Source organism: Tamlana sp. s12 (assembly GCF_016767215.1).
GTDB classification, from domain to species: Bacteria; Bacteroidota; Bacteroidia; order Flavobacteriales; family Flavobacteriaceae; genus Pseudotamlana; species Pseudotamlana agarivorans.
The window spans coordinates 1,499,458-1,557,128 of record NZ_CP068547.1; the positions used below are offsets into that span (position 1 = coordinate 1,499,458).

Annotated in this window: 57 protein-coding genes and 1 tRNA gene (1 of these 58 running past the window's edge); 31 read left to right on the forward strand and 27 right to left on the reverse strand. The window is 35.9% G+C overall.

Annotated elements, in window-relative coordinates; translation table 11 throughout:
• The first annotated feature begins 513 nt into the window (after positions 1 to 513).
• The 3 genes from JJL45_RS06440 (at position 514) to JJL45_RS06460 (ending at position 8,135) form a co-directional block, all read left to right on the forward strand.
• Entirely contained in the window at positions 514 to 4,572 is a 4,059-nt protein-coding gene (locus tag JJL45_RS06440; protein WP_068602565.1) for a chondroitinase-B domain-containing protein, read from the forward strand.
• Between the two features lie 374 nt (positions 4,573 to 4,946).
• The gene (locus tag JJL45_RS16265) at positions 4,947 to 7,193 is read left to right on the forward strand and encodes a discoidin domain-containing protein (protein ID WP_068602564.1); all 2,247 of its coding nucleotides are present in this window, start codon (positions 4,947 to 4,949) and stop codon (positions 7,191 to 7,193) included.
• A 132-nt stretch (positions 7,194 to 7,325) separates the two neighbouring features.
• Complete coding sequence (locus JJL45_RS06460; RefSeq protein WP_068602563.1) at positions 7,326 to 8,135, forward strand: HAD family hydrolase; 810 nt, start codon at positions 7,326 to 7,328, stop codon at positions 8,133 to 8,135.
• A gap of 65 nt (positions 8,136 to 8,200) precedes the next feature.
• Here JJL45_RS06460 and JJL45_RS06465 read toward each other — a convergent pair whose 3' ends face one another.
• The 4 genes from JJL45_RS06465 to JJL45_RS06480 form a co-directional block, all read right to left on the reverse strand.
• Positions 8,201 to 8,923 carry a head GIN domain-containing protein gene (locus tag JJL45_RS06465; RefSeq protein ID WP_068602562.1) on the reverse strand — a complete coding sequence of 241 codons (723 nt, stop codon included), beginning with the start codon at positions 8,921 to 8,923 and terminating at the stop codon, positions 8,201 to 8,203.
• A gap of 120 nt (positions 8,924 to 9,043) precedes the next feature.
• On the reverse strand, positions 9,044 to 10,771 hold the full coding sequence (locus JJL45_RS06470; RefSeq protein ID WP_068602561.1) for a PspC domain-containing protein: 1,728 nt from the start codon (positions 10,769 to 10,771) through the stop codon (positions 9,044 to 9,046).
• Positions 10,764 to 11,108, reverse strand: a complete 345-nt coding sequence (locus JJL45_RS06475) for a PadR family transcriptional regulator (RefSeq protein WP_067149520.1) — start codon at positions 11,106 to 11,108, stop codon at positions 10,764 to 10,766. The genes JJL45_RS06470 and JJL45_RS06475 overlap by 8 nt, the downstream gene beginning before the upstream one ends.
• A gap of 129 nt (positions 11,109 to 11,237) precedes the next feature.
• Complete coding sequence (locus JJL45_RS06480) at positions 11,238 to 11,675, reverse strand: DUF4870 domain-containing protein (protein ID WP_068602560.1); 438 nt, start codon at positions 11,673 to 11,675, stop codon at positions 11,238 to 11,240.
• A gap of 147 nt (positions 11,676 to 11,822) precedes the next feature.
• Here JJL45_RS06480 and JJL45_RS06485 point away from each other — a divergent pair, with 147 nt between their 5' ends.
• Together JJL45_RS06485 and JJL45_RS06490 are read left to right on the forward strand one after the other, a co-directional pair.
• Complete coding sequence (locus JJL45_RS06485; RefSeq protein WP_068602812.1) at positions 11,823 to 12,278, forward strand: DUF4442 domain-containing protein; 456 nt, start codon at positions 11,823 to 11,825, stop codon at positions 12,276 to 12,278.
• Between the two features lie 509 nt (positions 12,279 to 12,787).
• Positions 12,788 to 13,588, forward strand: a complete 801-nt coding sequence (locus tag JJL45_RS06490) for a TIGR00266 family protein (RefSeq protein ID WP_068602559.1) — start codon at positions 12,788 to 12,790, stop codon at positions 13,586 to 13,588.
• Positions 13,589 to 13,769: 181 nt separating this feature from the next.
• Here the strand turns inward: JJL45_RS06490 and JJL45_RS06495 are convergent, their stop codons facing one another.
• A complete protein-coding gene (locus tag JJL45_RS06495) occupies positions 13,770 to 16,793 on the reverse strand; it encodes a T9SS type A sorting domain-containing protein (RefSeq protein ID WP_068602558.1) in 3,024 nt (1,007 codons plus the stop codon).
• Between the two features lie 468 nt (positions 16,794 to 17,261).
• Here JJL45_RS06495 and JJL45_RS06500 point away from each other — a divergent pair, with 468 nt between their 5' ends.
• The 5 genes from JJL45_RS06500 (at position 17,262) to JJL45_RS06520 (ending at position 20,982) form a co-directional block, all read left to right on the forward strand.
• Complete coding sequence (locus JJL45_RS06500; protein ID WP_068602557.1) at positions 17,262 to 17,456, forward strand: hypothetical protein; 195 nt, start codon at positions 17,262 to 17,264, stop codon at positions 17,454 to 17,456.
• 124 nt (positions 17,457 to 17,580) lie between these two features.
• Positions 17,581 to 17,910 (forward strand): hypothetical protein, encoded by a 330-nt coding sequence (locus JJL45_RS06505; protein WP_068602556.1) that lies wholly within the window; start codon positions 17,581 to 17,583, stop codon positions 17,908 to 17,910.
• A 204-nt stretch (positions 17,911 to 18,114) separates the two neighbouring features.
• Positions 18,115 to 18,900 carry an MbnP family protein gene (locus JJL45_RS06510; RefSeq protein ID WP_068602555.1) on the forward strand — a complete coding sequence of 262 codons (786 nt, stop codon included), beginning with the start codon at positions 18,115 to 18,117 and terminating at the stop codon, positions 18,898 to 18,900.
• A gap of 53 nt (positions 18,901 to 18,953) precedes the next feature.
• Positions 18,954 to 20,003, forward strand: coding sequence for a cytochrome-c peroxidase (locus JJL45_RS06515; protein ID WP_068602554.1), 1,050 nt, complete (start codon positions 18,954 to 18,956; stop codon positions 20,001 to 20,003).
• The gene (locus JJL45_RS06520; RefSeq protein WP_202664355.1) at positions 19,981 to 20,982 is read left to right on the forward strand and encodes a hypothetical protein; all 1,002 of its coding nucleotides are present in this window, start codon (positions 19,981 to 19,983) and stop codon (positions 20,980 to 20,982) included. The genes JJL45_RS06515 and JJL45_RS06520 overlap by 23 nt, the downstream gene beginning before the upstream one ends.
• A gap of 37 nt (positions 20,983 to 21,019) precedes the next feature.
• Here JJL45_RS06520 and JJL45_RS06525 read toward each other — a convergent pair whose 3' ends face one another.
• Entirely contained in the window at positions 21,020 to 21,958 is a 939-nt protein-coding gene (locus tag JJL45_RS06525; protein WP_068602553.1) for a LysR family transcriptional regulator, read from the reverse strand.
• A 109-nt stretch (positions 21,959 to 22,067) separates the two neighbouring features.
• Here JJL45_RS06525 and JJL45_RS06530 point away from each other — a divergent pair, with 109 nt between their 5' ends.
• A complete protein-coding gene (locus JJL45_RS06530; protein WP_067149541.1) occupies positions 22,068 to 22,547 on the forward strand; it encodes a Dps family protein in 480 nt (159 codons plus the stop codon).
• 174 nt (positions 22,548 to 22,721) lie between these two features.
• Here the strand turns inward: JJL45_RS06530 and JJL45_RS06535 are convergent, their stop codons facing one another.
• The 5 genes from JJL45_RS06535 to JJL45_RS06555 form a co-directional block, all read right to left on the reverse strand.
• The gene (locus JJL45_RS06535; protein ID WP_068602552.1) at positions 22,722 to 24,053 is read right to left on the reverse strand and encodes a DUF58 domain-containing protein; all 1,332 of its coding nucleotides are present in this window, start codon (positions 24,051 to 24,053) and stop codon (positions 22,722 to 22,724) included.
• Between the two features lie 270 nt (positions 24,054 to 24,323).
• A complete protein-coding gene (locus JJL45_RS06540; protein ID WP_082935879.1) occupies positions 24,324 to 25,385 on the reverse strand; it encodes an AAA family ATPase in 1,062 nt (353 codons plus the stop codon).
• Positions 25,386 to 25,387: 2 nt separating this feature from the next.
• Positions 25,388 to 26,593 carry a DUF4350 domain-containing protein gene (locus JJL45_RS06545; RefSeq protein WP_068602551.1) on the reverse strand — a complete coding sequence of 402 codons (1,206 nt, stop codon included), beginning with the start codon at positions 26,591 to 26,593 and terminating at the stop codon, positions 25,388 to 25,390.
• Entirely contained in the window at positions 26,590 to 27,333 is a 744-nt protein-coding gene (locus JJL45_RS06550; RefSeq protein ID WP_202664356.1) for a hypothetical protein, read from the reverse strand. The genes JJL45_RS06545 and JJL45_RS06550 overlap by 4 nt, the downstream gene beginning before the upstream one ends.
• Positions 27,330 to 28,319, reverse strand: coding sequence for a stage II sporulation protein M (locus JJL45_RS06555; protein ID WP_068602549.1), 990 nt, complete (start codon positions 28,317 to 28,319; stop codon positions 27,330 to 27,332). The genes JJL45_RS06550 and JJL45_RS06555 overlap by 4 nt, the downstream gene beginning before the upstream one ends.
• 24 nt (positions 28,320 to 28,343) lie before the next feature.
• Between JJL45_RS06555 and JJL45_RS06560 the strand changes: the two genes are divergently transcribed.
• Both JJL45_RS06560 and JJL45_RS06565 read left to right on the forward strand, forming a co-directional pair.
• Positions 28,344 to 29,063 carry an RDD family protein gene (locus JJL45_RS06560; RefSeq protein WP_068602548.1) on the forward strand — a complete coding sequence of 240 codons (720 nt, stop codon included), beginning with the start codon at positions 28,344 to 28,346 and terminating at the stop codon, positions 29,061 to 29,063.
• Between the two features lie 82 nt (positions 29,064 to 29,145).
• Positions 29,146 to 29,757, forward strand: a complete 612-nt coding sequence (locus tag JJL45_RS06565; RefSeq protein ID WP_068602547.1) for a trimeric intracellular cation channel family protein — start codon at positions 29,146 to 29,148, stop codon at positions 29,755 to 29,757.
• 369 nt (positions 29,758 to 30,126) lie between these two features.
• Here the strand turns inward: JJL45_RS06565 and JJL45_RS06570 are convergent, their stop codons facing one another.
• A complete protein-coding gene (locus tag JJL45_RS06570) occupies positions 30,127 to 30,831 on the reverse strand; it encodes a peptidylprolyl isomerase (RefSeq protein ID WP_068602546.1) in 705 nt (234 codons plus the stop codon).
• 37 nt (positions 30,832 to 30,868) lie between these two features.
• On the opposite strand from JJL45_RS06570, the gene JJL45_RS06575 reads away from it, so the two are divergent.
• The 6 genes from JJL45_RS06575 to yaaA all read left to right on the forward strand — a co-directional run bounded on the left by JJL45_RS06575 (position 30,869) and on the right by yaaA (position 37,513).
• Complete coding sequence (locus JJL45_RS06575; protein ID WP_067149566.1) at positions 30,869 to 31,510, forward strand: NUDIX hydrolase; 642 nt, start codon at positions 30,869 to 30,871, stop codon at positions 31,508 to 31,510.
• 56 nt (positions 31,511 to 31,566) lie between these two features.
• Positions 31,567 to 32,364, forward strand: coding sequence for a lysophospholipid acyltransferase family protein (locus JJL45_RS06580; protein ID WP_067149568.1), 798 nt, complete (start codon positions 31,567 to 31,569; stop codon positions 32,362 to 32,364).
• A 35-nt stretch (positions 32,365 to 32,399) separates the two neighbouring features.
• Entirely contained in the window at positions 32,400 to 34,535 is a 2,136-nt protein-coding gene (gene recQ, locus JJL45_RS06585; RefSeq protein ID WP_068602545.1) for a DNA helicase RecQ, read from the forward strand.
• 35 nt (positions 34,536 to 34,570) lie between these two features.
• A complete protein-coding gene (locus JJL45_RS06590; protein ID WP_068602544.1) occupies positions 34,571 to 35,131 on the forward strand; it encodes a pentapeptide repeat-containing protein in 561 nt (186 codons plus the stop codon).
• Positions 35,132 to 35,319: 188 nt separating this feature from the next.
• Complete coding sequence (locus tag JJL45_RS06595) at positions 35,320 to 36,606, forward strand: APC family permease (RefSeq protein ID WP_068602543.1); 1,287 nt, start codon at positions 35,320 to 35,322, stop codon at positions 36,604 to 36,606.
• Between the two features lie 148 nt (positions 36,607 to 36,754).
• Positions 36,755 to 37,513 (forward strand): peroxide stress protein YaaA, encoded by a 759-nt coding sequence (gene yaaA / locus JJL45_RS06600; protein WP_068602542.1) that lies wholly within the window; start codon positions 36,755 to 36,757, stop codon positions 37,511 to 37,513.
• Positions 37,514 to 37,744: 231 nt separating this feature from the next.
• Here yaaA and JJL45_RS06605 read toward each other — a convergent pair whose 3' ends face one another.
• From JJL45_RS06605 to JJL45_RS06625, 5 genes are all read right to left on the reverse strand, one after another.
• Positions 37,745 to 37,879 (reverse strand): 30S ribosomal protein THX, encoded by a 135-nt coding sequence (locus tag JJL45_RS06605; RefSeq protein ID WP_068602541.1) that lies wholly within the window; start codon positions 37,877 to 37,879, stop codon positions 37,745 to 37,747.
• 132 nt (positions 37,880 to 38,011) lie between these two features.
• A complete protein-coding gene (locus JJL45_RS06610; protein ID WP_068602540.1) occupies positions 38,012 to 39,400 on the reverse strand; it encodes a polysaccharide lyase family 1 protein in 1,389 nt (462 codons plus the stop codon).
• Between the two features lie 20 nt (positions 39,401 to 39,420).
• Entirely contained in the window at positions 39,421 to 40,251 is an 831-nt protein-coding gene (locus JJL45_RS06615) for a nucleoside hydrolase-like domain-containing protein (RefSeq protein WP_202664357.1), read from the reverse strand.
• Positions 40,221 to 40,904: a DUF1593 domain-containing protein gene (locus JJL45_RS06620; protein ID WP_202664358.1), complete on the reverse strand. Its 684-nt coding sequence runs from the start codon at positions 40,902 to 40,904 to the stop codon at positions 40,221 to 40,223. The genes JJL45_RS06615 and JJL45_RS06620 overlap by 31 nt, the downstream gene beginning before the upstream one ends.
• Entirely contained in the window at positions 40,897 to 42,216 is a 1,320-nt protein-coding gene (locus JJL45_RS06625; RefSeq protein ID WP_068602539.1) for a nucleoside hydrolase-like domain-containing protein, read from the reverse strand. Before JJL45_RS06625 ends, JJL45_RS06620 begins: the two co-directional genes overlap by 8 nt.
• A 234-nt stretch (positions 42,217 to 42,450) precedes the next feature.
• On the opposite strand from JJL45_RS06625, the gene JJL45_RS06630 reads away from it, so the two are divergent.
• Genes JJL45_RS06630 through JJL45_RS06640 form a run of 3 tightly spaced genes read left to right on the forward strand, consistent with a single transcriptional unit; the run spans position 42,451 to position 44,204 of the window.
• Positions 42,451 to 43,755, forward strand: coding sequence for a DEAD/DEAH box helicase (locus JJL45_RS06630; protein WP_068602538.1), 1,305 nt, complete (start codon positions 42,451 to 42,453; stop codon positions 43,753 to 43,755).
• A gap of 9 nt (positions 43,756 to 43,764) precedes the next feature.
• Complete coding sequence (locus tag JJL45_RS06635; RefSeq protein WP_068602537.1) at positions 43,765 to 43,980, forward strand: DUF6500 family protein; 216 nt, start codon at positions 43,765 to 43,767, stop codon at positions 43,978 to 43,980.
• Positions 43,980 to 44,204: a VF530 family DNA-binding protein gene (locus JJL45_RS06640; protein WP_068602536.1), complete on the forward strand. Its 225-nt coding sequence runs from the start codon at positions 43,980 to 43,982 to the stop codon at positions 44,202 to 44,204. The genes JJL45_RS06635 and JJL45_RS06640 overlap by 1 nt, the downstream gene beginning before the upstream one ends.
• 1 nt (position 44,205) lies before the next feature.
• Here the strand turns inward: JJL45_RS06640 and JJL45_RS06645 are convergent, their stop codons facing one another.
• From JJL45_RS06645 to JJL45_RS16300, 3 genes are all read right to left on the reverse strand, one after another.
• Entirely contained in the window at positions 44,206 to 44,865 is a 660-nt protein-coding gene (locus JJL45_RS06645; protein ID WP_068602535.1) for a hypothetical protein, read from the reverse strand.
• A 116-nt stretch (positions 44,866 to 44,981) separates the two neighbouring features.
• A complete protein-coding gene (locus tag JJL45_RS06650) occupies positions 44,982 to 45,278 on the reverse strand; it encodes an EF-hand domain-containing protein (protein ID WP_068602534.1) in 297 nt (98 codons plus the stop codon).
• 75 nt (positions 45,279 to 45,353) lie between these two features.
• A complete protein-coding gene (locus JJL45_RS16300; RefSeq protein WP_082935893.1) occupies positions 45,354 to 45,548 on the reverse strand; it encodes a T9SS type A sorting domain-containing protein in 195 nt (64 codons plus the stop codon).
• Positions 45,549 to 45,642: 94 nt separating this feature from the next.
• On the opposite strand from JJL45_RS16300, the gene JJL45_RS06660 reads away from it, so the two are divergent.
• A complete protein-coding gene (locus JJL45_RS06660; RefSeq protein ID WP_068602533.1) occupies positions 45,643 to 45,912 on the forward strand; it encodes a VF530 family DNA-binding protein in 270 nt (89 codons plus the stop codon).
• A gap of 36 nt (positions 45,913 to 45,948) precedes the next feature.
• On the opposite strand, the gene JJL45_RS06665 is transcribed toward JJL45_RS06660, so the two are convergent.
• From JJL45_RS06665 to map, 3 genes are read right to left on the reverse strand one after another with little or no spacing between them, the layout of a single operon-like run.
• The gene (locus JJL45_RS06665) at positions 45,949 to 46,716 is read right to left on the reverse strand and encodes a class I SAM-dependent methyltransferase (protein ID WP_068602809.1); all 768 of its coding nucleotides are present in this window, start codon (positions 46,714 to 46,716) and stop codon (positions 45,949 to 45,951) included.
• A gap of 27 nt (positions 46,717 to 46,743) precedes the next feature.
• Positions 46,744 to 47,118 (reverse strand): GxxExxY protein, encoded by a 375-nt coding sequence (locus tag JJL45_RS06670; RefSeq protein ID WP_067149586.1) that lies wholly within the window; start codon positions 47,116 to 47,118, stop codon positions 46,744 to 46,746.
• 60 nt (positions 47,119 to 47,178) lie between these two features.
• Complete coding sequence (gene map / locus JJL45_RS06675; protein ID WP_068602532.1) at positions 47,179 to 47,997, reverse strand: type I methionyl aminopeptidase; 819 nt, start codon at positions 47,995 to 47,997, stop codon at positions 47,179 to 47,181.
• Positions 47,998 to 48,134: 137 nt separating this feature from the next.
• On the opposite strand from map, the gene JJL45_RS06680 reads away from it, so the two are divergent.
• Positions 48,135 to 49,406: an acetyl-CoA hydrolase/transferase family protein gene (locus JJL45_RS06680; protein ID WP_068602531.1), complete on the forward strand. Its 1,272-nt coding sequence runs from the start codon at positions 48,135 to 48,137 to the stop codon at positions 49,404 to 49,406.
• A 2-nt stretch (positions 49,407 to 49,408) separates the two neighbouring features.
• On the opposite strand, the gene JJL45_RS06685 is transcribed toward JJL45_RS06680, so the two are convergent.
• The gene (locus JJL45_RS06685; protein WP_068602530.1) at positions 49,409 to 49,813 is read right to left on the reverse strand and encodes a BT0820 family HAD-type phosphatase; all 405 of its coding nucleotides are present in this window, start codon (positions 49,811 to 49,813) and stop codon (positions 49,409 to 49,411) included.
• A 140-nt stretch (positions 49,814 to 49,953) separates the two neighbouring features.
• Positions 49,954 to 51,471: a 2,3-bisphosphoglycerate-independent phosphoglycerate mutase gene (gene gpmI, locus JJL45_RS06690; RefSeq protein WP_068602529.1), complete on the reverse strand. Its 1,518-nt coding sequence runs from the start codon at positions 51,469 to 51,471 to the stop codon at positions 49,954 to 49,956.
• 253 nt (positions 51,472 to 51,724) lie between these two features.
• Between gpmI and JJL45_RS06695 the strand changes: the two genes are divergently transcribed.
• Positions 51,725 to 52,126, forward strand: a complete 402-nt coding sequence (locus JJL45_RS06695) for an ankyrin repeat domain-containing protein (RefSeq protein ID WP_068602528.1) — start codon at positions 51,725 to 51,727, stop codon at positions 52,124 to 52,126.
• A gap of 75 nt (positions 52,127 to 52,201) precedes the next feature.
• Here JJL45_RS06695 and JJL45_RS06700 read toward each other — a convergent pair whose 3' ends face one another.
• A complete protein-coding gene (locus JJL45_RS06700; protein WP_068602527.1) occupies positions 52,202 to 52,651 on the reverse strand; it encodes a GNAT family N-acetyltransferase in 450 nt (149 codons plus the stop codon).
• A 75-nt stretch (positions 52,652 to 52,726) separates the two neighbouring features.
• On the opposite strand from JJL45_RS06700, the gene JJL45_RS06705 reads away from it, so the two are divergent.
• Positions 52,727 to 53,152, forward strand: a complete 426-nt coding sequence (locus tag JJL45_RS06705; protein WP_068602526.1) for a GNAT family N-acetyltransferase — start codon at positions 52,727 to 52,729, stop codon at positions 53,150 to 53,152.
• A gap of 54 nt (positions 53,153 to 53,206) precedes the next feature.
• Positions 53,207 to 53,279, forward strand: a tRNA-Gly gene (locus JJL45_RS06710).
• A 220-nt stretch (positions 53,280 to 53,499) separates the two neighbouring features.
• Here the strand turns inward: JJL45_RS06710 and pepE are convergent.
• Complete coding sequence (gene pepE, locus JJL45_RS06715; protein WP_068602525.1) at positions 53,500 to 54,207, reverse strand: dipeptidase PepE; 708 nt, start codon at positions 54,205 to 54,207, stop codon at positions 53,500 to 53,502.
• 111 nt (positions 54,208 to 54,318) lie between these two features.
• Here pepE and JJL45_RS06720 point away from each other — a divergent pair, with 111 nt between their 5' ends.
• From JJL45_RS06720 to JJL45_RS06735, 4 genes are all read left to right on the forward strand, one after another.
• Entirely contained in the window at positions 54,319 to 55,119 is an 801-nt protein-coding gene (locus JJL45_RS06720; RefSeq protein ID WP_068602808.1) for a carboxypeptidase-like regulatory domain-containing protein, read from the forward strand.
• Positions 55,120 to 55,207: 88 nt separating this feature from the next.
• The gene (locus tag JJL45_RS06725) at positions 55,208 to 56,002 is read left to right on the forward strand and encodes a hypothetical protein (protein WP_068602524.1); all 795 of its coding nucleotides are present in this window, start codon (positions 55,208 to 55,210) and stop codon (positions 56,000 to 56,002) included.
• A 77-nt stretch (positions 56,003 to 56,079) separates the two neighbouring features.
• Positions 56,080 to 56,586: a DUF6702 family protein gene (locus JJL45_RS06730; RefSeq protein ID WP_068602523.1), complete on the forward strand. Its 507-nt coding sequence runs from the start codon at positions 56,080 to 56,082 to the stop codon at positions 56,584 to 56,586.
• Positions 56,587 to 56,691: 105 nt separating this feature from the next.
• Positions 56,692 to 57,671: the 5' end (the start) of a M1 family metallopeptidase gene (locus JJL45_RS06735; protein ID WP_068602522.1), read on the forward strand. The gene runs 1,327 nt beyond the window's last position; only the first 980 of its 2,307 coding nucleotides appear in the window; its start codon is at positions 56,692 to 56,694; its stop codon lies off the right edge, out of view.

The following is a 57,671-nucleotide window of genomic DNA, read 5'->3' on the forward strand; positions in this document are numbered from 1 at the left end:
GGCTGTTTTAAAGATTGAATCTTGCGTTAATCTGAATTTATTTCAGATGCTCAAAATCATTGAATTTTAGTTTGATGATATGCTGTGTCGAGCACAGAATGACGAAGGTTTCAATTTTTTAAAACAGTCTTGTTTTTTAAAGGCAATTCTAAAACCTCAAAACCAAAACCTGAATCTTCGTTCTAACAAAAAAAACACTTTTCATCTGGTTCTCATAAATGTAATTTTATGTCTTATTTTTTGTGGATTTGATGTTTTTTAAAGGCTTTAAATGTAGATATAGCAACGGTTTTCAAGTGTTTTGATATGTATTTTAACCATGAAAAATGCTTTTTATCGAATTCGTTTCAAATGTTAATTTATGTGTTGTTTGTCTAAAATGTTGATTTTCAGTTGCTAAATTGTCTTCTTTCTTTTACATTGCGTAAGAATTAAACTGGTTCGCCACTTTGAATAACCAGTTTGATTTACCAATTAAACCATTTTTTTAATTAAAACTTAAACTAAACTTAAATGAAACATTTTTTATTTAAACGAATTGGCCGCATGGCCCTTTTCGTTACGACACTCTTGTGCGCTTTACAGTCGTATGGCGCCGATTACACCGTTAGCTCAGCCGATGAGTTTAACGCATTAAGCCTATCTCCTGGAGATGTGGTTACTTGGACCAACGGAACCTATAGTGATGAACAAAGAATTAATTTCACTGCAAACGGAACCGCTTCAAATCCGATTATCTTAAGAGCAGAAACCCCTGGAGGTGTAGTCTTTACGGGCTTAACCAATATGGATATTTCTGGAGACTATGTTATTATCGATGGGTTCTACTGGAATGGTGGGCCAGGTAGTAATAATCACATTCAATTTAGAAAGAGTAGTGCTTATGCCAATCATTCAACCATTAGAAACTGCGGATTTAATAATCTAACCCCTAGTGGAACCGATAAGCACCGTTGGATAGTACTTTATGGTACCAATAACGTGGTTGAAAACTGCTCCTTTCTTAATAAAAATAGTCCAGGAGCTCTAGTTTTGGTGGAACTAGAGTATAATGATTATAACCCTGTAGGGCATATCATTAGAAACAATTATTTCTATAATTATATTAAGCGTGACCCCTCTACAACGCATTCTGGCGACAGTGAAACAATTCGTGTTGGTACAAGCGAATTTCAAGATAAAAGTGCAAGCGTAACTGTAGAAGGTAATTATTTTTACAAAGCTGATGGTGAAAACGAGATTATAACCAACAAAAGTGCCGATAACGTATACCGCAACAACACTTTTAGAAGATGTAGAGGTTCTTTAGTGATGCGACATGGAGCGCGTGCTACAGTAGACGGAAATTATTTTCTAGGTGAAAATGTAGAAGGTACAGGAGGTATTAGAATCACCGATAGTTACCATGTTATTACCAACAACTACATTCAAGATGTGGTGAGTAGCGGCGATAAATGGAATAATGGTATCACGCTAGTAGGAGGATCCGATACTTCTGGAGGAACCACCAACGGCTATCAAAAAGTAGACGGTATCGTGGTTGCTTTTAATACCTTATATAATGTGGAATCGCCAATTTTTTATAACGATCGTTCTAGCTACGATCCAACGGGGGTTTTAGCTTATAATGTTGTTTATAGTACAGAATCGAATATTGTAAGTGGTGATATTTCTGGAACTGGACAAGGCATGACCTATGAAGGTAATATTTTTGGTGGGACGACCATCGGTATTTCAAACTCTGGAATTACAGAAGCTAACGCTAATTTTTCTGCTAGTGGTGAAATTTTTAAACCTAGTGCTTCGGGGCCAGCGGCAAATGCAGCTGGTAGTGTTTACAGTTCTACTGTAAATAACGATATTGAAGGACGTACAAGACCGAATTCTAATATGGATGCTGGTGCTCACGAGGTGAGTGGTGCTAGTGGTTCTGCAACTTTTTCACCACATACCAATAGTATGGTTGGTGTTTCTGTAGGTGCTAGCTTTTTGGATGCTACAGGTAACGGAAGCTCGGGTGATTATTTATCAGTGGCTTCTTTGAGTGATTTTCCTGCGGAAGGCGACACGGCAACTGTAAATGTGTCTTCAAACGTAAGTTGGACGGTTACAGATAACCAATCTTGGATTGCAGTATCGCCATCTTCTGATTCTGGTAATGGTACTATTAGCGTTACCGTTCAAGAAAATACAGCCGATTCAGAACGCTCAGGAACTATTACAGTAAGTGGTTCTGGAGTGTCTAACCAAACGATTCAAGTAACACAAGAAGCTGCTTCATCAGGAAATGTTGAGGTGACTTCTGTGGCATTTTCAGCTAGCAATTTAAATCTGTCTGTTGGAGAATCTCAATCTTTATCGGTTACAGTAAGTCCTTCCGATGCATCGAATAAAAGCGTGAGCTATAGTACGAGTAGTTCGAGTGTGGCTTCAGTAAATTCAAATGGTGTTGTTACCGGTAATGCTGAAGGAAATGCTACTATTACTGTAACTACCGACGATGGCGGGTATACCGATACTATAAATGTGACCATTGAAGAAGCGCCAACACCTTCGGTAGGTGATAATGTGGCTTTAAATAAATCGGTGCAAGGTACGGGTACAGCCGATGGAGCCCATGTGGAATCCAATTTGGTTGATGGCGATACAGGTACACGATGGTCGGTTTCCGGCTTTCCTCAAACGGCAACAATCGATTTGGGATCTAATTATACTTTAGGAAGCACCGAATTGGTATGTTATAGTGATAGAGCTTATCAATATACTATTTCAGTATCTAATACCGAGAACGGCAATTACACCGAAGTGGTAAACAGAAGTAGCAATACATCGGGAGGATCAACTTCAAATCCGATTACTGATTCTTTTGATAGCATTGATGCCCGATTTGTGAAAATTACAGTAACAGGAGCAGATTCATATACCGGAAGCTGGGTAAGTTTATTAGAGCTACGTGTGTTTGCTGGCGAAGATGCGCCATCAACAGTGGCGGTGACTTCAGTGTCATTAACACCTTCAAATGTAACTTTAGATGAAGGCGATACCGAGCAACTATCGGCAAGTGTTAGTCCGAGTGATGCGACTAATAAAGATGTAAGTTACAGTAGTAGCAATACCAATGTGGCTACAGTAAATACTAACGGTGTGGTTACGGCAGTTTCAGAAGGTTCGGCTACTATTACAGTAACTACAGATGATGGTGATTTTACCGATACAACAGCGGTTACTGTAAATGGGAGTGCTAATAACGGTACTGTGCCTTACGATTTAGCGAAGTTTCAAGATTATTTAGCGCAGTGTAAATTACAATCGCCGTTAAGTGGAACAGAGGCTACCGACGCCGAAATTATTGCAGGCTATGCTTCCAATACGTTTTATGTTGCCGATGGCGATAAATTAGCGTTTTACCAAACTAGAGATTCAGGAGGCACATCGCAACGATCGGAATTAAGATTCCTAGAAAACTGGTATGTCGATGGCAGTTCTCAAACGCTTCATGCCAATGTAAATATTATAGAACAAACCTGTGAGCAGTTAACCATCATGCAAATTCATGATGATGCCAATGTTGGTAGTGGACCAAATAAACCTTTACTACGTGTTTACCAAAGTGATGACCATTTATGGGCAGCAGTTAAAGTTGATGCTGCAGGAGTAAACACAACTCATATCGATCTTGGAGCGACACCTAGCGGCTATTTTGATTGTGATATTACTATAGATTCTGGCGATATGATCGTTGAGGTTAATGGTGCAGAATTAGTAAATGTTGATGTATCTTTTTGGTCATTCCCAAGTTATTGGAAAAATGGTGTCTATCTACAAGATAGTGGGGAGGCTACTGTTTACTTTAATGAGTTAACATTAACAGGTGGCGGGGCTGGACCTACACCAACTTCTAGCAATGTCGCTTTAGAAAAATCGGTGTCTTATTCTAGCGAGCAATCGACTAATCCAGCTTCTAACCTTGTTGATGGTGATGAAGATTCTAGATGGTCGGCTCAAACCTATCCAGAATGGGCAGTTGTAGATTTAGGAGGACTTTACACCATTCATAGCACTGAGGTTATTTGTTTTAACGATCGTGCGTATCAGTATACCATTGAGGTTTCAGAAGATGGTAATAACTTTACCGAAGTTGTCGATCGTTCTAATAATTCTACAGGAGGTTCAAATGGGGCTCCAATTTCAGATGATTTTAGCGAAATTGATGCGAGATACGTAAGAATATCGGTTTTAGGTGCCAATAGTTATTCTGGAGATTGGATAAGTATAGAAGAGCTTAGAGTGTTTGGGTATTCTTCAGTAATATCAAAATCAAGCAGTTATAAACTGGAAAACGACAGTTTACCAGCGGTTACGCTTTGGCCAAACCCAGCAAGCCACACGGTAAATATTAGTGGACTAGATGCTGTGTCATCCGTAATGGTATTCGATCAAACGGGTAAAGTCGTGATCAATCAGCCATTATTAGGAGATTCGGTTGATATCTCAAACCTTAACTCAGGCGTTTATATTTTTAGAATTATTGGAAATGATAAAGTAATTAATAAACGTATTATTAAAAATTAAACAAAAAAGGAAGTATTAACCAGTTTTAAAAGTTGACTTTACGTCCTTTAAAAGCAGATGATTTTTAGTCATCTGCTTTTTTTATGAACTAAAAACAGGAACCTGAAATGAGTATTTGTTAAAAAATCGCCTTAAAAAATATGTATCTGTTAATATTTTAAGGGTTATTTTGTTAGTAGTTAGTAAGAAAAAACCTTAAAAAGATGTATTTCATCGACAATATTACACGTGTTATATTTAAAATATTGGTTTTCAGTTGCTAGTTAGAGTGCTTTCTTATACATTGCGCTTAATTAAATTGGTTCACCACTTTGAACAACCAGTTTGATTAACCAATTAAGCCATTTTATTAAAACAACTTAAACTAAATTAAAATGAATCTAACATTATCAAGTCGCATAAGCCAGCTGGCGGTATGCGCAACCCTATTTTTAGGGGCCTTTCAAATAGGAACGGCACAAGCTCCCTCAGACCTCATGCGTAATTGTAACCAATGGAAAATTACTTATCCAGATGGTGTAGAAGAAAAACAATTGTGTGGTGAATCAAACGAATTCTTTTATGTTAATAATTCTGGCGATGCTATCGTTTTTAGAGCGCCAATAAGAAGTGATAACGGAACAACGCCTAATTCAAGTTACATCCGTTCAGAGCTTAGAGAAAGAGAAGTTGATGGAAGTAAAGATATCTATTGGACCACCGAAGGTTCGCACATGATATATGTAAAACAAGCCATCACACATTTACCAATTACTAAATCTCATTTAGTAGCTACGCAAATTCATGGAAATAAAGCCGATGGTATCGATGATTCTATGGTAATGCGATTAGAAAATTCACATTTATTTTTATCATTCAATGGAGGAAAACTACGTGATGATGTAACCATTAAAACAGATTATAACTTAGGTGATATTCACGAAGTTATCTTTTTAGTTGAAGATGGTAAGCACTATTGTTATTATGCTGAAGATGGAAACTTATTAAACGCTTTTAACAGCGGAAATGCCTCTTCATACTTAGTAAGAGCCGATGGTAACGACTATGTAATGGACTTAAACTACGATCAAACGTATTTTAAAGTAGGTAACTATACGCAAAGTAACCCTGAAAGAGAAGGTGATAATACTGACGATCCAGATAACTATGGTGAAGTATTAGTATATGATTTCTTAGTAGATCACGGTGATGGTGGTGGATCAACCGATCCTATCGATGTAACGGGTGTGTCTTTAAACCCTAGTTCAGTGAGTTTAGCTATTGGTGGAACTCAAGAATTATCTGCTTCTGTAAGTCCTTCAGATGCCTCTAATAAAAGTGTGAGCTATAGCTCTAATAATAATGCTGTAGCTTCAGTAAGTTCTACAGGTGTAGTGACTGCACATTCAGAAGGATCAGCAACAATTACTGTAACAACTTCAGATGGAAATTATACAGATTCAACTAATGTAACCGTATTAGAAGCATCAAACCCTTCAGACGATACGAATTTAGCATTAAATAAATATGTATCAGGAACAGGATCTGCCGATGGATCTAATGTGGTAGCTAATCTTGTTGATGGTGATACAGGGACAAGATGGTCTGTTTCAGGTTTCCCACAATCGGCTACTATCGATTTAGGTGCCGTTCAAAATATTGGAAGTACAGAGTTAGTATGTTATAGCGATCGTGCTTACCAATATACTATTGAAGTTTCTGAAAACGGAAGTTCTTATACCGAAGTTGTAGACAGAACTAATAACTCAACACCAGGATCGGCATCTAGCCCAATTATAGATGCTTTTGATAGTGTTGATGCTAGATACGTAAAAATTACGGTTACTGGTGCAGACGCTTACACAGGTAGCTGGGTAAGTTTATTAGAATTAGCTGTTTTCCCAGGTGATGGTAGCGATAACGGTGGTGGTGATAATGGCGGTGGGCCAACTCCAGAATCTACTAATGTGGCTTTAGGGAAATCGGTAACTTTTTCTAGCCAACAATCTCATAATCCAGCTTCTAATTTAGTAGATGGTGATGAAGATTCAAGATGGTCTGCAGAATCATACCCTGAGTGGACAGTGATCGATTTAGGTGGTTTATATACCGTTAATAGCACTGAAGTTATTTGTTTTGGTGACCGTGCTTATCAATATACTATTGAAGTTTCTGAAGACGGAAGTTCTTATACTGAAGTTGTAGACAGAACTAATAATTCAACAGGAGGTTCAAATTCATCTCCAATAGCAGATTCTTTTAGTGAAATCGATGCTAGATATGTTAGAATTACGGTTACTGGTGCCGATGATTACTCTGGAGATTGGATTAGTATTGAAGAACTTAGAGTATTTGGATATTCTAGTACAGCAACATCAAAATCTGGTGCTTCTAAAGGTGCTAATGTAAACGATTCAGTTGAAGCTGTAAGTTTTTGGCCAAACCCAGCTGCGAACACTGTAAATATTAATGGTGCAAGCAATTACGAAACACTAACTGTTTTTGATTTAACAGGGAAAGTGGTTTTAAATCAAGCGATTCAAAGTCCATCTGTTGATATTTCAAACCTGAATTCAGGGATGTATATTTTCAGACTTGAAGGAAAATCAGGTGCTGTTAATAAACGCATCATTAAGAAATAATTTTTCTTAAGAATAAATTTAAAGGCAGATGAATTAATTTTCATCTGCCTTTTTTTTGTTTTAACATTTTAAAAATATGCATCACCGTTTAGCTTCTTAATAATATTGTATTTTGGTCTTAAAAAGGATGTTATGGATTTTTCGAAGGTAAAATTAGTAGTTTCAGATATGGACGGTACTTTGCTTAACCCTAAAGGCGAAGTGAGTGCGCGATTTTTTAGTCAGTTTGAAGCCTTAAAAAAACATAAGGTTCATTTTGTGGCTGCTAGTGGTAGACAGTACCAAAGCATTCTTCATAAACTTGACAAAATAAAGGATGAGATTTCCATTATTGCCGAAAATGGTGGGTTTATGCAACATGGAGATGTTGCCGAAGTGTTGCTGAAATTATCTAAGGAAGATGTACAAAAATGTGTTGAAAAGCTACGAACAATTACTGGAGCCTATATCGTTTTATGCGGAAAAAAAGCGGCCTATATTGAAACTAAAGATGAGGTGTTTATAGCTAAATTCAGCGAATACTATAAGGCTTATGAGGTCGTGGATGATATCACCAAAGTGGTTGATGATGAATTTCTCAAGATAGCGGTTTACCATTTTGAATCTTCTGAAACCTGCATTCTTCCTGTTATGGAAGATATGACTCACGAATTACAAGTTACGATTTCAGGAAAAAATTGGCTTGATATTTCTCATAAGGAGTCCAATAAAGGCTATGCTTTGTCTATGCTTCAGAATAAATTGAATGTGAATTCAGATGAAACCTTAATTTTTGGCGATTATAACAATGATTTGCAAATGTTAGGACTAGGTTATTTCAGCTATGCTATGGCCAATGCGCATCCCGATGTGAAGAAAATAGCGCGTTTCGAGACTAAAAGTAATACGAATGAAGGCGTCGAGTCGGTGTTAGAGGAACTACTTCAAGCCAAGCTTGGATAAGGTTTAAGACCATCAACCTGAATATGCCTTAACTGAAAGGTTACATGTTCAAGTTGATGATTTTTTTACTTCTGTTTAATACTTCCAGAAGGATTATTGCTTTTTTCTACTTTTTCAGGGTTTCCAAAATAATTAACATCACCACCACTTGAGGCTTTAGCAATTAAAGATTTTGAAGTGTTTATAGTAATATCCGATCCGCTAGAGGCTTTGGCTTCCGTAGCTTCAGCAAATAGATCGGCTGCTTTTATAGCGCTACCGCTAGAGGCTTCGGCCAAAAGGTTTACGGTTTTTCCAGAGAGTTTCAGGTCCGATCCGCTTGACGATTTACAATGTAAAGCTTGGGTATTCACTTCAAGTTCCATATCACTTCCGCTACTAGATTTTAGCTTTAATGATTCAGCTTTTATGGTATTGGTGCCGTAAACATCACTGCCGCTTGATGATATTATTTCAGAAATGTTTTTAAAATGAACCCTTACTTTTTTAGAAGTCGAATTACCAATATTTTTTTTGGTGTGTATGTTTAAAACACCGTCTTTAATTTCGGTTAATATAAGTTCCTGAAGGTTCTCGTCGGTTTCTACCGTAATGCTTACTTCGTCACTTTGGGTTAAATAAACATCCAAACCCTCGGCCGCTTTTATGGTTGAAAAGGCTGCGTTAGAAGGGCGGGTTTCGGTGGTTACATGGCCATTACCTCGTTCTCCAGGACTGATATCGAGATTACAAGAAAGAAGCATGAAGCTTAATACCGTGCTAACAATGATTTTGATTAAAGTGCTCATAATGTTCGTTTTTTGATGATGATTAATGCTTGATTTTTAATTTGATGTCATAAATATCCTTAGAATATATATGTTGATGAAAATTAAGTGTTTGAATTGTAGTTTTTTAAAGATGAATTGTTACTGATCAGATTTTATTTGGATGCCTTTACTGCTAATATTGATTTTAACTTCCTCGGATTCAACTTTAATGCCGTTGCTGTCAATTTTAACTTCAGGTGTGTCGACTTCAACATTAAAATCTTCATCTGGACAATCTAAACACTTCGAGTTATTATCCATAATGCGGATAAAATGATTGGTGTTCTTGTCAGATATCAAATGACCTTCATGGTTGTTATGACGAATAAAGTCTTCTGTATTACTACTAAAATATACCACGGTGTTTTCTGGTAGATAGAGTATGATATCAACTTCTTGGTCGTTGTACTTGTTTTTAATATCTGTAGTTAAAAAAGCATCTAGCATCAAGTTGTTGTTGTTGTTGTTAACTTCATAATGATAGTTGATGTTTTTTGCTCGTGCTATAGCTGTTTCATAGTTTCTTCCATTGGCACTTTTTATGATAGAAAGTGAGGCCAGTGTATCGGAAGTCGATTTTACCATAATACGAACATCAGATGAATACATAATCTTATTGCCGTTGTCATCGTGTGCTAGTTTAAAATCATCGCGGCTAAAGCTAGAGTTGAATTTGTCGCTATGGCTCATTTTAACCATTAAAGTATCGTTAGCTTTAATAAAGAGCTCGTTTTTTTCAATATAACTTTCTTCGAACGCGTGCTCGCTTACTTGTCGGATACCAAAAATAACCAAGGTGATTATAGATAAAATCCAAAGGCCTAACAAGGTGAATTTGGCAATGTTTCCAATAGATTTTAAATTGTTGATTAAAATTTTAAGACCTAAATAAAACAAGAAAAAGAACGGAATCCCTACAGCAAAAAATATAGCGAGTGAGACCAACCAGATAGGGGTGTTACCTACGTTTACTAGATCGAGGTTATCTAAACCTGGAATGTGAACGATATCGGCTACGCCAATGGAGAACAGGCCAACAATAAGCGCGATTAAGGTTGATGCTCCTATGATAATGAGTAAAATACCTATGAATTTAGCAAATATTTTAAGCAAGACCATAACGGCATCGGCAAGGCTATCAAAAAAGGTTTTTGACGTCGATTTAATAGAACTCGTGCCTTTTTTTAGGTCTACATTTTTAGCTGCTTTCGATACCGAATCAGTTACATTTTTGGCAACTTGAGAGACGTTGTCAAAGCCGTCTTTTATTTTTTTTTCAATATTACTAATGTTAACAGGCTCGCCGGTCATCATAATTTTTTCGGCTGTAGTTTTAGCTTCAGGAACTAAAATCCACAGTAAAATATAAAGTAATACGCCTGTTCCTGCACCAAAAACTAAAAGAATCCAAGCCAATCTAACCCAAATGGCATCAATACCGAAGTAATGCGCTAATCCAGACGATACCCCACTGATATAGGAGTTGTCGGGATCTCTAAATAATTTTTTAGAGCGAGTAGATTTATTTTGATTCGTGCTCGGATCGTCTTCAAAAATTTCTTCATCAACCACATAATCTTCAGGTTGCCCCATGATTGAAATGATTTCATCTACCTCTCTAAGCCTAATAACTTGCTTGTTGTTTTTTAAGTGTTCGTTAAAAAGTTCTGCAATTCGCGCTTCAATGTCGGCAATAATTTCATCGCTACCTTGCGAGTTTGCTAAAGAGCGTTTTATAGACTCCAAATAACCTTGAAGTTTTAAGTAGGCGTCTTCATCAATATGAAAAAATATACCTCCTAAATTTATGTTTACTGTTTTATTCATTGCTGTTATTTTTTTGGCTTGTTACGATGTTTACTGCGTTTTGAAGTTCATTCCAAGTACTACTAAGTTCTTCTAAAAACAGTTTTCCTGTTTCTGTTAAACCGTAGTATTTTCTAGGTGGTCCAGAGGTAGACTCTTCCCAGCGGTAACTTAAAAGATCGGCGTTTTTAAGTCTGGTAAGCAAAGGGTAAATGGTACCTTCTACCACAAGAAGTTTGGCATCTTTTAAAGTGCTTAAAATTTCGGCCACGTAGGCATCTTCATCTTTTAAGACCGATAGAATGCAAAACTCTAAAACGCCTTTGCGCATTTGGGCTTTTGTGTTTTCTATTTTCATGTGTTGTATTTTTTTGCTTTTAATTGGTTGCTGAGGTGATGAAATTCAGTATGTTTTAAAAGCTTTTATATGATGAAACAATTCGCTTTTTGATTGATTTTTTTTTGTTTTCTGAAACCGTCTATCTGTTTATTTTAAAAATTGTATGGTTAAAGGGTATTTATAAATTTCGCCATCTCTGGCCTTGAGACTTGCAATAATGATTAACACCAGTTCCAATACGAAAGCCACGATCGCTATTACACCTAAGCCTAATGCTGTGAATAGGATGACAGAAGGCTGATTGATATCGAGCTCAATACCTTCAAAATTACTGAAGGCTATATTGCCAAAAATGGACAACAGAAAAAACGGAATAGCAATACAAGCTATAATGATCGCATAAAGCAAGATGCTAATCTGGAAATTGATGATTTGTTTACCATTCTTATCGATAAATTCAGATTTATCTCTATTGGATAGCCATAATATTAAAGGCCCTATAAAATTTCCGAAAGGAAAAATAAATCTTGTAAATGATGATAAGTGAATAAATGTGGCAATATTTTTTTGTTGTCTATCTTCCATAATGTGAAAACGTATAATAGTTTCTTATGCAAATATATGTCTTTAAAAAGGTATTATGTTACGCATAGTACCTAAATTTAACATAATATTAACAATTGTGACAACAAATTTATTGCTTAACTTAGGGAGTGAATTTAAATGATGTGTATGAATATAACACCTACAAAATTAAATACTTATATGGCGTTTAAGCTGCCTGCGGCTTATTTGTGCGGCGTAAGAACACGGTTTATAAATGATAAAAAATGTGAGGTTGTTGTGAAACACCGGTGGATAAATCAAAATCCGTTTAAGTCGATGTTTTGGGCTGTTCAAGGTATGGCTGCTGAGTTTACAACTGGCGCATTGATGATGGCAAAAATCCAGTTGACAGGTAAAAAAATGTCCATGTTGGTGACTGCCAATAGGGCTAGCTACTCCAAAAAAGCTAGAGGGAAAATTACCTTTACCTGTAAGGATGGAGAATTGGTCGATGCCTTGTTAGAAAAGGCGATCGCAACCGGAGCTGGCGAAACTTTAACGATGACTTCCATTGGTGTTGATGAAGCAGGGGATGAGGTTTCTACCTTTCATTTTGAATGGAGTGTTAAGCTTAAGGTTTAGTTTTTTGTTGTTACTAGAATACCTAGAGGCTCCAAAGAAAAAGCTTTGAGTATCTCTGTGGTAGTTCCGTGAAACTCTGTGAAAAAAACTTTACGCCGAGATTCACAGAGAACGCGCTAAGGTTCACAAAGAAAAAGCTCTGTGTGTCTCTGTGTTACCTCAGCGAAACTCTGTGAAAAGAGATATTTACGCCGAGCCTCACAGAGAAGACGCTAAGGTTCACAAAGAAGACTCGGTGTATCTCTGCGTTATTTCAGCGAAACTCTGATAAAAAAAAATTACGCAGAGTCTCACAGAAAAGTCACGAAGGTTCACAAAGAAAAAGCTCTGTGTGTCTCTGTGTTAGCTCAGCGAAACTCTGAGAAATAGAAATATTTACGCCGAGATTCACAGAGAAGACACAAAGGTCTACAAAGAAAAATCGCAGTTAAACTCTGTGAAAAAAATAAAATCACTGTAACAAAACTAAAAAGGGAGCAACATATTATTATCAACAAAAATCGAAAAAAATGACAGCACACGAAATTGATTACATAATCTACGGTGAGGAAATGCAATACGTAGAAATTGAATTAGATCCACAAGAAGGTGTCGTAGCCGAGGCCGGAAGTTTTATGATGATGGAAGAAGGCATCCAAATGGAAACCATTTTTGGTGATGGTTCACAAAAGGATCCTGGGTTTTTAGGTCAGATATTAGGAGCAGGAAAGCGCATTCTTACGGGTGAAAGTTTATTTATGACAGCCTTTTATAATAACCTAAACGGAAAGCGCAAGGTCTCTTTTGCATCACCGTATCCTGGCAAAATCATTCCCATAGACTTAAACCGCTTCGGCGGTAAATTTATTTGTCAGAAAGATGCTTTTTTATGTGCAGCTAAAGGCGTGAGTATTGGTATTGAGTTTTCCAAACGTTTAGGGCGTGGATTATTTGGAGGCGAAGGGTTTATCATGCAAAAACTTGAAGGCGATGGTATGGCATTCGTACATGCTGGAGGTACTATGGCTATGAAAGAACTTAAGGCAGGAGAAACTTTACGTGTGGATACAGGCTGTATTATTGGTTTCGATCAAACCATTGATTATGATATCGAGTTTGTGGGCGGTATTAAAAACACCATTTTTGGAGGCGAGGGCTTGTTTTTTGCGAAATTGAGAGGTCCTGGAACCGTTTATATTCAGTCTTTGCCTTTTAGTCGATTAGCTGGTCGCGTTTTGGCCACTGCACCTCAAGCAGGAGGAAAGCGTAAAGGCGAAGGCAGTGTGTTAGGCGGTCTCGGTGATTTACTTGATGGTGATAACCGTTTTTAGGTTAAGCCGAAGAACGTGAAATTATACAAGTAGGGCTGTCTGAATAAGTTGATGTTTCGTCAATCTGAATTTATTTCAGATTCTCATAATCATGGAATTTAATGTGATGTCATGTTATGTCTAGCACAGCATGACGATGGTTTAAACTTTTCAGACAGCTTTTAATTTTTCACAATTATGCCTAATATTTAAGGAACTTCATAGAGTGCTTATTAGAATCCGATTTCAGTTTTAAATTTAATATGTATAAGCCTTCACTTAATGCGCTAACATCAATACTAGCCGATTTTAACGATCTTTTCGTGATGACTTTTTTACCATTAACATCATAGATTATTACGGAGGCGATATTACTTAAATCTTCAATATGATTTAAAGTTAGGGTTTCTGTTGGTTTATTGTAAGTTGCGGTAACGGCGTTTTTTGTAGCCCCTTCAGTATTTAAAAGACTTTCTTTTTGAAACACAACAGCAAATCGGTTTTCATAGGTCCCACTTTGTAGATTAATTTCCGCGATGGTATTTCTTAGATCAAAGTAGCTATTCGTTTCATAATCCTTTAAAAACACTTCCAAGGCATTAGGTAGATGCTGTGAATCATCAATAGTCATTTTGTAAATACCGCTATCGGTAGCTTTTATAGTAACTGGCAATTCATCCTCGATATTAATATGAGGTAAGGCTTGGATAACTAATTCCTTGCCCTCCAATGGCCAGTAAATATCATTTTTAAATTCATCAAAAGATATCGCATCATAACCATTGTCATAACCTATGGTGGCATGATTTGGATCGTAACCCAAGCCAAAGATTTTCTTTATGTTGTTGGGCTCTAAAAACGCAAACCATATTTTGGTTCTATTATCTTGAGTCGTCGTTGATTTATTGCTGTTGGACTTATAGAAAATACTTCCTACTCCTAGAGTTCCATTTGCATCTGAATCTTTTGCAAAAACACGCTGCGCGTTGTTGAAAATAACATCCCCATAAGCAATAATTGTGGTAAAAAAGCCCTGTCCAACACTGATGTTTCCGGTAGGTGCTGCTTTTGTAGCAAAGCCACTTCCGCTGGTTAGGCCAGAATTATCAGCAACGGCAGGAGTTCCCATCATCAGGTTATAGGTGGCATACCCGCCTTCGTAATCTTTAAGGTAGTGACTGTTATTAGAATCGAAATGCTCCCAGAAATAAAGGGTCCCGTCTATAATGCCTGTATTGTCAGCAATAAATTGATCAGCATTTAAAGCTGAAGGATATGGGTTTCCTAGTAATAAATCATATCCAGGAAATGCTACTTTGGTATATTCCCCATCGTTTGGTATGCCTTTAAAAACGTACTCTTGTTCTGTGCCTGTAGCTCCAGAGCCTTTTAGAGTATAGCCTACAGCTGGACTTATTACTGTACCGGTTTCTATTTTCTGCCAATCTGCATAATTATTAGTATTACCGCTAAAAGTATACAGCCATCTGCTGCTTAAAGTAATTGGCGAAGTGGATGGGTCGGCATCTACATTGGAAGAAAAACTTATTGGTCCATTAGCATCTTCAAGCCAGCCAATTTCCCATCGGTCAACTCTATTAACAGGAGCACTCCAGTAATTGTAGTTATATAAATTTGTGGTGCCTTGTTGTCTAATGATCAATGATCCGTTTCCAGAATTTGAAGTTGCTAAAGAGTGATTCTGTATGAGCTGAGCTTCCCCTAATAAGTCTAGGGTACCATCAATGGTTACAAAGTCTTCAACTTCTATAAGTAACCCGTCATTAACATTTAATGTAGCACCCGGTTCCACTTCTACTTCTCTCACATGGGCCGTAGCATTTAAGGTGGCCGGACTTCCAGCTTTTACAGTTAATTTTAAACAAGCGTCAGCGGCACTTGGTGCATTGGCTGTACCAGAACCATTAAAAAACGCCGATCCATCCCAAACAATTTGGTCGGTGTATCGTAGTGTGAAGTAATCACCATTAGAAAAAGAAACGCCTGTTGCAGTAGCCGTAGTTCCTGAAATGCTAAGCGGGTAAACTGAAGTAGGCGATGAAACATCAGAATCGTTATCCAAAATTAATTGTAACGGCGAACAAGTAGTGCCTTGAAAACCAGATAAATCTATAGCACTTATGTCAAAGGTGACCGTAACAGTACCCAAATTGTTGGCTTTACTAACACGCCATGTGGTGTTTAACTGTTCGGTGTAATTAGTAGTATTGGTAGCGAACTCATAAGTAGCGTCTTTAATATTTTCACCCCAAAATAAATAATCACCATTAGATAAATTCGAAGGGGTGTTTATTCTAACAATCCCTGTACCTTGTGAATCGGTATGACTTGAACCATCACTAGCTTGGCCTATACCAGCAACATTATGATCGAAATCGCCATTAGCCGCATTATCTTGAAGATAAAAGTTATTAGCCGTAAGTGTTTGATCATATTTTGCAGATAAATAATTATTAATAATGATTCTTTGTGCAGTATTTACTTTGGTTTTAAAAATGGCAACTTCAGTCATGTCGCCTACAAAACCCTCAGTGCCGGAGGTATTGCCTCCTAGGTTAAAGCGTTGTGTGCTATAAGAGTTATAGGTTGTTGTGTTACCTCTAGTTTGTAACAAATTTTCATTTCTATAAAGTTGTTTCCCTGTTGTTGGATTAGCATCATAGGACCAAATGGAGTAATTAGTTAAGCCTGTAAGACCACTAATCTGAATACGGGCATCATTACCACAACAACTTCCTATATCATAATATACCGATCCATTCCAAGGGATATGGCAAGTAAACCTGGTTGAGCCAACAAGGGGGTCGGTGGTATATACACAAGATCTTTGAGTGATATTGTCTGCTTTTATGACAACGAAGGAAGAGGCTTCATCAACTATAAAATTAGAAGCAGTAAGAGTCATTCCTGTTCTTAATCTATTACTTCCATTAAAGCTAACCTCGTCATAACCATTAACAGCATTAGTCGTTAGTGTTGGCCTTTGTGTCGTAGATTCACTCATGTTGAAAGCCGCAACACCAGCAGCATTTTCCCAAGAATCAACTGCAGATCCCGATGTTGAAACCCCATGGTCAGGGCGAAACCACATGATGAGGTTTGAAGTACCATCATTAGTACCCACACCCCCAGGACCAGTTTGGGCGTGACTAAAATTGACCATGAGTATAGTTATAAAAAAGGCTAAATATTTAATTTTAAGCATGAGTAGGTATTAAATTAGGGCACTTGTTAAATTGATTGACTTCAGTACAATAATAAAAATTTTCTAATTGAATAACGTTTAGTTCTTATAATTTTGAACACAAGTGCCTTGATTTTTTATGAATTACATTTTAAATGTAGTATTTGTATTTCTATTGCAGTAATCTTTGTTTTACGTTTTGCTCATTAATTGTTTGTTTCTATATTGTTAATACATATCGTAGACTTTTAATAAAATCAAAAAAAGGTTTGTAATTTTAACTAGCAGGTAGACATGGTATTTATAAGGGCTAATCTGTTTTTTCCAACCCTTAAACTCATATTGAGATAATTAAATTTGTGTTAATAAGAGCGAGTTATGGAAATTTTTAGTAAATTTAGAATGTAATTTTTTATAAAATAACTGCCTATTTAACAAATCTACTTATTACACTAATTTTTACACCAAACCTAAACTTTAAATAAAATTATGGCAAGAGCAATGATGGAGTACACGAAAACTGTACTCGATAAAGTGAGTTTCGACAGTAACTTATTTTGCAGAGAAGTGCAAAAAGCAGTTCAAAGACTATTACCATACGAAGTAGAAGAACTTAAAATTTTTATTTTGTCTTTAGTGCATCAAAATCCAGAATTAAACCAATGTTTAATTTATTTAAAATAAAAAAAAGCGACGATTTTAGTCGCCTTTTTTATGTATTATAGTTTCCTGCACTATATTTGCAAAAAAAAGCACACTGAAACCATTTTTAGCTGTCATATTATTTTTAATACTTTCTGTAAGACCCATGTACTACCTTGGGCAAGTGGCCTATTATGAGCTAAATATTGATTACATTATTGAGAATTACTGTGTTAATAAAGAGGAACCAGAGTTTCAATGTAATGGGAAATGTCATTTAGCCAAGCAATTACAGCAAAGTACTCCAGACGAAGATTCAAATGCAAGCCATTCCATTTTATTGGAGTGTTTCTATGTGGTTTTTAACAACCCTCAAACTCACGATATAAATCGTAACCCTCAAATAATCACTACAGATAAAAGCAAAATATTTAGTTACGACAAACATTATACTTATTTAAGGGATTCTTCTTTGTTTCGACCACCCATGTGTTAGTTTTCATAATGTCTTGATGATTCTCAAGATAAATACATCAGCATTCTAAATCATAGAATGTTTTCCAGAACATAAATATATATATATTATCTAGCGAAGAGCGCATTTAAAAACATGCTTTTCTATAGAATACTATGATGTTTTTTCAAGGCTTTAAAAGTGCTTGCCTAAAAAAGTACAATTATATTTTATTCCAAAACATTAATGAAAACTACAAAATTCGCATGTATCATCATGCTTGCTATATCTATTTTATCATGTTCATCTGACGATGTAAATAATGATAACATAACAGGAACAGGAGTACTAACCGTTGAATTTGATAATGCCTATAACGATTCCGATTTGCTTTTAGAAACCAGCGTGTATAGCGCTGTGGATACTGAAAAAATAAAAATCTCAGATGTGAAATACATCGTGAGCAATATTCGATTAGAAGATGAGGATGGTGAGGTTTATACCGTTCCAAAAAATGAGTCTTACTTTATTGTAAATGAATCTGATGAAAATTCTTTATTTATCGATTTATCTGATGTTCCAGCAGGAAACTATAAAAAAATAACTTTCGGACTTGGTGTCGATCAAGAGAAATACCTTGAAGGTGCTACTGGACAAGGTGATTTTTTATCGAAAGCTGAAGAAGCTGGGATGATGTGGTCATGGCAAGCTGGTTACAAGTTTTTTGTTTATGAAGGCTTATATACCTCGGCAACGACTACTACCGAAACAGCTTTTGCATTCCATATGGGAAGCCACGGAACGGCTTTAGACAACTACAAAGAGATTACTTTAGACATGCCTACAACGGCACGTGTAAGAACGGATATTTCACCAGTGGTACATATTGTTTCAGATTTATCTCAAGTATTAGATGGATCAACACAGTTTAAACTTGATGATGCTCCTCAAATTCATGTGGATGCTGTAAAATCACCTCAAATTGCTACTAATGTGAGTGGTATGTTTATGGTGCATCACGTACATAATTAATAATATTTTATAGGCTTGATTGGGTTTACGCTCAATCAGGCCCCCTTTTTGGCATGAAAAAAATAGGATTAATTATAACCCTTTTTGGGGCGTTATGGTCATGTTCTGAAGAGACCTATGTACCTGTAGAACCTCAAGATTTAGTGTTTGAAACCCCTGCTAATTTCCCAGACCTTAAGTACGATTTGTCAGCTAACCCTTTAACAGATATGGGGTTTGAGCTTGGTAAAAAGTTGTTTTATGAGGGGAAATTGTCGTCAAGTGGTATTATTTCTTGTGGATTTTGTCATGAGCAATCTTCAGGGTTTACACATCACGGTCATACCATTAGTCATGGTGAAAATGGCTTAGAAGGATTTAGGAATACCCAACCCATACAAAATCTGGCTTATTTCGATGAATATACTTGGGATGGCGCTGCCATTCATTTAGACTTACAGCCTATTATTCCTATTACGGCCGAGGTTGAAATGAATGAAACCATGCCTTCCGTATTGGAAAAATTAAGGAATTCATCTGAATATCCAGAATTGTTTAATCGCGCTTTTGGTACTCCAGAAATAAATTCAGAGCGCTTGTTAAAAGCACTTTCCCAATTTATGGTGATGATGGTGTCTTCAAATTCTAAATATGATAAAGTGGTCCGTCAAGAAGAAAATGCTGAGTTTACTGCTTTAGAGGCTGAAGGTTATCGTGTTTTTAATAATAAATGTGCCTCTTGTCATACTGGAGATTTGTTTTCCGATCAATCTTATCGTAATAACGGCATTCCTTACAATATAAAGCATCCCGAAGAAGAAGGTAGAAAACGCGTTTCTGGATACGTGTCCGATTTTTACAAGTTTAAAGTGCCTAGTTTAAGAAATATTGAAAAGACTTTTCCGTATATGCATGATGGTCGTTTTGGGAGTTTAAAAGCAGTTTTAGATTTCTATAGTGATGGCATGGTAGAAAATGGGGGAGAAGTGGATGCAAGCTTAATTAAAGAAGACGGTGCTCTAGGGATTGATTTAAGCCCGCAGGATAAAGAAGCCATTATCGCTTTTTTACTAACATTAACAGATTATGAATTTTTAGAAGATGAAAGATTTTCAGAATATTAATATAAAAAGTCTATGGTTGTGCTTCATTCTGGTTATTATACCGTTTAAGTATCAAGCATTAGAACCATTGCCGTATTGTCCCATGCATCAGCATTCAGAATTTGCTCCCGAATGCGATCTTTGTGGATGTTCTACAAGTAGTGGCAGTTTTGGTTTTGGCTCATTAAAAAATTCCAATTTTGTTGGGGTGCGATACATCTATCAGAGTTTTGAATCTAAGGATGGTATTTTTGAAAATTCACCTACTTCAAAAGAAAGTTTTAATACTTATCAAGTTTGGGGACGCGTACCTATTACCGAAAAAATTTATGTAAGTAGCATCATTCCTTATCAAGATTTATATCGTGATTTCACACACCGAACAGAACATATTAACGGTATTGGGGATATGAATGTTATAGGCTGGTATCAGTTAACATTTTATAAAAAGCAAAAGGCTGGTGACGTGGTTTTTTCAACTGAAAGAGAACCTTCAGGCCACAGAATTCAGTTTGGTTTAGGTGTTAAATTGCCTACTGGCGAATTTGAAGAATCCCTAACCGATTACGTAAACCCAGGGTTCCAAGTAGGAACAGGAAGCTGGGACGGTATTTTTGCTCTAAACTACGGGTACAGCGCTGGTAAAATTGGGGTTAATACAACAGCGACTTACTATGCTAAAACCGCCAATAAAAATGATTACCGTTTTGGAAATCAATTTAGTTATGCTTCAAATTTTTATTATTCCATACCTAAAACCACTTTTATAGCTATGCCGTTTGTTGGTGTTTCGGGTGATATTTACGATTCTATAGAACAATTTGGCGAAGTCATTCCAGAAACCAAAGGCAATAGTTTTAGCGGAACTGTAGGCTCGGAAGTTGTTTTTAATAAGTTTACCGTAGGAGCTAATTACACTTTTCCTATTCAGCAAAATCTATTTGGCGATAACGTACACGCAAAAAACAAGTTTTCCTTATACTTAAATTTGACTTTGTAAATCTGTAAATGAATTACTTCTTTGATTGGTCCTCTTACTATTTGGGTAGCGGACTAATAATTTGTACGTTTTGAAAGGCTATGGCACCTCTAATTATACCAGAGATCACATCTTGTAAAGCTTCAATAATTTGCATTTTTAATTCACTTTTATGGTAAATTATACTCACTTCACGAGCCGGAGTAGGTTCGTTGAAGTAGTGTAAATTAATTTTCTCCTCACTGTTTAAGTCTAAAGTGTGCAAATAAGGGAGCAATGTCATGCCAAGGCCTTCGTTGGAAAGCTTAACTAAAGTTTCAATACTACCACTTTCTAATTGAAACTTATCATCGGTATGATTTTTAAAAGCCTTACATAAATTGAGAACGCCGTCTCTAAAACAGTGGCCGTCTTCAAGAAGCAGCATATCATCAACATCTAAATCAGCGACATCAATTTTGTTTTGTTTGTGTAAACGATGGCCATTTGGAATGTAATTCACAAAGGGTTCGAAATAAAGCACCCGTTCTTTTATATTTTCGTCTTCCAAAGGGGTTGCTGCAATGGCCGCATCTAAATGGCCATCTTTAATTCTAGCCATAATTTCTTCGGTAGTCAATTCTTCAATTTTAAGTTTCACCTTAGGGTGTTTTTTTATGAAGCTTTTTAAAAACATCGGTAATAGAGTGGGCATCACTGTTGGGATAATGCCTAACTTAAATTCACCTCCTATAAAGCCTTTTTGTTGATCGACGATATCCTGAATACGATAAGACTCGTTTACAATGTTCCTAGCTTGAGTAACTATTTTTTTTCCAACCTCAGTGAGTTCAATTGGTTTTTTGGTACGGTCGAATATTTGTACATCTAATTGCTCCTCTAGTTTTTGTATTTGCATGCTCAAAGTAGGCTGGGTTACAAAACATTTTTCAGCCGCTTTGGTGAAGTTTTGGTTTTCTGCAACAGCTAGAACATAGTACAATTGTGTTATCGTCATCTATCATCAATTTAGGCTATAAAAATATAAAAACTATCAATTATATCTATTATTTAAACTGTTATTAATAGAGTAAATTTGTAAGAACGAATAAAAAAAACAAAGAAAAATGAAATTAAATAGTATCGGATTAGACACAGAAAAAGCAAATGATTTAGCTGAAGATTTAAACCATCTATTAGCTAATTTTCAAATATATTATCAAAACTTAAGAGGTATCCACTGGAACATTCAAGGAAGAGCTTTCTTCGATTTACACGTGAAATTTGAGGAGTTATATACCGATGCAAATACTAAAGTAGATGAAATAGCCGAGCGTATTTTAACCTTAGGCGGAACCCCTTTACATACTTTCGAAGATTATTCGGCGAAAGCACAAGTTCCTGTAGGGAAAAACATTTCTAAGGATGATAAAGCCGTACGATTAATTGTAGATTCTTTAGCGGAACTTCTTAAAATAGAAAGAGACCTTTTAGAAAAAGCTGGCGATGCTAATGATGAAGGTACAAACTCTATGATGAGTGACTTTATTACCGAGCAAGAAAAAACGGTTTGGATGATGAAAGCTTGGTTGAGCGAAACGGTTTAAGGTCGTCTATAACCCATAAAACATAGACGGTCTAGAAAGTGTTTACGCGTCATTCTGAATTTATTTCAGAATCTCATCCTACTGATAACTTTGTATTATGAGAACCTGAATCGAGTTCAGGTTGACGAAAATATCACTTTCTAGACCGTCTTTTTATTTAATTCAGAATGGTTACTACAACATCCCCCGAGCTTTAATCTCTAAATATTTATTTATCGTATCAATCGTGAGATGCTCTGGCGTGGTTAAAATAGAATGAATACCGTATTTTTTAAGTTCGTTGGCAATCAGGCGTTTTTCATATTCTAGCTTTTCAGCAATCACCTTATCATAGACTTGCTGAATGGTTTCTGCCTTACCCTTTATCATCTGGTCGATTTCGGTGTTTTTAAAGAAAATAACAACTAGCAAATGACTTTTAGAAATGGCTTTTAAATAGGGTAACTGACGTTCTAATCCGTTTAAAGTTTCAAAATTGGTGTACATTAAAAGCAAACTACGGTGGGTAATGTGTTTTTTAATGTTGCCGTATAAGCGACTAAAATCACTTTCAAAATAATCGGTTTTCACATTGTAAAGCGCTTCTAGAATGAGACGCATTTGCGAATTTCTTCGTTCAGCAATCACCACATTGTCTATGTTTTTTGAAAAGGAAAACAAACCTGCTTTATCATGTTTCCTTAAAACCACATGACTTATAACTAGAGCAGCGTTTATGGCGTAATCAAGTAGACTTAACCCGTTAAAAGGCATTTTCATTAAACGGCCTTTATCGATTATCGCATATACAGGCTGTGATTTTTCATCCTGAAATTGATTCACCATTAATTGTTTCTTCTTGGCCGTTGCTTTCCAATTGATGGTGCGTAAATCGTCGCCAGAAACATAATCTTTAATTTGTTCAAATTCCATGGAGTGTCCGAGACGACGGACTTTTTTTAAACCATAATCAAGTGAATTTTTATTGATGTTTAGTAGCTCAAATTTCTTTAATTGCTTGTAGCTCGGATAGGTTGGAATACTACTGTCTGTATTAAAGGTATAGCGTTTGGCTACCATTTTTAAAACCGATGAAGCATATATGTTTAAATCTCCAAATTGGTAAACACCACGTTCGGTAGGTTTTAAATGGTATGGAATGGTTTCCGATTTTTTAGAGCTTATCGAGCGTTTTAGCTTAAAATCCCGTACTTGAAATTGCTCAGGAATCTCATCAATAATCTCAAAGTGAATTTTAATGGGGTAATTATTTTTAATAGTGATTTCCACTAAATTCATATCACCATTCGAAAATTTATCTGGTAATACGCGTTCACCTTCAACCTTGTTTTTACCTATAAATACGAGGAGTATATCCAAAATAAAAACTATACACAAAACCAAAATGAGTAACTGTGCCACCAAAAATAAGAATGGAACAAAGTAGCTCAATGCAAACAACACAACAATGCCGATACCAGCATAAAAAAATCGAGGTTGTATGTAGAATGGTTTTAGGGGTTTCAAATTGGATATTGGTTAATGGTTATTCGTTATTGGTTTTTCAAAACTATTTATTCTCTGTGTGTTTCTGTGAATTCTCCGAGTATCTCTGAGTAATATTTACGGTCCCTCTTGGTTAATGGTTGCTGGTTGTTAGCTGTTGGTTCGTGGTTTTCAAAACTATTTATTCTCTGTGTGTCTCTGTGAATTCTCCGTGCATCTCTGTGATATAATTGGGACCCTGAAAACTGTGACTGTCTACTGCGACTGACCACTGCAACTGTCTACTAAAAATCACCTCGGAATCTCCACATTTTCAATAATTTGTTTAATAATCTGTTTGCTGCTCACGCCTTCCATTTCGCGCTCTGGCGTAACAATAACACGGTGATGAAGCACAGGAACTGCAGCTCGTTTGATATCTTCAGGTGTTACAAAATCACGACCAGTCATGGCAGCAAAGGCCTTACTCGCTTTTAATATGGCAATAGAAGCACGAGGCGAAGCTCCTAAATATAAAAACTGATTGCTTCTAGTGGCCACAATAATTTGTGCGATGTAGTTAATAAGGTGTTTCTCTACAATAACTTGCGTTACGAGATTTTGATAGCTTATAATTTGCGATGCGGTTAAAAAAGACGTGATTTCATCGGTTTTCGCCTTGTCTTGTAAAAGGTGCTCACGACTAATAATTTCAATTTCTTCTTCTAAATTTGGATAATCCACATCGATTTTAAACAAAAAACGGTCTAATTGCGCTTCAGGTAAACGGTAGGTCCCTTCTTGTTCTACGGGGTTTTGAGTGGCTATAACCATAAAAGGCGCATCTAAAGCATATTGATGTCCGTCGATGGTAATTTGCTGTTCTTCCATCACTTCAAAAAGAGCGGCTTGTGTTTTGGCTGGCGATCGGTTAATCTCATCAATAAGAATCATATTTGAGAAAATAGGCCCTTTTTTAAATTCGAATTCTGAGTTTTTTAGGTTGAAAATGGACGTTCCTAAAATATCACTAGGCATTAAATCGGGAGTAAATTGAATCCTGCTAAAATCAACACTTAATGATTTGGCCAATAGTTTGGCCGTAACGGTTTTTGCCACACCAGGCACCCCTTCAATTAACGAATGTCCTTTGGCTAAAAGCGACGCAATAAGCATATCGACCATGTCGGTTTGGCCAACAATAACTTTGCCTATTTCAGTCTTTATATTTTGAACGCTGGCTTGTAATGCGCTAAGATCTAAACGGTTTTGAAACTGTAGATTATTAGCCTCCGTTTGTGATGTAGATACCGTACTATTTTCCTGGTTTGGCAAATAATCTTGATGTTCTTGTGGGGTGTTATTCTCGTCCATAATTATTTTGAATTAAAGGCTTCAATGAATTTGTTTAGTTTGATTAATTGGGCTTCCGAAACGGCTTCTTGCGTTTTTAACCATTTGATATAGTTGATTAAAATTTTAACATCCTCAGCTTTTTTACCCGATTTGGCGGCCAATCGATTTATAAATTCTTCGTCTAAAACCTGTGTGTTTAAATGAAATTCAACTCTAATTTTCTCTAAAAAATAAGTGGTTTTTTTATCAATAAGGTTTTTATGGTCTTTGGTTTCAAAGTATAAATTAGAAACGGTTTTCACAAAGGCCACCGAGGTATTTTGTAAAGGGGTTATAATTTTAATAATACGCTGTCTGCGTTTGGCGTTAAAAATCATAAATAAAATAGTAAACACTAAAGCGGTGTACCAGGCCCAACGAAACGATTGCTGTTGTAAAAACCACGAAAGATTGGATTCTTGTTCAACGTCAGGGCTGTAAGGGGTTTGTATTTTGGTAAAGGAATCGAAATATAGATCTTTTTCAGGTAAGTAGGCGAGTACCCCTTCAATATATTGATAGCGATTTTCTGCTAGTAAATTATAGTTTGTAAAGGCTTTGGGTTCGGTATGAAGATAAATAAAACCTGCTCCAAAGGGAACTTTTAAAAAATTAGCGTGTTTATAATCTATTTTGGAATAACCTAAAACGGTATGTTTTTCTTTATTAAAAGATGAAAAATAGGAGTCGCCCTGATTTTTATCAATTTTGATATCAGGTAGATCGAAATCCGTTAGAGAGAGGTATGAAATACTGTCTTTCTGATTTTTGATGTATTTAGTTTCCAGGGCTAAAGTGTCATTTATTTTCTGCGGAAAGCTGTAATCGGAAATAAAAAGTGTGTTTCCCGAATCCACAAAATGAAGCAATTCATCAATGGAATCATCTTCTAAATAATTTGAATTACCAAAAATAAGGTAGCTGCCTTCAGCAATAAATTCGCCATAACTTCCATCGGAATGTGCCCGTAAGTAGCTAGCTGGCTGATGGTAAACGGTTCGAAACGCATGATTTTTAAAAATTCGAGGCAGTTCCTTATATAGGATGCTTAGTCCGTAAGGTTTATTACTTTTTTCGTTAAAAGACTCTTCCCAATCGACTGTTTTGGTGCTAGAAATACTAAGCACGACAGCTGCAGTTATAATTAGCGTAATTAGAATGACGACAACCACTAAAACTTTTCTCATGATTTTAACGGTTTTAGGAAGTCAGTAAAATGTGTTTTAGCCTTTTGGTATTTTTGTAGATCGACAGGGAATTCGCCGTACCAAATGTAATTATAGAGGTATGAGATATATCCGAAATTTTTAAAGTGTGCCGTTTGTTGTAGTTCGGTTAAATATTCGGCATTTGTTTTATCGTCTTCAAAAGTAATGAGGTTATTACGGCTTAATGTTTTTAAAGTAAGCAGGTAGTAATAACGTATGGCAAGTCGGAAATTAGTATCGTTTTCAGCTTGTTTTATTAAAGTCTCAATATCTATATTTTCAATATTCTCTGCGGTAATGTCTTCATCAGGGTTAAGCGATTTGTTTCTTTTTGTTGAGAACAAACCACTGCCACCTTCTTTAACCAGTAAATAAACTAAAGCAACAACCGCCAAGGCAATAGCGAGGTAGAAAAACCATCCTAAAGGCCCAAGGTTAATATGAAAATCGCGTTGGTTGTTTTCTTCTTCGGTTTCATGTGGTTCATCAGTGGCTTCACCGTTTCTGTAGGTTTCGTAGACTCCAGATCCGGACTTAGTCCGTCTAACAACCGCTCGACCTTGATAGTTAAATCGCTCGTCTTGATAGCGCGATTTAAAATCGTCATCAAAATGTCTAACCTGATCAGGATTTTGAGATATTGTGGTAGCAAAATTCGTTTGAACACAGCAACACAGCATCAAAATAAAAAGACTAAGATATGGGGGTGTTAATTTCAAACGGTTAAGGTACTTGTAGTTGGGATTGAAGTGATTTGCTTCTGTATTTTAAAGGGGTAAATTAAATAGTAATAAGCGATTAAACTCAAGGTGCTTAAAATGATAAAAACCGATAAAGCATGTGGCATCACATTAGAATATCGGGTTATAAAACCTTCCAAAAAGCCAGCAGCAAAGGTAAAAGGGAAGGTGCTAATTAAAATTTTCACACCAATTTTAGCGCCTTTTTTAAAGGAAGTATATCTTGAATGGGTACCAGGAAATAGAATACTAGCACCTAAAATTAATCCAGCCGCCGCTTCAATAACAATAGCAAATATTTCCATAGAGCCGTGAATCCAGATACCTCGAACGCTTTCCCAAAACACATTTTTTTCATAAAAGAAATATTGAAAGGAGCCCAGCATAATGCAGTTTTTAAACATGATGTAAAGGGTGCCAATACCTAAAAACACACCCATAACAAACGCAATAATACCCACTTTTAAGTTATTAATGGTGATGCCAATAAAACTGCCCCAATTGCTACCACTTTTATACACGGCCACAGGATCGCCGGCTTCAATGTTTTCTAACGACATGTTTACGTAATGGTCGCCTAAAATAGACCGCACAAACTCACCGTCGTTGGCAGCAGAGATCACCCCAATAAAAGTAAAGGCGAAAAACACAATAAAAGCGATGTAAATAAATTTTCGGTATTCGTAACAAATGAGTGGAATTTCAGTTTTCCAAAAAGATATAATCCGATTCGTGTCCTCTCGTTTGGTTTTATATATTTTTTGAAAGGCTTTGGCGGCTAATTGATTGAGGTAAACAACCACCTTACTTTTAGGGTAATAAGTTTGTGCATAAGCCAAATCGTTCACCACATGAATGTATTGTGTAGCCAGCTCATCTGGACTTTCAAAATCGTTATTGAAAATGGCTTTTTCAAAACTTAACCATTTTTCCTTATTTTGCTTGATGAATGAAACTTCCCTCATATTTTTGATAAATTAAAATATAAAATGTCAGAGTTACAAATTAACACCACCCAAAATGTAAAAATAACGTTTAATGCTTCAGGAGCAGGAGAACGCTTGTTGGCTTTTATCATTGATATGGCTATAAAAATTGGCTATTTAATGGTTTTAGCAAGCTCTTTTGGTGTTTTTGATAACATGGATCAATGGTCTCAAATCGCCTTGAATACCCTACTTAGTTTCCCCGTGATGTTTTACACCTTAGCGTTAGAGTCGTTGTTTAACGGACAAACCTTAGGCAAGCGTATCATGAAAATTAGAGTGGTGAAAATTGATGGCTATCAAGCGTCTTTTTCAGATTATGTGGTGCGTTGGTTTTTTAGAATAGTTGATATTTATATTTTCGGATTAGGCTTTTTTGTCATGGCCATGAATAAAAAAACACAGCGTATAGGCGATATGGCCGCCGGAACTGCTGTTATTGTTTTAAAGGATAAAGTGAACATCAGTCATACTATTTTAGAAAATCTTACCGAAAATTATAAACCAAGCTATCCCAATGTTATTAAACTATCTGATAACGATGCTCGTATTATAAAAGAGATGTTTAATACCTCAAAACTTTCAAAAGATTACAAAACATTAATCAAACTTCGTGAGAAAATATTAGAGGTGACAGGCATAAAAGTGGTGAAGCAAAAATCGGATACAGAATTTATTAGCGTTATTTTAAAAGATTATAATTTTTATACTCAAAATATGTAAATAGAGAAGTACTTTTGCGCCGCGAAAGTAAATATGATACTTTCCTAAATTATTTTAAGAACATATAATTTAAAGGTATATTATGTTTTATATCGTTGAGATTTTTGGAACAGCGGCCTTCGCTATATCAGGGGTTTTAGTGGCTCTTAAAAAGCGAATGGATTTATTTGGTATTCTTATAATTGCTTTCGTAACCTCGGTAGGAGGGGGTACTTTGCGTGATATTTTAATTGGTGTTACGCCCGTAAGTTGGATGACCAATATTGTGTATTCTTACGTGATTATTGGCGCTTCGATTTTCGGAATTATTTTTAGAAGTAAACTTAATTATTTACGAACCTCACTATTTTTATTTGATACTATTGGAATCGGTCTGTACACTGTTGTAGGTGTTGAAAGAGGAATAAACGCTGGTTTGCATCCCGTAATTTGCATTGCAATTGGCACCATAACAGCATGTTTTGGAGGTGTTGTACGTGATGTTTTGTGTAACGAAATCCCCGTTATTTTTAGAAAAGAAATTTATGCAACCGCCTGTATTTTAGGAGGGATTACTTATTTCCTATTAAAATTATTGCCAATTGAAGGTAACTTTATTTTTATTATCGCTGGGGTTGTGGTTATCGTGATTCGTTTATTAGCCGTTATTTTTAAGATAGCATTACCGAATTTGTACAACAATCAAGGGGATTAAAAAGAGTGAATCTTTTCGCTGAAACCTAATAAAAACACCTCCCTTAATCCCTCCTTATTAGGAGGGAAACTGTTGTGTAAGATTTTCCCTTTATAAAGAAGAGATAAAAGGTGTGTTGCTGAAAGTTTATAGGTTTTTAATTATGATAATGAGGTAATTAAGCCTTCTGCCTTGAATTATTCTAAATCGCATTCTAATTGATACCTTTAATCTAACGAATAATACACCTCCCTAAATCCTTCCTTATTAGGAGGGAAACTGTTGCGTATGAGTTTCCCCTCTAAAAAGAGGGGATTAAGGGGTGTGTTATCAGAAGTTGGTAGGTCTTAAATTGAATAAAGCCCTCTAATAAAGTCACTTTATTCCAAACTATTCTATAATCTCAACATTGCGTATATAAATGTTTTTGTTTGGCCAATCGGCACTATCGGTATCTACACTCGCAATTTTATCAACTACATCCATACCTTTAGTAACATGTCCAAATATGGTGTAATCACCATCTAAAAAATGCGAGCCTCCTTCCTGCTGAACAATGAAAAATTCATAAGGTGAGGCTAGTTTATGCGGATTATCAATTTCGCTACTCGGCATAGATATAACACCTCTGTCGTGTTTAAATCCACGCTTTGTGTCTGGGGGTAAAAGGTATTTGCCTATGTATTCACGTTTTCTAACCGTTTCTTTGTCATCACTATTTCCAGCCTGAACCATGAAGTTATCAATCACACGGTAAAACTGGGTGTTATTGAAGTATTTTTGCTTCGTTAGCCAAATAAAATTGGAACGATGAAACTTGGTTTCGTTATAGAGTAGGATGTCTATGGTGCCAAAATCTGTTGTAATACGTACCTTATTTTCCTTGTGATGCTTGTCGTATTCCAAGAAAAAATCCATCGCATTTTTGTCGGTTAACTTAGGAAACTCACGTGTCTTTTTTTTAGGAGACTTAGTTGTTTTCGGTGTTTCCTTGGTTTCAACTTGGGCTTCAGGGGTAGGCTTCTTTTTAGTTTGTTTATCTTCACAGTTTAAAATTAGAAGACATAAAAAACAAAAAATAAGATTAAACTTCATTAATTATAATTTTGTTATTCACTGAAAATATTTTCGAATGAATTTTGATACATTTCTACAGGCGCTTTCAAAAATAGAAAATATACCCGTATTAGGCGAAACATCGCACTTTAAAATGGTGCCTTCCTTTCGTCATGAGTTTCTTAGAAATCAGAAATCGGCCATCAAAAACGCCAAATTAGCAGGCGTTTTAGCCTTGTTTTATCCCGATCAGTTTCATGAAACACATTTTGTTTTAATATTAAGAAAGACCTATAAAGGCGTACATTCGGCACAAGTAGCTTTTCCTGGAGGGCGATTCGAACCAGACGATGCGTCATTAGAGTTTACGGCTTTGCGCGAAACTTTCGAGGAAGTTGGGGTGCCTATGGAAGATGTTGAAGTGGTTAAAGAGCTCACACAGGTGTACATTCCTCCAAGTAATTTTTACGTGCAGCCCTATGTAGGAGTAAGTCACAAAACACCAAAATTTGTAAAGCAAGCTGATGAGGTAGAACGTATTATTGAAGTGCCTCTGGCCGATTTTTTAGACGATAGTTACTTAATTACTAAAAAAGTAAAAAGCTCTTATAGTGCTGAAGTCGAGGTGCCTGCTTTTAAATTAAAAGGTCATGTGGTTTGGGGCGCAACCGCTATGATGCTTAGTGAAATTAAAGACCTGTTAAAAGCTCTGATATAATCTACGAGATTTACTACATTTGCACCACCAACTGAAAAATTGAAGAAGGATTTATTATGGGATTGCTTAAAAAAAATCCATTCGGACACATATTACTATTAAAAAAATGGCTGATTAGAGTTTTCGGCCTTCTTACACATAGACGCTTTAGAGGGTTTAATGAACTTCAAATCGAAGGTTCTGAAGTGATTAAAAATCTACCCGATACCAACGTTTTATTCATATCAAATCATCAAACTTATTTTGCCGATGTGGTTTCTATGTTTCATGTTTTTAACGCGAGTTTAAGCGGTCGTGTAGATTCGATTAAAAACGTAGGTTACATTTGGAATCCGAAATTAAACATCTATTACGTTGCTGCCAAAGAAACCATGAAAGCTGGGTTATTGCCTAAAATATTAGCTTATATGGGGTCGATTAGTATAGAACGTACTTGGCGATCTGAAGGTAAAGATGTGAACAGACAGGTTAAAATGAGTGATATTTCTAATATTGGAAAAGCGCTAGACGATGGTTGGGTAATTACTTTTCCGCAAGGAACCACGACGCCATTTAAACCGGTTAGAAAAGGTACCGCTCATATTATAAAGCGTTACAAGCCTATCGTTGTACCTATTGTTATTGATGGTTTTCGACGTTCGTTTGATAAGAAAGGCTTAAGAATTAAAAAGAAAAATATCTTACAATCTTTTGAAATAAAAGAACCTTTAGAAATTGATTATGATAATGATTCTACAGACGATATCATTACTAAAATCGAATATGCGATCGAACAGCATCCGTCATTTTTAAAGGTTATTCCGCAGAAGGAAATTGAAGCACTTGAAGCTTTGAATAAATTAAGAGAGTGGTAGTAAACCGCTAAAATCTTCTTTCATAAAAAAGCTTAATGCACACTACAGAAACTAAGGATAAATTATTTTCTAATTTAAAAACGTACTTCGGTTACGATACCTTTCGTGCACAGCAAAAAGAGATTATTGAAACCGTTTTAAGCAAAAAAGATTGCTTGGTTATCATGCCTACTGGTGGCGGAAAATCGATGTGTTTTCAGTTACCAGCCTTAAGTTTTGAAGGTATAACCCTAGTCATTTCGCCATTAATTGCTTTGATGAAAGATCAAGTAGATGGTTTAAATGCCAATGGTATTTCGGCTTCGTATTTTAATAGCAGTCAGAGTGGTGCCGAACAAGATCTTATTATAGAACGTGTTATTCAAGCTGATTTAAAACTCCTGTATGTGGCTCCAGAGAGCCTTGCTTCGCTTCAAAATATCATTAATGAAAAATATATCAGTTGTGTTGCTATTGATGAGGCGCACTGTATTTCGTCTTGGGGACACGATTTTCGACCGTCATATCAGCAACTAGGATTTTTAAAAGGCACGCTGCCTAATACACCATTTATTGCATTAACAGCCACAGCCGATAAAGCCACGCGAACCGATATCGCGAAGCAATTACGTATTGAACACGCGCAACAATTTATTTCCTCGTTCGACCGAGAAAATATTGAACTTGAAGTCCGCCCTGCCGATAATAGAATATCTCAAATCGTAAAATTTATAAACAAAACACCTAATCAATCGGGTATTGTTTATTGTTTAAGCCGAAAAACAACCGAGCAATTGGCTAAAAAGCTTAAAACTAATGGGATTTCAGCTAAAGCCTATCATGCGGGGTTGAATTTTGAAGAACGTTCTAAAGTACAAGAGTCATTTATTTTTGATAAAACTCAAGTAGTTTGCGCTACGGTTGCCTTTGGTATGGGTATCGACAAATCTAATGTGCGTTGGGTCGTGCATTATAATATGCCTAAAAATATAGAAGGCTATTACCAGGAAATTGGTCGTGCAGGACGGGATGGATTAAAATCACACGCTTTGCTATTTCATAGTTATGCTGATGTAATTCAACTTCGGAATTTTGCTAGTGGTGCATCAAATGAAGAATTTCAAATCGCAAAATTAGACCGCATGAAGCAGTTTAGTGAAGCTACTACCTGCCGTAGAAAAATTTTGCTTAGCTACTTTGGGGAATTGCTTGCCGAAAATTGTGGAAACTGCGATGTTTGTAAAAATCCGCCACAGTTTTTTGATGGTACCATATTCGCTCAAAAAATCTTATCGGCCGTATATCGTTTAAAGCAAGCAGAACCTATAGGAACCGTAATCGATGTGCTTCGAGGTTCGCAAAATGCCACGGTTTTAGATAAAGGCTATAACCAATTGAAAACCTTCGGAATTGGTAGAGATATTGCTTATCGCGATTGGCAGCATTTAGCCATTCAATTAATAAATCAGGGGTTTTGTGAAATCGCTTTTCATAAAAATAATGTCCTTCGACTTACCGAGTTTTCTAACAAAGTTTTGTTTGAAGGCGCTAAAGTCTCATTAACAAAACCAGTTCATATTCCGGAACCAAAAGTTAAGGAGCGTGTAAAACGCAAGCCTAAAGCAAGTCCGAAAGCTCGTGTTAAAACCGTTGAAAATAGCTTGTTTGAGCGCTTACGCCAGTTGCGTTATAAAATTGCTTTAGAAGAGGATATTCCAGCATATTTGGTATTTAGTGATGCGACGTTAAAAGAAATTGAACGAGAGCGTCCATTAAGTGAATCGGACTTTTTAAGCATAAGTGGTGTAGGACAGCGTAAGCTTGAAGTTTATGGCGACGAGTTTATGGCTGAGATTTTAGATTTTATGGGGTCTAAAGTGAAAAAGCCAAAGAAGAAGGCAACACATTTATTAACTTACGAACTTTATAAATCAGGTTTAAGTGTGGAAGAAATCTCAATGGAACGTAAACTTTCCACAACGACCATTTATTCACATATCGCGAAATTACACAGTTCAGGAAAAGCAGTGAATATTCATGATTTTGTTTCAAAAACAGAAATTGAAGCCGTTCGAAAAGCAAAGCAAGAACTTGATGCCCCAAGTGCTTTACGTCCTTATTACGATTATTTTAATGCCGATCTAGACTATTTTAAAATCCGTTTAGCCCTAAGTGTGGTGGATAAAAATTAGTACTTTTAAAAAGAAAAACCATTTCGTAAAAGCTTATGGTAGAAGATCAAACTTTTAATAAACAAGATTTTACCGACAATCGTCTGCCAATAGGTGATTATGAATACTGCAGCTTTATAAATTGTAATTTTTCTAAATCGTTTTTAAACGGCATTAACTTTTTAGAATGCGAATTTATCGATTGTAATTTAAGTTCGGCAAACATTACAAACACCGCATTTCAGGATGTGAAATTTCAAGATTGTAAAATGTTGGGTTTACATTTTGAAACCTGTAACGATTTTGGGTTTTCCGTTCATTTTTTGAATTGCATACTAGATCACACTTCGTTTTATCAAGTCGATTTAAAGACATCAAGATTTGAAAATTCTAAATGCCATGATGTTGAGTTTACCGAAGCGGATTTAAGACAAGTTTCGCTTAACAACTGCGATTTACATGGCACGACTTTTAATAACAGTAATTTAGAACGCGCAGATTTTAGAACAGCAACTAACTATAACATCCACCCCGGACAGAATAAAATAAAAGGCGCCAAGTTTTCTGCAGAAGGCCTTGCAGGACTTTTAAGGGTTTATAAAATTGTGATTGAGTAGGGTATTAGTCACTTACATCTTAAATTAGGTATGTATTTAATTAAGATAATAAAACTAAGATTATTGTTCATTTCTTGTTGTTGTGATTAAAAAAGGTGTGTAAATATTTTAAAAATTATATAAAGCTTAAATTTAAACCATACATACTCATACTGTATGTAATCATATAACTAAAGAAAAATGAGTAAATGAATAAAAAAATAGGATTAAAAGAAGCTATTTCAATAGGCATTGGCGGCATGGTAGGCGGCGGTATTTTTGCTGTTTTAGGTCTGGCGGTTTCGCTTGCCAAAGGCGGAACACCCATGGCTTTTTTATTGGCAGGAATTCTAGCTTTAATAACCGCTTACAGTTATGTGAAGCTTTCACAAACCTACCCAGATCGTGGCGGTACCGTAAAATTTATCAATCAAGGCTTTGGTAAATCTGTTTTTAGCGGAAGTGTTAATAATCTTTTATGGATTAGTTACATTATCATGCTTTCTTTATATGCTTCAGCTTTTGGATCGTATGCGCCCAATTTATTTGAAATGACAGGCGATAAAACCCTCGATTTTCACATCTATGCGTCGGCTATTATTGTAATTGCAACGGCCATAAATTATTACAGTATTGCCGTTGTGGGGAAAATAGAATCGTATGCTGTGATTATCAAGTTACTAATATTAATTAGCTTTATTTTTATAGGAGCCTATGGTTTAATTGGGAACCCCAATGTATCGCAATTGGCCTTGTCGCAGTGGGAAACACCTGTAAAGCTATTTGCTGGAGGGATGGTTATTTTTGTAGCTTATGAAGGTTTTGAACTCATTGCTAATGCAGCACCCGATATCGTTAATCCCAAGCGAAATATTCCAAAGGCATATTACTATTCGGTGGTTTTTGTAATTATTCTTTATATCATCATCGCCCTTGTAACGGTAGGTTCGCTTCCGTTTGAAAATATTGCAAAAGCCGAAGATTATGTGTTGGCAGAAGCAGCAAAACCCATGCTGGGGCAATTGGGGTTTTCGGTGATTACTGTGGCGGCATTAATTTCTACATTTTCAGCAATAAATGCTTCTTTGTATGGCGGTAGTCGTGTGAATTTTGAAATTGCTGAAGATGATGAGTTGCCACATTATTTTTTAGGACAATTTCATAACCAACCTATCGGATTAATGATAACCGCTGTGGCGACTTTAATTTTGGTGAATGTGCTTGAGTTAGAAAGCATCTCAACAGCAGGTAGTATTGGGTTTTTAATCATTTTTGGAATCGTAAATTTTGTAGGTTACAAATTATCTCAAGCTACGGGAAGCAACAAAATTATACCTCTGGTTGGGTTTTTGTTGTGCATTGTGGCGACTTTGGTTTTAATCAATCAGCAATATGATGATAATAAGACTGGTATTTTTGTGTCGGCAGGGATTATCATTCTTTGTTTTGTCTCAGAATGGCTTTATAAGAGCAGTGAGCGTTCAGCCAATCATTAAACATCAATTCATTCTATAGTGGCATCAGAAATAATTCTTAACCAAGATTTAAAAAATAGGATAGGAGTTGTAAATTTGAATTGAAAATAAAAAGTTTGGTAGAAGTATAGCCAAATTCCGCGAAAGCGAAAACAACAAAAAGGTATTTATGAAATTAGTTATATCTCCAGCAAAGTCCTTAGATTTTGAAAGTGAATTACCAACATCGCAACATACAGAAGCTCAGTTTTTAAAACAATCGGAGCGTTTAAATAAATTACTTAAAAAGAAATCGGCCAAAAGTTTATCGAAACTCATGAGTATTTCTGATGCTTTGGGGCAACTTAATTACGAGCGTAACCAAGCTTGGGAATTGCCTTTTACCACCGATAATGCCAGACCGGCAGTTTATGCTTTTAATGGCGATGTGTATCGTGGTTTGGATGCCTACACCATTCCAGAAGATAAAATTAAAGATTTAAACAACACGGTTCGCATACTTTCTGGTTTGTATGGTGTTTTAAAACCAACCGATTTAATTCAGCCTTACCGCTTGGAAATGGGGACAAAATTCCCTGTAGGTACAAAGAAAAATCTATACGAATTTTGGGAAAAAGACATCACCAAAGCGCTTAATGAAGAGCTGGAAGATGATGAGTTGTTTTTGAATTTAGCCAGCAACGAATATTTTAAAGCGGTTGATACCAAGGCGCTAAAAGTACCTGTGGTAACGGCTAATTTTAAAGAATTTAAAAATGGCGAATATAAAATGATTTCGTTTTTTGCTAAAGCCGCCCGCGGATTAATGGCACGTTACGTGGTAGATACCAACGCAAAAACCATAGACGATTTAAAAGGTTTTAACTACGAAGGCTACAGTTATAGCGAACCCATGTCTAAGGAAAATGATTTGATTTTTATAAGGTAACAAATTGTTTTATTTGATGAAATAAGTGAAGAGATATCATGTGTACACCCCTATAATCCCCTCTAGGGGATAACACTACGAAATCAATTCAACGTCAAGAATGACAATGATACTATTAGTTTAAAATAAATTACTAATACTAAAGATAAAGATTGTTGGTAAGGCATGTCCCCTAGAGGGGATTATAGGGGTGTTTTTAAGCAGTTTTATCTATGAAATAAATAAAAATCATTACTTAGGCTGCACTTTCTTGTCGATATTAATCTGATTTTCTCTAGATGGTTTTTTCTTTATTTTTGGGCGTCTTGCTCCAAAAGTGCCTCTGTTTATTTTACCGCGTTTTGTTTTTTTATCGCCTTTTCCCATGATGTTTTATGTTGATTTTATGTGTCCTGAATTGAAATCAGAATCTATTAAAATTTAGTTTTTAATCTTGTACATAAAATAACAAATTAAAGCAGAGAAACAAGTAATTCTCATTAAGTTTTAGACGCTATACTATTTTATACCGTTTAAATATTTTTCTAGCATGGTATAACCATCGGGCGCTAATTTATTTCGGTCTTCTGGATTGGTTTTATCTAATTGATGGTCATCTTCCCAAACATCTGGCATACCATCGTGGTCTGTGTCTATTGGCGCAGGCAGACTTTTAAGTTCTGGCCAGCCACCAACATCGTTTTGGGTATTTATAATTCCGGTTTTTTTCGAGGTATCGGCAATCTTATGTTTTGCTTTGTACGAGCCTCCTTCAAAAGTTGCAAAACCACCTACAGTTTCATTAATTATTCTCGTGTCTATAATATCGCGTTTGGGCAGTATAGCACCAGCATTTTCAAGTACCAAATGAAAAGCTTCTTCAGCCGATTGCTGATTGATAGGCATGGCCTCCCAAGGTTTTTCAGATTTTACAAACTGTAAGTTTTTTTCACCTCCTTGTGGTTGTACCCCGCCGTTCCAGTTGTTTTTAGAGACTTCATTATTGCCTTCAATAACATTATTTGCAATATACCAGCTCCCGAAATCGGAATCGGTTTTTCTTTTAGAAGGATTTGCTATGCGATAAGAAACCTCGCCTGGTTGTGTTGCTGGCCCTGGTTTATAATAATTGGCAACAATATTGAATTTTGAAAAAGCAAACTTAGGATTGCCCACTTGTTGGTTTTCGCCACCATAACAACTATTATAGCCCCAGTTATAAATGACATTGTTTCTATAATCGGTGTATCCAGAACCTGAAGCCATTCTCATATTTCGACTGCTATGATGCGCGATAAGGTTATGGTGGTAGGAGCTATAATTTGATCCCCAAATGCCGCCAAATCCATGTGTGCCTTTTACATGATTGGAATCGAACATGCTTTCGGAAATAATACACCACTGTACGGTTATATTTTCGCAATGGTAAACCGACATGGTTTCATCAACACTCCAACTAGCCGAAATATGATCTAAAATAATGTTTTTGGTGTATCTGCTGGAAACGGCATCTGTATCATCATTCGTTTCGTTTCCTAGTCGCACCCTAATGTATCTGATGATTACATGATCGGCCTCAATGACTATTGGATTTTTTTTAACGCAAATACCATCACCAGGAGCTGTTTGTCCTGCAATGGTAATGTACGGATGTTTAATTCGTAAAGCACTTTCCAATGAAATGGTTCCAGATACTTTAAAAATTACAGTGCGTGGTTCTGATGCTTCAACGGCTGCTCGTAAACTTCCAACTCCAGAATCGTTTAAATTTGTCACTTCGTAAACTGCACCTCCGCGACCGCCTTTAGTGTATTTGCCGTAGCCCTCGGCGGTTGGAAAAGCAAGTTGCTGAGCATGAAAATGAAGTCCGATTAAAAGAAATAAAATGCTGAAAAATAGGGTTTTCATTGGTTTATGTTTAGTTGAAGTTAATTTGATATAGTAATGATAATACGTTGATATCTGGTTAATTGAGGCGACCCATTATCTGATACTTCACAAATAACATGAATGGTTTCACCATTTTTAACATCGGTAGGAATGACTAATGATGCCTTTTGTGAAGAAGCATTATTAATTGAAACGACCCCATTGTAAGTGTCAGCTTCTTCATACTGCCACCACGAGTACTTTAGTTTATCGCCATCGGGATCTAAAGTTCCTTTGGCGTTTAAGCTTATTTTATCACCTGGTTTACGTGTTATGTTTAATTTGTTTTTCAAATTCACAACAGGAGGATGATTGGCATTTTCATAAGGTTTGATGCACCAATCGGCGCGAGCTGCAAAATCATTTTGCAAAGCATCAGCCCAACGTGTTATAGGTTTAAAATAGCTGGTCATTAAGTCTTGGTTTTCTGGATACACATTGCGCATATAATTTCTTCCCCAAGCGGTTTTGGTATACCATCTTCCTTCTGGATAGCTGTAGTTGGTTTCAGGAACAGGATCTAACCAAGTGTTCTCTCGAATATTTACATAACGACCTCCCCAACCTCCGTAATCTGGAGACTCTAAAGAGCGTAATCCTGTATTAATGGTGTAAATGAATGCTGGCGAATCACCTTCCGATCGGAAATCACCTTTCATTTTTATGGGGCCTGCTATAAAACCTTCTTTGTCACCACCACCTTTATAAGCTTCGTACAAAGAACACAGGGGGGCATGGTTTTCTAGGATATTAGATTTCATCCAATCGTTTCTGAAGTAGTCTATTTTATCTTGAGGTATTATTTTATCCCATTGGTAAGCAACAGCCAAAATTGGTCGCAGATAATGGTTTGTATATTGTATTTTCCCCAATGTGGTTTAATGTAGCTTTGATAGGTGTTGTCTTGTTCCCAAATAAAGAAAAAGCGCAGATTTTTAGCAACCGATTCCATTTTGTCTGGATGATTTTCTTCAATGGTTTTTAAGGCACGTGCAAGGGTATTGGTGCCACCCCAAGCTTGTACCCAAATAGGATTGTTATCCGATTCATCTAAAAGCACTTTAACTATCTGCTGCGAGCCAGGAGTTATTAAATCCATTTCGCCTTCTGCTTTTACATTTCCAAGAAAGGTTATTGATTTTAGATAGTCTGGTGTCGGGTAATCTTTTTTGTGTTTTATTAAATTAGGATACACTTTTTCGTAAGCTTCTAAGTAAGGATCTATCCAATCATCACCGGCCCATTTGTGTCCTTGCCAATGGTATTGCGAACTGGACGTGATAATGCCTTCAATATCCCATTCGTTAGCATATAATAAAAAGCGTACCATAGAACATTCGTCATCAATTTCACCATCGGAAGTCACAATAATTCGTGGTTTAATGATCTCATTTTGAGTAAATGCTTTTACTGAAGTTAAGAGTAGGAGTAGACCGATTAAAACTTGTTTATGAATCATTTGTTCTACTTTAATTTTATTCATCTTTCAGCCATACCCAACGTTTTGCCCAGTCCAATAAACTTTCTTCTCGCCATTTCGAGATGGTTTTACCGCCTTGAATTTTACCGTCGTAAAGATTTTTGTCTGCTTTATCGGTGTACCAATTACTGCCTAATTGATAATCTGTTTCATGTTTTTTTCCTGGCCAAAAATTATCGACTACAAGAGCGCCTTTTAATCCATTAATTTCTGGAATCTCAGACGTGAATGTATAGTTTAAAATTTCTGCTTTTTTTGGAATGTATTTTATGGCATAATCGCCTTCGCCTAAGTAGTATCCAGGCCATTTCTGAGTAGATTTTCCAAATGGAACCTCCATCCAAAAACAAATGGAGTCTTTGGGAATATTAGCCACAGGTCCTTTTAGGTGAAATTCATTAATTGAACAAAAGGCTACCGTATCTTTTAAAGTTGTTACGCCGTGGTGTATTATTCTTGGACTATGGTTAAAAATCTCGAAGCTGCCTCCCCAGCTTTCACCTGTAGGGTTTTCAGGGTTGCCGTTCATCACATAAAGAAGCGATGGGGTGTCGCCCATTTTAACTTCTCCATTATAATAGTTTTTAAAATCTTTTCCTAGATGTCCGGCTCCGTTTATATATTTTTCATAATAATTGGTGCTGTTAATACTGTCTATCATGACATTATCCGAAAAGAACCCATAGTAAGATGCATTAACCTCTATAAACCAAAGGTCTGGAAAATGCGCTGCAATATAGGCGTAACTATTAGCGCTCCACTTTTTATTAGGGCCGCCAATCCAATACACTTTAATTTTATTTTGAATTTCAGGAGCGTCATGAAGTGCTTGAGCGACATCTTCTAAGCCACCCCAAACTAAAACCCATAAAGGTTCAGGTTTATCTTCCTTAGCACATTTTATAATCCAATTGGAGCCCTCGGTGGCTGTTGTATAACCTAAATAGGGCGCATTGCCTTGTCGCCCTTGTTTTGTAATAGATCGTAAGTAATCGGGTTCGGCGAAACCTTGACTATGTTTTTGAAGCTTAGGTAGATCTTTTTCATATAAATCTATCATGCGTAAAATTTCAGAAGTATTTCCTTTACCGTAGGAAGGGGATGAAACAAGTCCTTCAATAGTAAACATATCGGCATACATTAAAAGGTGTGCCATAGATTGGTTGTCGTCTGGATCGGTTCCGCCAATATCGCTGCTTATTATAATTCGGGGTTTCTCATTAAGCTTTAAGACCTTTTTCTTATTGGAACAGCATGTGGTGGTAAATAGCAATACAAGGCATATGCTTAGATTTGTTACGCTTCTAATAATCATGTGTTTAGTTTATTGTAATCGATTGCAATATAGCAAAATGTGAAACGTGTTTTTTAATTTTTATTGGTTTTTTATAATTATAAGTTTGTTGAAGCCGTTCGTATTGGTAATGTCTATTTTATATTTTTCCATACAACAGCAAGTATTTACACCACTTTGATAAAATTAGCTGTACCTTTGCGCACTTAAAGAAGTAGACTATAATTTTGTATGTGTGCTTCATAAATACGTTATATGTCATTTCAATCTTTGGGACTGTCTGAAGCCCTGCTAAAAGCAATTAGCAAAAAAGGATACACAACACCATCACCAATTCAAGAAAAAGCCATTCCACCCGTATTAGAGGGACATGATGTTTTAGCATCGGCACAAACAGGAACAGGAAAAACAGCTGGTTTTACTTTACCACTTTTACATTTGCTTTCTGAAAATCCGAAGGAAAAATATAAGCCCATTCGTGCTTTAATTTTAACGCCAACACGAGAATTAGCAGCGCAAGTTTATGCGAATGTTAGAGAATATAGCGAGTTTTTAAACTTACGAAGCGCCGTTATCTTTGGTGGTGTAAACCAAAAACCTCAAGCCGCAACCATTCGCCAGGGGGTTGATATTTTAGTAGCCACTCCAGGGCGTTTATTGGATTTACAAAGCCAAGGCTTATTATCGCTAAAACGTGTAGAAATTTTTGTTTTAGATGAAGCCGACCGTATGTTAGATATGGGGTTTTTAAGAGATATTGAAAAAGTGATTAAAAGTATGCCAGAGAAACGTCAGAATTTGATGTTTTCGGCAACCTTTTCAAAAGATATTAAAAAGTTAGCCCATGGCATTTTAAATCATCCGGTTCAGGTTGAAGCGACTCCAGAAAACACGACGGTTGAAGCGATTTCACAAAAGGTATATCGCGTTGCCAAAGGGTTAAAAACAGGGTTGATTATTAAATTAATTTCTGAAGGGAATTGGAAACAGGTTTTAGTATTTACTAGAACAAAACATGGAGCCAATAAACTTTGTGAGAAAATGGATAAAGCTGGCATTACAGCAGCTGCCATTCACGGAAATAAGAGTCAGGGGGCGAGAACAAAGGCCTTATCTGGTTTTAAATCGGGTCGTGTTCGTGTTTTAGTGGCGACTGATATTGCTGCAAGAGGGCTTGATATTCCGTTATTACCACACGTGATTAACTTTGAGTTACCTAATGTTTCTGAAGATTATGTACACCGCATTGGTAGGACAGGAAGAGCAGGAGCTAAAGGTGAAGCTATTTCTTTAGTAAGTGCCGATGAAACTACGTTTTTACGTGATATCGAAAAACTAATTGAGTTAAAGCTTCCTGTAGAAATTGTTGAAGGTTTCGAGCCTGATCCTAATGCATCAACGGTACCTGTAAAACCAGGTCAGGGCAGACAAAACCGAAGACCTCAAAAAAGTAAATCAAATAAGCCGAATAACTCTGGAGGATCTGGAGAGGGGTCTCGAAGAAATTCTGGAAGAAATAATAAATCCAGACGCCCAAGAAGGAGTAATGAAGGGAGGTAGTCAGATATTATGAATACCGTTTTAAAACATAAAATTTTAGAAATTTGCGATAAGAAAATTGCCGCTAAAGGTGATCAAGTTGGTATCTCGTTTTATGCTTTTTTTAAAAATAAAAACGATAATCCTGAGTTGTTGATGGAGGCTGCTACCTGGTGGATTCAAACTCATAAGCTTGATCATTTTGAAAAGGCGGTTAAAATTAAAAAGTTGGTTGAACATTTATAATGGAAGCGCAACCTAATAACCCGTTACACGGCATTAAATTAGAACAGATTATTAATGAGTTAGTCGCTCATTATGGCTGGGAATACTTAGGTTATAATATTAAAATTAGATGTTTTACCGAAAATCCATCGGTAAAATCTAGTTTGAAATTTTTAAGAAGAACCCCTTGGGCACGCACTAAGGTTGAAGGGATGTATTTAAAAATGTTACGGAGAAAAAGATAGTTTATTCGCTATCCTTTTCAAATAACACTATTTCAGCATCAAATTCAGCATCATTAAAATCATCTTTACTCATCCAATACTCTGATGTTGTTAAAAGGTATCCGTTTTCGGAAGTTTCTTTTAAATCCCAGATAATATGTTCGGCTTCATCAAATGCTTCTTTGCCCGTGAGTTGATTTTCAAATAAGCGTTTAATCACATTGTGACTAGAAAGTGATGCACTAAATGCTTTTAAAACAGCTTCCTTTGTAACGTCTTTATTTGGTGTTATTTCAAACGCAATGATGGTGGCTTTGGTATTTGGAAACCTGCCATTATAAGCTTTAAATAAGAGCTGATTGATGTTAAACAATTGATGATGAAAACTGATGTCTGGATATTCTTCAGAAATTTTATCCAGCAACATTTCATGAGACACTTGCTCGATTTGATTAGCGCTTAATTTTTCTGAAAATTTATATTTTAGTAGAATAGCAGCAGCTTCTTCAGGTTCAAAATCGGAGATGGCCATAAAGAGTAAATCTTTTAATTCATCAGGATTTGACTTATTGGCATCAGGGAAATCTAGTTCATCTAGTAGTTTAATGAAATCCTCATGACTCCAAGCGTCTTTCAATTCTTCAACTGTTTTTATGCTATTAATGGTGATATGGTATTTCATAACTCTTTATATATAAAGTTGTTTTGTAAATGTACTTAAAAACTTATCAGGTAAAGATTTAAAAAGCAAAAAGGCCCAAATATAAATTTGAGCCTTTTCTGTTTTTATTATAAAAACTAGTCTTGTTTTTTCTTTTTGCCTTTTTCTTGAGCAGCTTTAAATTCTTCTAAAGTCACACTTCCATCAGAATCGGCATCCATACGATTAAAGCCTTTTTCTAGTTTATCTTCAGGAATTTCTTTTTTTCTTTTAGCAGATTTAAATTCTTCTAAAGTTACAGAACCATCTTTATTGGCATCAAATCTTTTAAATGCTTTTTCTGGATCTGGCTTCTTTTTTTCTTGAGCTTCTACACTTGTAAATGCGAATAGTGCTAAAGCTAAAGTTCCTAATTTTAAAGTTGTTATTCTCATTTAATGTTTTTATTTAAATTGTTAAACAGAACTTTTAGACTATTTTTTTCTGAAAAGGTTTAAAGGCATTATAAATTATTTTGAAACAATAAATGCTTTTGATAAGCTGCCCTTTTCGGTGTTTACACGAATTAAATACATCCCGTTTGAAAGTGATGCTGTGTTTATTTCGGTATTCGACAGGTTGTCAACGTTTTTATCAATTAGTTTTTGCCCGTGAGTATTATAGATGCTTATAGATTTAATATGAGCACTAGTTGTACTTTTAATATTTAGGGGGGGAGCACAGGATAAATTATTAAACTATTATTTAATGTTTTATCATCTACTGATAGGCTTTGGGCCATAAAATTCTATGCTGTCAATGGCACTCCAAGCACTTTTTCTAGTGGTTCCAGTAGGGGCGAATCTTCCAAAACCAAATAATCCCTTACATGGCGTAAAGCTAGAGCAAATTATTAATGATCTCGTGGCGCATTATGGTTGGGAATATATGGGGTATACCATTAAAATAAAATGTTTTAATGAAAACCCTTCTGTGAAATCCAGTTTAAAGTTTTTACGCCGTACCCCATGGGAACGAACGAAAGTAGAAAACATGTACTTGAAGATGCTTAAGAACCAAAAAAGGTAACTACTAAAGGTGTTTCGAGTTGTTTTATCCGGCAGCTTACTTTCTAACAACAGGTATAATTTCACCCTGGGCTAAACAATAGCGGTCAATGAGGTCTTCCGAAAGGTTCGCAGTATAGTCTACTTCTTCAACTGTAAAACCTATATCTCGGAGTTTATCAAAATAATCACGGCCATAAACACGAACATGGTCGTATTGTCCGAATATTTTTGCGCGTTCTTTTTTATCGGTAATCGAATCGTCTTCAAAAGTTTTTTCCCGGTTCAAATCTTGCGGAATTTGTAAAATACCCATGCCGCCTTTTCTCAAAATTCTATAAAGCTCTTGCATGGCTTTCGTGTCATTGGGGATATGTTCTAAAACATGATTGCAAAGTATCATGTCAAAAGATTCGTCTTCGAACGGTAGGTTGCAAATATCTGCTTTAACGTCGGCAAGAGGGGAATTTAGATCCGTCGTGACATAATCCAAGTTTTTCATCTTTCTAAAGCGCTTATAAAAAGCTTGCTCGGGAGCAAAGTGTAATACTTTCAACGGGGCAGTAAAGAAGGGGGTTTCGTTTTTAAGGTATAACCAAAGAAGGCGGTGTCTTTCTAATGATAGGGTAGAAGGTGATAGCACATTACTTCTTTGATTTCCGTAGCCATAAGGAAGAAAGGATTTAAAGCTTTTTCCATCTATAGGGTCGGTATATGTTGAACCTTTTAGATAGGTTGCTAATATAGGTCGTACAACATAGCTTAACCTTATCAATAAAGGCCTTGGGATGGTGTTTAGGATTAATTTGAAAGTTTTATTAGACACAGATTTCACAGATTTTCACAGATTTTTTTAAAGTATTACGCGTTTGTATTTTAAGCTGTCTTCTCCGAAATTTATAAGAAGACCTAATTTTAACTTTGATGCAGCTAAATAATTAAGTGTTTGCTTGGTGTGTGAATCGGTTAAACTGCTAATAGCTTTTATTTCTAGAATTATTTTGTCCTCAATAATAAAATCTGCTTGATATTTATGTGGTAATAAATTGCCTTTATATACAATGTTAAATTGTTTTTCTCTTGTAAAATTAATATTGTTATCTGTTAATTCAATCTCAAGAGCATCGCCATATACGATTTCGTTGAATCCTTTTCCTAATTCTCTATGAACAGCCATACATGCTCCAATGATTTTGTAAGTATCCTCTTGGTACGGGAAATTGTACATAGCTAGTTCGTCAGGTTTAAGAGCAGAGTAAGTAATCTGTGAAAATCTGTGTCTTAAAATTTAAAGCACCAAAGCCTCACGACGAAACTCATCTTCTTCATTGCTCTTAATTCCTAATGCTTCATAGATGTAAGCAAAAGTAGAAAGCAATTCTGGCTTACCATCAATTAGAGCAACATCATGCTCGAAATGCGCCGAAGGTTTGTTATCTAAAGTCGTAATAGTCCAGCCATCACGGTGTTGTTTTATACGCTGTGTCCCTAAGTTAATCATAGGTTCGATAGCTACCACCATACCGTCAACGAATTTCTTTCCGCGTCCGCGTTTACCATAATTTGGCATCTCTGGATCCTCATGCATAGTACGTCCTAAGCCATGACCAACCAACTCGCGGACTACGCCATAACCATGGTCTTCACAGTATTTTTGGATAGCAAAACCAACATCACCAACACGGTTGTTAGCTTTAAATTCTCTAATACCTACATATAAAGATTCTTTAGTAACTTGAAGAAGTTTCTCGGTTTCAGGGTCGATTTCGCCTACAGCAAACGTATAGGCATGATCGCCATAAAAACCATTCTTTAAAGCACCACAATCGATAGAGATAATATCACCTTCCTTTAAAGGGTCGCCATTAGGAATTCCGTGGACAACTTGAGAGTTCGGACTCATACAAAGTGTGTTAGGGAAGTCATATAAGCCCAAGAATCCAGGAATGGCACCGTGGTCTCTAATATGTTCTTCAGCTAACTTATCTAATTGTAGTGTCGTTACTCCAGGTTTAATGGCTTTAGCAATTTCACCTAAGGTTTTAGATACGATTAAGGCACTCTCGCGCATTAATTCAATCTCTTCTCTTGTTTTAACAATAATCATAATTCTAAATATAGGAATGCAAAGGTACTTAATTTTAGTGATTCAGTTTTTACATTATTATTAGTAATTGCTGACTTTTGACAGTTTTTTTGATTTAAAAATGGGGTAATTTTGAGTTTTCAAAAAGGACTGCCATCATGTATAAAGTTGTATCCGTAGAAGACGCTGTAAAAGTTATTAAAAATAACGATAGAGTTTATGTGCAAGCTGCAGCAGCAGCCCCTCAGTTGTTGTTAAAAGCTATGACGGCTAGGCATGAGGAATTGAGAGGTGTGGAAGTGTGTCATTTACACGTAGAAGGTGATGCGCCGTATGCAAACCCTGAACTTCGTGATAGTTTTCATGTAAATTCATTTTTTATCGGGAAAAATGTGCGACATACTATAGCTGCTGGTAATGGTTCGTATACTCCTGTTTTTCTGAGTGAGTTGCCTTTGCTTTTTAAAAGAAATATTGTGCCTTTAGATGTGGCGCTTATTCATGTTTCGGTACCCGATAAACATGGGTATTGCTCGTTAGGTGTGTCGGTTGAAGCGACTTTAGCAGCTATCGATAATGCAAAAACGGTTATCGCTCAAGTTAATGACCATATGCCAAGAACTCATGGTGATGGCTTAATTCATTATTCTGAAATTGATTTGTTTGTAGAAGCCCATATTCCAATTCCAACACATATTTATGGTGAGCCTAATGCCATCGAGAATAAAATAGGGGATTATATTGCTAATTTAATTGAAGATCGAAGCACGTTACAAATGGGAGTTGGAAGTATTCCTAATGCTGTATTGTCACGATTGCATAATCATAAAGATTTAGGACTGCATACCGAGATGTTTTCTGATGGCGTCATCGATCTAATTTTAAAGGACGTGATTAATGGCAATTATAAAGGTGTTGGACCTGGAAGAACGTTAACCACTTTTGTGATGGGGTCAAAACGATTGTATGATTATATCGATGATAACCCTTTTGTTGAAATGCGTTCTTGTGATTATACTAATGATGTGTCTGTAATAAAACAGAACCCTAGAATGGTGGCTGTTAATTCAGCCTTAGAGGTAGATGTTACCGGACAAGTTTGTGCTGATTCCTTGGGGTCTAAAATGTACTCGGGTGTTGGTGGGCAATTAGACTTTATGCGCGGCGCATCGTTAAGTGATGGCGGTAAATCCATAATGGCGTTACCATCAACGACCTCTAAAGGCATCAGTCGAATTGTGCCAGCTTTAAATCATGGAGCTGGTGTTGTAACTACTCGTCCACATGTGCATTATGTAGTTACCGAATACGGTGTAGCCAATCTGTTTGGAAAAACAATAAAGGAGCGTGTAAAAGCCTTAGTTAATATTGCACATCCAAATCACAGGGAAACAATAGACAAATCGTATTTTGAATTAACACGATACTAATGTTAGCCGAATAATCCGAAAAACCCTTTTTTCTTTTCTGGAATAGGTGCTTCTGTATTGGTGAGTTTTTGATAAATTTCTCCCCAGCCTAAAAAGCCTCCTACATTTCTATCGTCTATGAATAAATCAGCATTAATTTTTCGGCTTACCGAGTTGTCGTATTCTTCTTCAGGAAAACTGTTGTTTACGGCATAAAAGGTAATACCATTCTCTTCGCAAAATTTAACCGCATCATCTAATTTTGATCCGCAACGGTAGGTCCATAAGATTAGGCGGTGACCATCCTCTTGAAGCTTTTTCAAGGTTTCAAAAGCGAAAATCATGGGTTTTCCAATTTTAGGGTAAGCGTCTTCAACAATGGTGCCGTCAAAATCGACAGCGATAATTAATTGGTTACTAAATGTCATAAATTAAGTTAAGCAAGGGTTTACGGCAAAAATACAATAATTTTTAAGGATGAGAAGGCTAAAGGGTTATGGACTTTTAAGAATTAAAAACCCCACATAAAGTGGGGTTTTATTTTATAGATTTGATATCTAATAAATGGTTATACTAAAGCATGTCTAGTCATGGCTTCAGGTTGAGGTACTCCCATTAATTTTAATATAGTAGGAGCAACATCTCCTAAAATTCCATCCTTAATTTCTTTTAATTCATTATCCACTAAAATCACAGGAACAGGGTTTGTAGTATGCGCTGTATTTGGTGATCCATCTGGGTTAATCATCGTTTCACAGTTACCATGATCGGCAATTACGATGGTTGTGTAATCATTTTCTAAAGCTGTCGTAATTACTGATTTTACGCAGTCATCTACCGCTTCACAAGCTTTAATGGCAGCTTCCATAACACCTGTATGACCTACCATATCACCATTAGCAAAGTTTAAGCATACAAAATCAACATCACCTTTTTCTAGTTCTGGCACTAAAGCATCACGAAGTTCGTAAGCACTCATTTCAGGTTTTAAGTCGTAAGTTGCAACTTTTGGAGAGTTTCTTAAAATACGGCTTTCACCTTCAAACTCTTTTTCTCTTCCTCCAGAGAAAAAGAAAGTTACGTGTGGATATTTTTCTGTTTCAGCAATTCTAATTTGCTTTTTATTATGTTTTTCTAAAACTTCACCTAAAGTTTCGGTTAAATTCTCTTTATTGAAAATTACGTTCACATTCTTATAAGTGTCGTTGTAATTTGTAAGCGTCACATAGTGTAAATCTAATTTTTTCATGTCGAATTCAGGGAAGTCTGCTTGAGATAACACTTCGGTTAACTCACGACCTCTATCGGTTCTAAAGTTGAAAAAGACAATCACATCACCATTTTTTATTTTAGTGATAGGTTCATTATTAGCATCAACAGCGATGATAGGTTTGATGAATTCATCGGTAATATCATTCGCGTAATTAGCTTCAATACTAGCGGCGATATCGGTAGATTTTTCACCTTCACCTTTTACTAAACCGTCGTAAACTACTTTAACACGTTCCCAACGTTTATCTCTATCCATGGCGTAGTAACGTCCAGAAATAGTAGCGATTTTTGTGTTTGTTCCTTCAATGTGAGACTGTAATTGCTTAACAAATCCAGCTCCAGATTTTGGGTCTACATCACGTCCGTCGGTAAAACCATGAACATAAGCATTTGGCACACCAAAATCGTTGGCAGCATCTACTAAGCCTAATAAGTGGTTGATGTGTGAATGCACACCACCATCACTTAATAAACCTAAAAAATGAACATCTTTATTTTGTTCTTTAGCATATTTAAAAGCATCAACTAATACCTTTTCGTTGTTTAGTGTTTTGTTTTCAACAGCTAAATTAACTTTTACTAAATCTTGATATACAATCCGGCCAGCACCTAAATTCATGTGTCCTACTTCACTATTTCCCATTTGGCCTTCAGGTAAACCTACGTGTAAACCATCGGTACGTAAAGTGGCATATGGAAATTTTGTATATAAAGAATCAATAAATGGAATGTTGGCATGGTCGATTGCAGAAACTTTTGGATCTGGAGAATTCCCCCATCCATCAAGAATCATTAAGATAACTTTTTTGTTCATTTTTTATAAATTTTAAAACGTAACAAAGATAAGGAAGTTTGTTAAAATATGATCTATAGTAACGTGTGAAAAGTCTTGTAAACTAAGGTGTTTCGTAATTGTTAACTCAGAGTGGTTTTTTGTTAAGTTCTTGCGAATCAAACGTTAAAAATGCGTTATTAATAATTTAAGGTGTAACATTTTAAAAAAAATGTCGTCTCTTTAGTATATCAAAAAACGTTAATCATTTTAATCAAACTTAAAATCTTTCATCATGAAAAAATCAATCATTATTTCAGCCATTGCATTATCCTTTTCAATTGTGGGTGCTCATGCAACAACCGAACCATTAACACTAAAAAATAATAGTGTAGAAGCGTATTTCAAAGTAAACTCTTTTTGTGTTTCTATTGCTAAAGGCGATTATGAAACCGTAGAAAAACTAATAGAAAGAGGTGCCGATGTTAATGCTAAATCTAACGGATTAACACCAGCTATGTACGCGGCTAAATATAATCGCGTTGACATTCTTCAGTTATTAATTGATAACGGGGCCAATTTAAAAACGAAATGCGATAAAGGTAAAACTGCTGCAGATTATGCTGCATTACACGGTGCTCACGATACAAAAGCTGTTATCGATACTCATTTAGAGTCTAAAAAAAGTAAAAAATAGAAGTTATTTTATAATTATTTCGAGTTCATTAGTCTAAAAAACGTCTTGTGTTCAAGACGTTTTTTTTATACCTATTTATAATGATCTCTTCATGGTATAATGGGGGCCAATTTCTGGAATATCAAACGGTTCGCCGAAAATTTGATATCCGCATTTTTCATAGAAGCCAGTAGCTACTTCACGAGCATTACACCAAATGGTTTTAATGCCTTTAGTCTTTAGGTAGGCTTCACCAAATTGTAACACTTTGTAACCTATACCCATGCCTTGATAGGCTTCCAGTACAGCCATGCCCCGAAGCTGATATTGCTGTTTATCTAATATATGAGGATGGCTATTTTTAAAAAAGGAACAAATACCAATGAGCTCGTCATGCAAATAAATGCCAAAATGAATGGTAGACTTCAAAATGTCTCCATCAAAAACGCAGGAATCAATTGGTTTGCCTGGCCTTAAAACGGGCAGGCGTACTTTGTAAGTTTCCTGAGCACTGATTTGTTTTATCTGAAATTTCGATGGATTCATACGAGATTTGATATTTTTGCGAATAAAAACAAAGGTAAATAATCACGTTTTATTTGATAAGAAAAAGGAAAGAACATGGCATACACTTTTAAAATTTTAAACCAAGACTATATTGAACAGATAGTACCCTTGGTTAAAAAATTAAATGCAGATAAAATTTCAGAAGATTTACTTCGAACGCGTATCACTGAAATGTTTTCTCAAAATTACGAGTGTGCTGGTGTTTTTAATGAAGATGAACTTATAGGAGTTTGTGGCTTGTGGTTTTGTACACGGCATTACTCGGGGAGGAGTGTGGAGCCTGATCATGTTTTTATTGACAAAGCTTATCGCGGAAACGGATTAGGACATCAGTTTTTTAGCTGGATTTATCAATATGTACGTGAAAAAGGATACGAATCTATTGAATTAAATACCTATGTGAATAATTATGCGTCACATAAGTTCTATTATAATCAGGGGTTTAAGATTTTGGGTTATCATTTTTTGAAAAAGTTGTAAATTTTTCTTGGAAGATATCTAAAGGTTTATCTATATTTGCCCCCGGAATTAAAGGCGAGAGTAGCTCAGTTGGTAGAGCGTCAGCCTTCCAAGCTGAATGTCGCCGGTTCGAACCCGGTCTCTCGCTCAAAAGCTTCATCAAAACGATGAGGCTTTTTTTTTGTGTAAAATTTAAATATTTCTAAAGATTAGGGTGAGAAGTTTATGCTGAGCGCAGCCGAAGTGAACCCGGTCTCTCGCTCAAAAAGCTTCATCAAAACGATGAGGCTTTTTTTTTTGTAAAATTTTTAAATGCTTTAAGCTATATGCTTTGTGCTTAAAGCCTATCGCATATAGCATACAGCCTATCACTTCAATACATTCAATTCAGTTCCTGTTGGAATTTCATAAGGTGCTTTATCGTATTCAAAGATTCTAGCATCTAAACTTCCTTTTAAAACAATCGAATCGCCTTGAACATGCAGCCAACTGCCTTCTCTTAAGCCGACAACCGGCGGCGTGTTGTACTGATGAAATTCTTTAATACGTGTTTCACGTGTTTCTCCCATATGTTTACTGGTAGGATCTGGATCTAAGTAATGCGGATTTATATTAAAAGGTACAAAACCCAAAGCATTAAAACTTGGCGGATATACAATAGGCATATCATTGGTGGTTTTAATGGTAAGTCCGCAAATATTACTTCCTGCACTGGTACCCAGATAAGGCGTTCCGTTTTTTACAACTTGTTGCAACGGCTCTATCAGGTTGTTTTTATAAAGTTGATTGGTTAAAACAAAGGTGTTGCCGCCACCAACAAAAATCCCTTCAGCATGGGTAATGGCATCAATAGGATTTTCAAACTCATGTAGGCCTTTAACGTCAATGTTAATTTTTTTAAACGCTTGTTTGGCATGATCTGTATAAGCTTCATGAGTGATGCCTCCAGGTCTGGCGTAAGGAATAAAAACAATGGTTTTTACACCTTTAAAAAAAAGGTTTAGTTCCTCTAAAATATATTCTAAATAACCCAAGCCATGTACCGTAGAAGTACTGGCTATAATGATGTTTTTCATAGCATTTTTATTTGTTGATAAAAGTACTTAAAAATGGTTTTTAATAAAACTTTAAATATTTTTACTTTAAGAGTTTACCTAAAAAATGGTACCTTCATACAAAATAATGATATGAAAAAAATAGTACTTTTTATAACGATTTTGTGTTCACTACAAGCAGTTTCTCAAAACGTAAATAGAATTGAGGTTTTGGGTAAAATAATCGTGGAAGGCAGTGATATTTCAGGTATTACCGTAATTAATAAAACGTCAAAGGTTGGTACCATAACGAACGATGAGGGTGAATTTACAATGCAAGTCGCCTTAAATGATGTGGTAGAAGTAAGTGCACTTCAGTATCAAAATATAAGCTTTGAAGTAAATGAGGCGATCTTAAAATCAAAGCGTATGAAGCTCTTTTTAATTGAAGAGATTAATAAACTTGATGAAGTTGTGGTGACTGAAGCCGGACTTACGGGAAATTTAGCTGTAGATTTAGAATCGGCCGCACCGTTTAATCCGAAATTAGATGCCTTGTACTTTGGTGTTAAGAACAACATGGATCATGAGTTTAAGCCAGACAATAAAACAAAAGTTGAAAATTTAGGTCAGAATTATCAGCAACAGCGTATGATAAACGGTTTAAATATTGTGAATGTAGTCGATCAATTATTACTGCCATTATTCCGATCGAATGTATCAGATAAAAAGAAAGCAGGTGTTCCAGAAGTACCTATCGAATCTATAAAACCTTATTTTGGAGCTCAATTTTTAAAGGATAATTTTAATATTCCAGAGCATCGTACTCAAGAATTTATTCAATTTGTGGAAAAAGATAATTTTGATTTTACCTTACTTAATTACGGAAAGGAAATGGAATTTTTAGAATTACTTAATCAGAAAAGTATCGAGTTTTTAAACCAAAAAAAGTAGTCTTTAAACGGTTTTAACGAAATGTTATAGTTTCATTGTCAGTTTTTTAAGGATTTATGATCTTTTTTTGTTGTCTAAACCAACAACATTGAAACGCATTTTTGCTTTTTTACTAACCTTCTTCTGGGTGATTTTGGCTTTTTCCCAGTCTCATGACCTATCAGGAACTGTGCTAAGCGCTGTCAATGTTGAGAACATCCATGTTATCAATAAAACCCAACAACTTTTTACAACAACCAATGCACGAGGTGAGTTTACAATATCTGTAAAGGTTCACGATACCTTGGTGTTTTCTTCCATACAACACAAGCCCCAAAATGTTGTTGTTTCAGAATCCGTTTTTAAAAATAAAACTTTAGTGGTCACCCTAGAAGAACAAATTAACGTTTTAGATGAGGTTACAGTGGGTAAAACCTTAACAGGTGATTTGCTAGCGGATATTAAAAATACCACAGGCGAAGCGCCTATTAATTTTTATGATGTTGGTATACCTGGTTACACGGGAAAAGTCGCAACGCAGAGTGAACGCCGATTATCCCAAGCCAATGGCGAGGGTGTCGCTTTCAAAACCATAATGCTTCAAGTCCTGTCATTAAATGTTCCGGTAGAGCCTATTTTAAATGCGATTTCTGGAAGAACGAAAGTGCTAAAACAGCATGTGGCTTTAGAGCAAAAATCGGAACTGTTACATGACATTAAAGTGAAATTTTCAACCATGTTCTTTGAGTTACATCCTTTAGATGAAGACAAGCAAAATGAGTTTTTCCATTTCTGTGAAGAAGATGATCGTTTTGTTGCCATTTGTACTTCCAATAACGATTTAGAAATTTTACAATTCCTGGAAAAAAAGTATGAAAAGTACCTCGAAAACCTAAATAATTAAGCCTTAGAGCAGTTTTCAATACCATAACACCACCTTTTATACCTTTAAATCTTTAATTTAGCCGAAAAAATATTTCAATGACAGTCAATAAGTTAATCTTAACTTTATTAATCATTCCCTTTCTTGCATTTACTAATATCCATAAATATTATGTATCGGTAACCCAAATCGAATATGTTGAGGACAAGCAAACTGTTCAAATTATTTCTAGAATTTTTATCGATGATATAGAACGTTTGTTACGCGAACGCTACGACGAGTCCATTACGCTTGCAGGCAAAAATGAACCTAAAAAAACTGACGCCTACATTGCAAGATATTTAAGCGACAAGATGAAAATTAAAATTAATGGTCAGCCTACAACGCTTAAGTTTTTAGGTAAAGTTTATGACGCAGATGTCATGAAATGCTATTTGGAAATTGAAAATATAAAAAACGTAAAATCATTCGAAATAACGAATAAAGTACTATTTGATATTTTCGAAGATCAGCAGAATGTTATTAAAACCAAGATCAATTCAAAGCAGAAAAGTTTTATTTTATTCCCTCAAAAGGATGAATACCTGTTAAAATTTGATAATTAATAAGGATTTAGTTCTGAATTTCAGTAATTTCGTTGACTTTTAGTGATAAAATTTAGTAAACCTAACCGAAATCAATAATAATTATTTTTTTAAAGTAGAATTCATATGAGAAAAATCGTTTATCTCTGTCTTTCATTAGTCCTTGCAACCTCTGGGATTAACGCCCAAGACCAAGCCAAAGAAAAGGAAGCACCAAAAACAGGTCACACCAATACTAATAAGTTTAAGCAGTTATACGACGAGTTTTCTACACCAAATATGTATAGGGCAGCTTCAGGAGCTCCTGGGGCAGCTTACTACCAACAGCAAGCCGATTATAAAATGGACATCGTTTTAGACGATAAATTGGCAAAAATTACAGGTGCAGAAACGATAACATACACGAATAATTCTCCAGATAATCTTAAATATTTGTGGGTACAATTAGATCAAAACCAACGCGCCAAAGACTCAAAATCACCTTTAATTGAATCAACAGGTTTAGATCCTGTTTTTCAACCTAGTAAGTTTTCTGAGACGTATTTAGTATATGGTAAAGATCGTGGCTTTCACATTTTAGAGATTACTCAAACCAATGGCGATGCGTTAAAGTACATGATTAACAGAACCATGATGCGTGTAGAACTGCCTAAAGTTTTAAAAAGCGGAGAGAAATTTTCTTTTGCTATCAAATGGTGGTACAATATAAATAACCATGTTGATGAAGGTGGTCGTTCTGGTTACGAGTATTTCCCAGAAAACGGAAACCGTTCCTATGTTATAGCGCAATTTTACCCTAGAATGGCTGTATATAGCGATGTTGAAGGGTGGCAAAATTCTCAGTTTTGGGGACGCGATGAATTCGCCTTACCATTCGGAGACTACGAAGTTAATATTACCGTACCTGCCGATCATATTTTAGACGGAACAGGAGTACTTACCAATAGAAAAGACGTATATACTAAAGATATGATGAAGCGTTACGAAGACGCTAAAAAATCATTTACCACACCTGTTATTATTGCAACACAGGCTGAGGCTGAAGTTCGTGAAAAATCATTCTCTGAAGACACAAAAACTTGGAAGCTTAAGGCTGAAAATGTACG

Bases quoted from the DNA above. Each gene is read 5' to 3' on its own strand.
- JJL45_RS06545 (WP_068602551.1), bottom strand. From the start codon at position 26,593: ATGAGAAAAGTTTTAGTGGTTGTCGTCATTCTAATTACGCTAATTATA.
- JJL45_RS06500 (WP_068602557.1), top strand. From the start codon at position 17,262: ATGGCAAGAGCAATGATGGAGTACACGAAAACTGTACTCGATAAAGTG.
- JJL45_RS16265 (WP_068602564.1), top strand. From the start codon at position 4,947: ATGAATCTAACATTATCAAGTCGCATAAGCCAGCTGGCGGTATGCGCA.
- map (WP_068602532.1), bottom strand. From the start codon at position 47,997: ATGATTATTGTTAAAACAAGAGAAGAGATTGAATTAATGCGCGAGAGT.
- JJL45_RS06515 (WP_068602554.1), top strand. From the start codon at position 18,954: ATGAAAAAAATAGGATTAATTATAACCCTTTTTGGGGCGTTATGGTCA.
- JJL45_RS06605 (WP_068602541.1), bottom strand. From the start codon at position 37,879: ATGGGAAAAGGCGATAAAAAAACAAAACGCGGTAAAATAAACAGAGGC.
- JJL45_RS06660 (WP_068602533.1), top strand. From the start codon at position 45,643: ATGGCACTCCAAGCACTTTTTCTAGTGGTTCCAGTAGGGGCGAATCTT.
- JJL45_RS06610 (WP_068602540.1), bottom strand. From the start codon at position 39,400: ATGAAAACCCTATTTTTCAGCATTTTATTTCTTTTAATCGGACTTCAT.
- JJL45_RS06525 (WP_068602553.1), bottom strand. From the start codon at position 21,958: ATGACGATAACACAATTGTACTATGTTCTAGCTGTTGCAGAAAACCAA.
- JJL45_RS06490 (WP_068602559.1), top strand. From the start codon at position 12,788: ATGACAGCACACGAAATTGATTACATAATCTACGGTGAGGAAATGCAA.
- JJL45_RS06530 (WP_067149541.1), top strand. From the start codon at position 22,068: ATGAAATTAAATAGTATCGGATTAGACACAGAAAAAGCAAATGATTTA.
- JJL45_RS06645 (WP_068602535.1), bottom strand. From the start codon at position 44,865: ATGAAATACCATATCACCATTAATAGCATAAAAACAGTTGAAGAATTG.
- yaaA (WP_068602542.1), top strand. From the start codon at position 36,755: ATGAAATTAGTTATATCTCCAGCAAAGTCCTTAGATTTTGAAAGTGAA.
- JJL45_RS06580 (WP_067149568.1), top strand. From the start codon at position 31,567: ATGGGATTGCTTAAAAAAAATCCATTCGGACACATATTACTATTAAAA.
- JJL45_RS06540 (WP_082935879.1), bottom strand. From the start codon at position 25,385: ATGGACGAGAATAACACCCCACAAGAACATCAAGATTATTTGCCAAAC.
- JJL45_RS06555 (WP_068602549.1), bottom strand. From the start codon at position 28,319: ATGAGGGAAGTTTCATTCATCAAGCAAAATAAGGAAAAATGGTTAAGT.
- JJL45_RS06495 (WP_068602558.1), bottom strand. From the start codon at position 16,793: ATGCTTAAAATTAAATATTTAGCCTTTTTTATAACTATACTCATGGTC.
- JJL45_RS06485 (WP_068602812.1), top strand. From the start codon at position 11,823: ATGAATATAACACCTACAAAATTAAATACTTATATGGCGTTTAAGCTG.
- JJL45_RS06720 (WP_068602808.1), top strand. From the start codon at position 54,319: ATGAAAAAAATAGTACTTTTTATAACGATTTTGTGTTCACTACAAGCA.
- JJL45_RS06460 (WP_068602563.1), top strand. From the start codon at position 7,326: ATGGATTTTTCGAAGGTAAAATTAGTAGTTTCAGATATGGACGGTACT.
- JJL45_RS06695 (WP_068602528.1), top strand. From the start codon at position 51,725: ATGAAAAAATCAATCATTATTTCAGCCATTGCATTATCCTTTTCAATT.
- JJL45_RS06700 (WP_068602527.1), bottom strand. From the start codon at position 52,651: ATGAATCCATCGAAATTTCAGATAAAACAAATCAGTGCTCAGGAAACT.
- JJL45_RS06505 (WP_068602556.1), top strand. From the start codon at position 17,581: ATGTACTACCTTGGGCAAGTGGCCTATTATGAGCTAAATATTGATTAC.
- JJL45_RS06520 (WP_202664355.1), top strand. From the start codon at position 19,981: ATGAAAGATTTTCAGAATATTAATATAAAAAGTCTATGGTTGTGCTTC.
- JJL45_RS06480 (WP_068602560.1), bottom strand. From the start codon at position 11,675: ATGGAAGATAGACAACAAAAAAATATTGCCACATTTATTCACTTATCA.
- JJL45_RS06465 (WP_068602562.1), bottom strand. From the start codon at position 8,923: ATGAGCACTTTAATCAAAATCATTGTTAGCACGGTATTAAGCTTCATG.
- JJL45_RS06570 (WP_068602546.1), bottom strand. From the start codon at position 30,831: ATGAAGTTTAATCTTATTTTTTGTTTTTTATGTCTTCTAATTTTAAAC.
- JJL45_RS06670 (WP_067149586.1), bottom strand. From the start codon at position 47,118: ATGTACAATTTCCCGTACCAAGAGGATACTTACAAAATCATTGGAGCA.
- JJL45_RS06635 (WP_068602537.1), top strand. From the start codon at position 43,765: ATGAATACCGTTTTAAAACATAAAATTTTAGAAATTTGCGATAAGAAA.
- JJL45_RS06625 (WP_068602539.1), bottom strand. From the start codon at position 42,216: ATGATTATTAGAAGCGTAACAAATCTAAGCATATGCCTTGTATTGCTA.
- JJL45_RS06620 (WP_202664358.1), bottom strand. From the start codon at position 40,904: ATGAATAAAATTAAAGTAGAACAAATGATTCATAAACAAGTTTTAATC.
- JJL45_RS06595 (WP_068602543.1), top strand. From the start codon at position 35,320: ATGAATAAAAAAATAGGATTAAAAGAAGCTATTTCAATAGGCATTGGC.
- JJL45_RS06630 (WP_068602538.1), top strand. From the start codon at position 42,451: ATGTCATTTCAATCTTTGGGACTGTCTGAAGCCCTGCTAAAAGCAATT.
- JJL45_RS06680 (WP_068602531.1), top strand. From the start codon at position 48,135: ATGTATAAAGTTGTATCCGTAGAAGACGCTGTAAAAGTTATTAAAAAT.
- JJL45_RS06440 (WP_068602565.1), top strand. From the start codon at position 514: ATGAAACATTTTTTATTTAAACGAATTGGCCGCATGGCCCTTTTCGTT.
- JJL45_RS06685 (WP_068602530.1), bottom strand. From the start codon at position 49,813: ATGACATTTAGTAACCAATTAATTATCGCTGTCGATTTTGACGGCACC.
- JJL45_RS06560 (WP_068602548.1), top strand. From the start codon at position 28,344: ATGTCAGAGTTACAAATTAACACCACCCAAAATGTAAAAATAACGTTT.
- JJL45_RS06640 (WP_068602536.1), top strand. From the start codon at position 43,980: ATGGAAGCGCAACCTAATAACCCGTTACACGGCATTAAATTAGAACAG.
- JJL45_RS06575 (WP_067149566.1), top strand. From the start codon at position 30,869: ATGAATTTTGATACATTTCTACAGGCGCTTTCAAAAATAGAAAATATA.
- JJL45_RS06650 (WP_068602534.1), bottom strand. From the start codon at position 45,278: ATGAGAATAACAACTTTAAAATTAGGAACTTTAGCTTTAGCACTATTC.
- JJL45_RS06565 (WP_068602547.1), top strand. From the start codon at position 29,146: ATGTTTTATATCGTTGAGATTTTTGGAACAGCGGCCTTCGCTATATCA.
- recQ (WP_068602545.1), top strand. From the start codon at position 32,400: ATGCACACTACAGAAACTAAGGATAAATTATTTTCTAATTTAAAAACG.
- JJL45_RS06705 (WP_068602526.1), top strand. From the start codon at position 52,727: ATGGCATACACTTTTAAAATTTTAAACCAAGACTATATTGAACAGATA.
- pepE (WP_068602525.1), bottom strand. From the start codon at position 54,207: ATGAAAAACATCATTATAGCCAGTACTTCTACGGTACATGGCTTGGGT.
- gpmI (WP_068602529.1), bottom strand. From the start codon at position 51,471: ATGAACAAAAAAGTTATCTTAATGATTCTTGATGGATGGGGGAATTCT.
- JJL45_RS06590 (WP_068602544.1), top strand. From the start codon at position 34,571: ATGGTAGAAGATCAAACTTTTAATAAACAAGATTTTACCGACAATCGT.
- JJL45_RS06475 (WP_067149520.1), bottom strand. From the start codon at position 11,108: ATGAAAATAGAAAACACAAAAGCCCAAATGCGCAAAGGCGTTTTAGAG.
- JJL45_RS06510 (WP_068602555.1), top strand. From the start codon at position 18,115: ATGAAAACTACAAAATTCGCATGTATCATCATGCTTGCTATATCTATT.
- JJL45_RS06730 (WP_068602523.1), top strand. From the start codon at position 56,080: ATGACAGTCAATAAGTTAATCTTAACTTTATTAATCATTCCCTTTCTT.
- JJL45_RS06470 (WP_068602561.1), bottom strand. From the start codon at position 10,771: ATGAATAAAACAGTAAACATAAATTTAGGAGGTATATTTTTTCATATT.